Origin of the sequence: Enterobacter sp. YSU, assembly GCF_016082135.1 — a bacterium.
GTDB lineage: Bacteria > Pseudomonadota > Gammaproteobacteria > Enterobacterales > Enterobacteriaceae > Enterobacter > Enterobacter hormaechei_C.
On sequence record NZ_CP059487.1, the window covers coordinates 3,172,699 to 3,229,624 of the forward strand.

The following is a 56,926-nucleotide window of genomic DNA, read 5'->3' on the forward strand; positions in this document are numbered from 1 at the left end:
AAATTTTACCCACCTGCTCCAGATTACCTTCCGCCCCGTGCATATTCATCAGCAGACCGACCAGCAGCGGTGAAACAAAGATCCCCAGCAGGCTGGAAGCGGAAGCAGAACAAACCGCCGCCGCGACGTTACCGCCCGCCAGCGAGGTAAAGGCAATAGCGGACTGCACGGTGGCCGGCAAAATGCACAGATAAAGGAAACCGGTATACAGCGCCGGATCGACATTCACCGGCGCCCACCAGGCGAACAGCACGCCCAAAACCGGGAAGAGGATAAAGGTGCTGCACATTACCCACAGGTGCAGTCGCCAGTGGCTACCGCCTGCAATAATGGCTTCCCGGGAGAGTTTGGCGCCATGCATAAAGAACAGCAGGGCAATGGCTGCCGTGGTCAGTCCTTCAATAACCGGAACGAAACTGCCCCGCGCCGGGAAGAACGAGGCCAGCAAGACGACACCAATCAGGGTCAGCGTAAACGGATCAAGGATACGAAAAAGTTTCATAATCACTCCTGAAAACAGATGCCGCTATTGTGCTTTCTTCCCTTTGAGAAATAAAATTGATTTATTGCATCCATTCATGAATTAAACAGATGAATTATTCGTTACGTCAGCTTCGCGTTTTCGTCACCGTCGCGCAGGCCCGCAGCTTTAGCCGGGCAGGGGAGATCATTGGCCTCAGCCAGTCGGCGGTGAGCCATAGCGTTAAGGAGCTTGAAACGCAAACGGGAGTGAAGCTGCTCGACCGTACGACGCGAGAAGTGGTACTCACCGAAGCGGGACAGCAGCTGGCAATGCGTCTGGAGAGGCTGCTGGATGAACTGCACAGTACGCTCAGGGATGTCGGACGGCTCGGACAACAGCTTTCCGGCACCGTGAGAGTGGCGGCGAGCCAGACGATTTCAGCGCATCTTATTCCCCAGTGTATCGCTGAAAGTAATCACCGCTATCCGGATATCGATTTTGTTTTGCACGACAGGCCGCAGCAGTGGGTACTGGAGAGTATCCGTCAGGGGGATGTGGATTTTGGCATCGTTATTGATCCCGGAGCGGTAAGCGACCTGGAATGTGAAGTGGTGCTCTCGGAGCCCTTTTTATTGCTCTGCCGCGATGATGATCCGCTGGCATCGCTGCCACACGTGGCCTGGCAGGCCTTGCAGGGGGCAAACCTGGTGTTACAGGATTATGCATCAGGCAGCCGTCCGCTGATAGATGCCGCTCTGGCCGCGCAGGGCGTTAAGGCAACCATTGTGCAGGAGATTGGGCATCCTGCCACGCTCTTCCCGATGGTCGAAGCGGGGATTGGCATCAGCGTTCTGCCGGCGCTGGCGCTGCCACTGCCGCAGGGGAGTCGTTTAACGGTGAAGCGTTTCGTACCCTGTGTCGAACGCCAGCTGATGCTGGTACGCCGTAAAAACAGGTCACTTTCCGGCGCGGCGCATGCCTGCTGGGATGTGGTGCGTATGCAGGCCGAACGTTTGATGGAGGCCCGCACACGCGATCCACTTTTTAACGAAACCAATAATCAGATGTAGATATTAATCTGATGCTCCGCGGAGGGCTTATTGATGCCTTCCGCGACTGCCTGACCTTTTTCCTGTTTTGGCATCGCCTCTTCTGCCTGCTGACGCTGCAATTGCGCCAGCTGTGCCTGCAACATAGCCAGCTGAGATTCGAGTAATTCCTGCTGCTTTTGCTTCTCTTCTGCTGTGGCATCACCCATGGCCACTTCTTTGAGCTGCTGAGTGACTTTCGTTATCTGTTTGGTCAGACGGGTGATTTGAGAAGCAATGTCGTTTCCGCCGGAGCTGTTATCTACGCTGCCGATTTCCATCGCCGACAGAGAAACGGGCTTAAGAGTTGTCATATTGAGATCCTTTTCGCCATAAAATAGAGGTATCGGCAAAGAAGGCGTGAGCTTGAGTAAAACAAGCGGTCTGGCTGCAATGGGGATGTGCTATATCGCAGATAGCAAAAAAGCGCCTTTAGGGCGCTTTTTTGCATTGGTGGGTCGTGCAGGATTCGAACCTGCGACCAATTGATTAAAAGTCAACTGCTCTACCAACTGAGCTAACGACCCGAAATGGTGGGCGATGACGGGCTCGAACCGCCGACCCCCTCCGTGTAAAGGAGATGCTCTACCAACTGAGCTAATCGCCCATTTCGGAACTGCTGCGATAAGGTGAGAATGGTGGGCGATGACGGGCTCGAACCGCCGACCCCCTCCGTGTAAAGGAGATGCTCTACCAACTGAGCTAATCGCCCATTTCGGAACTGCTGCGATAAGGTGAGAATGGTGGGTGATGACGGGCTCGAACCGCCGACCCCCTCCGTGTAAAGGAGATGCTCTACCAACTGAGCTAATCACCCCCGCTGTGTGGAGTCGCATTATAGGGAGAGTTGAAAATGAGTCAACGCATTTTCTAAAGTTTTTATTTGTTCGTCGTAAAATTAGTCAAAACGATCGCAAAACGGACTGTGGCGCATGATTTATAAACAAAAACAGCAATCTCGAACCGGATAAAGTGATCGACATTGAGGAATCGGCCCACAGTGATAGAATATTGCCCATTGTTTTCTTCCCGGAATTTGCCGATTACCGGCATCTTTATAACGTAAGGCCATTTCATGAAAATCAAAACTCGCTTCGCGCCGAGCCCGACAGGCTATCTGCATGTCGGTGGTGCACGTACCGCTCTCTACTCCTGGCTTTTCGCACGTCACAACAACGGTGAGTTTGTGCTGCGTATTGAAGACACCGATCTGGAGCGCTCAACGCCGGAAGCAATTGAAGCCATTATGGATGGGATGAACTGGCTGAATCTGGCGTGGGACGAAGGCCCATACTTCCAGACCAAACGTTTTGACCGCTATAACGCCGTAATTGACGAGATGCTGGTGGCAGGCACGGCCTATAAGTGCTACTGCTCCAGGGAGCGTCTGGATGCGCTGCGTGAAGAGCAAATGGCAAAAGGCGAAAAACCGCGTTATGACGGTCGTTGCCGCCATGACCACAGCGAGCATGCTGCGGATGAGCCTTGCGTAGTGCGTTTTGCTAACCCACAGGATGGCTCTGTTATCTTTGATGACCAGATCCGTGGCCCGATCGAATTCAGCAACCAGGAGCTGGATGACCTTATCATTCGTCGTACTGACGGATCGCCAACCTATAACTTCTGCGTAGTTGTGGACGACTGGGATATGGAAATCACTCACGTGATCCGTGGTGAAGACCATATCAATAACACCCCGCGTCAGATCAACATTCTGAAAGCGCTGAACGCGCCTGTACCGGTGTATGCGCACGTATCAATGATCAACGGTGACGACGGTAAAAAGCTGTCCAAACGTCATGGCGCGGTGAGCGTGATGCAGTACCGTGATGACGGCTATCTGCCGGAAGCGCTGCTGAACTACCTGGTGCGTCTGGGCTGGGCTCATGGTGACCAGGAGATCTTCAGCCGCGAAGAGATGATCGAGCTGTTCTCTCTGAACTCTGTCAGCAAATCAGCCAGCGCGTTCAACACTGACAAACTGCTGTGGCTGAACCATCACTACATCAATACCATGCAGCCAGAATATGTGGCGACTTATCTGCAATGGCACATTGAACAGGCAAACATCGATACCCGTACGGGCCCTGAACTGGCGGATCTGGTGAAGCTGCTTGGCGAGCGTTGCAAAACGCTGAAAGAAATTGCTGAAAGCTGCCGTTACTTCTATGAAGAGTTTGACGCGTTCGACGCCGACGCGGCCAAGAAACACCTGCGTCCGGTTGCGCGTCAGCCGCTGGAAGTGGTGCGTGATAAACTCGAAGCCATTACCGAATGGACTGCGGAAAATGTTCACCACGCGATTCAGGCTACCGCTGATGAGCTGGAAATTGGCATGGGTAAAGTCGGTATGCCGCTGCGCGTTGCGGTGACGGGGGCAGGCCAGTCTCCGGCGCTGGACGTGACCGTTCATGCCATCGGCAAATCACGTAGCGTTGCGCGTATCAACAAAGCGCTGGGCTTTATTGCTGAGCGTGAAAGCCAGCAGTAATACTCGTGTAATACAAAAAACGGCAGGGTAACCTGCCGTTTTTTTATGCCTGTTATTCAGCAATACCAAGACGCGTGAGAAAACCCTGCAACCCTTCACGAGCGAGCAACTTGTGCAAACGTTCCTGTTCGACAGTCGTCATGTTTTCCAGCGAGTCGATAATTTGTGGAAGCAGGCTGGATGAGGTTGCCACGCCGTAGTGGGAGGGGCTTTCCGCCACATGGTAAACAGCCCGACGGTTACGAATGGCGGGAAGACTAATGATGTGCTCCTTAACGTGCGCATCAATACATATCACCCTCGCTCTTCCGCCTTTTACACCGTTGATACCCTCCGTTTTCCATCCCTTCTGTCGTATCCAGCGATTAACGGTTTGTCGGGCTACGCCCAGACTGTCCGCCAGCTCTTCCGTGGTCATTTTGCTGCGTAATCTTTTCATATCAGCGTTGGTCGTGAATCCCTAAACGTTGTAACAAGCCGGTAATCCCTTCCCGCAGTAACAGCGATGTCATCTGCTTTTGCTCTTCCGGCGTCATTTCATTCGCCAGCGTCAGGAGCAGGGCATGAAGCGAGCCCTCGTGGTACGCCTTATCTGGCAGTTCCGGCGTCTCTGTTGCCCTGCGCGCGCTGCGAATAAAGTCGCGCACTTTTTCATTGACGTGTACCAGACGCGCCTTGCCACCCTGAACGCCTGGCTTTGGCGATGTAATCCAACCCTCTTTGCGTACCCATTTATTGATGGTCTGTCGGCTATAGCCAGTCAGCAGGGCTAACTCTTCTGGCGTCATTCGTTCCTTGATCATACAATTTCCTGAATATCTGTGGGGTTAATTAGTGGTTCATTTTATAGCACCGTTTTACGTGAAAACGTGACAAGCTTAACTCCTGGCTGCGAGCAGGCTCTCAAAGTGATTCATTTGCATGATTTTTCGGCGATTGAAAGGCGGAGGCTGAATTTGCCGTTGACACTCTGCGGCGGAATTCATATTATGCCGCCCGTCAACATGACAGCTTTACGACGGGGCTATAGCTCAGCTGGGAGAGCGCCTGCATGGCATGCAGGAGGTCAGCGGTTCGATCCCGCTTAGCTCCACCAAACTCTGAACCCAACAGAGTGCGGTAGGTAAAGTAACATGTGGGGCTATAGCTCAGCTGGGAGAGCGCTTGCATGGCATGCAAGAGGTCAGCGGTTCGATCCCGCTTAGCTCCACCAAAATTTAAACCCTCGTCGCAAGACGGGGGTTTTTTTATATCTTGTAAAATATTTTAGACTGTTTTTGTTGCAATTAACGTCGTTTTCTACACCTCACCTCAATCCAAATCAATAAACAAGTCTATAAATAGACCTGAACTTGATTCGTGTTATTAATAAACCTATTATCCATGCGGTCAATGAGACGATGGTAAAATAGATTATCCGGATTAATGAATAGAAAAATTTACAATAATGTAAAGATATTTATGATTGCCCTGGCGCTAAGCCTGATTGCGATTCCTTTTTCTCGTTATATCTCTCCACGGGCCATCGTCAGCGAAAATGATGTTTATCTGGCGTGGTTGCCCTTAAGTGCCATGCTCGCCATCGTGTTGTTATTTGGACGGCGGGCAATCATTCCTTTGCTGTTAAGTTTTAGTATTACTAATATTTATAATCTTGATTTAGCACCACTACAATCTGCCGTATTATTATGTTGTCAGACGTTTACCGTCTTCGCCGCCTGTGGCGTCATCCGTCTGGTGCTGGGCAAGCGCTGGCGACACAGCATGCCGAATAAGTACATTGGCATACGTATTTTCTGGCTCGGATTTATGGTGCCTGTGGGCATCAAATTATCGATGTATCTGGCGGGATATTTATTTGATTTCCCGGTGACAATCTCCTCATATTTTGGCGAAGGCTCTGCAATTTATAACGTTATCGATATTCAGAGTCTGATTTGTGCCGCCCTGATTTTCACCATGATGTTCTATTATCCGTTAAGAATGATTATTAATCCTCGCTATGCCCGAACATTCTGGCGGAGAAGCGTGAAGCCCCTCTTTTGTCACAAAAAAGCGTTATTTATCGTTGTGTGGCTGATGCTGTTGATCTCGATGATCGCTATTTTATGCGCGCCTTTTGAGTCGCAGTTTATTGCGGGTTATTTGATGCCAATCGTTTTCATTCTTTTCACCCTGGGGATTGGTCGTCTGAGCTATGCGCTCATCTCTTTATTCTGGGCGGCCTCGGCGCTCATGCTGTTGACCTATAATTATAATTTTCTTAATGGCGTTGAATCGGGCCACTCGCTCTCCTTTATCCTGTCGGTGCTTATCTCTTTCGCCATCTGCCTGCTTTACATGTCGCGGATCTATCAGAAAAGTGAATGGCTGAAACAGGGGTGGCAGGAGAGGGCGCTTACCGATCCGCTCACCGGTCTGCCTAACATTCGTGCGCTGGAAGTGTTTTTACAGCACCATCCCGAGGCCAAAGTCTGCTGCCTGCGCCTGGATAATCTCGAATTCCTGAGCCGTCACTACGGCATCCTCATGCGTGTACATTGTAAAAAGATGATAACCGCGTCGCTGCAACCGTTATTGCAAAAAGACGAGAAGCTCTTCCAGTTGCCGGGCAGTGAGCTGGTAGTGGTCTTGCTGGGTCCGGGCACGGCTGAACGTCTGCAATATATGGTTGATCATCTGAACAGCCGTAAGATTATCTGGAACAAGACTGAGCTCGACATCGAGTTTGGCGCCTCCTGGGGTGAAGTGCCGGATGGGGAAAGCCTGCATCACACGCTGGGTCAGCTGAGCTGGCTCTCCGAGCAGTCCTGTGCCGGGCACAACGTCCTGGCGTTAACCAACAGTCTGGATGATGTCTCCGGTCAGACGACGGACAGAGTGCTGATGTTGGCCCGCATAAAACGCGCCCTTGATATCGGTGGGCTTCACCTTTACGCCCAGCCAATCCATAACGCGCGTGGGGAAGGGTACTTTGAAATCCTCTCAAGGCTTGAAAGCGAGGGTGAGATCATCACGCCTGATCGCTTTATTCCGCTGATTACTCAGTTTAACCTGAGCCACCGATTTGACCTGAACGTGGTGGAAAAATTGCTGATGTGGATGCGCAGCCATCCGTCCGAACGGGCCGGAACGCGGTTCTCCGTTAATCTGATGCCGCTTACGCTGATGCAAAATGAGATAGCGGCTGAGATCATCGCGCTTTTTGAACGCTACGCCATTGCGCCGCAAGATATCGTCATTGAGATCACCGAGGAACAGGCTTTCTCTGACTCGGGAAGCAGCATCAACAATATCCAGCAGCTGCGGGATTACGGCTTCCGGATTGCTATTGATGACTTTGGTACCGGCTATGCCAACTTTGAGCGCCTGAAGCGGCTGGAGGCCGATATCATTAAGATCGATGGCTGCTTCGTGAAAGATATCTGCACCGACAGCATGGATGCGATGATCGTGCAGTCCATTTGCAACATGGCCAAAACGAAATCGCTTTGTGTGGTGGCTGAATATGTGGAATCGGCTGAACAACGCGAGATGTTGCTACGATTTGGCGTGGACTATTTGCAGGGCTATTTGATTGGTAAACCACTGCCCCTGACGGCGCTGGAGGCATAAAAAAACCGGGAGCGAGGACTCCCGGTTTTTATTACGCGGTATGAATTACAGAACCAGTGCTGCGATAGAGGCAGACAGGACGCTCACCAGCGTTGAACCGTAAACCAGCTTCAGGCCAAAGCGAGAAACGACGTTACCTTGCTCTTCGTTCAGGCCTTTAATCGCACCAGCGATAATACCGATGGAAGAGAAGTTCGCGAAGGAGACCAGGAAGACGGACAGGATCCCTTCCGCACGAGGGGAGAGTGTGCTGGCAATCTTCTGGAGATCCATCATCGCCACGAACTCATTGGAAACCAGTTTCGTTGCCATGATACTGCCCACCTGCAACGCTTCGTGAGCGGGCACGCCCATCACCCAGGCAATCGGGTAGAAGATGTAGCCCAGAATACCCTGGAAGGAGATACCGAGTACGGCCGCAAACAGGGCGTTCAGCGCAGCGATCAGCGCGATAAAGCCAATCAGCATTGCGGCGACGATAATTGCAACCTTGAAACCCGCCAGAATGTATTCACCCAGCATTTCGAAGAAGCTCTGTCCCTCGTGCAGGTTTGACATCTGAATGTTCTCTTCGCTGGCATCCACACGGTACGGGTTAATCAGCGAAAGCACGATAAAGGTGCTGAACATGTTCAGAACCAGCGCCGCAACTACGTATTTTGGTTCCAGCATGGTCATATACGCGCCCACGATAGACATGGAAACGGTAGACATTGCGGTTGCCGCCATGGTGTACATGCGGTTACGGGACATCTTGCCGAGAATATCTTTATACGCAATGAAGTTCTCAGACTGACCCAGGATCAGCGAGCTGACTGCGTTAAAGGATTCCAGTTTGCCCATGCCGTTAACTTTCGATAACAGGAAGCCGATCGCACGGATAACCACCGGCAGAACGCGGATGTGCTGAAGGATACCGATCAGGGCAGAGATGAAGACGATAGGGCAGAGCACCTTCAGGAAGAAGAAGGCCAGACCCTGATCGTTCATGCTGCCAAAGACGAAGTTTGTCCCTTCGTTGGCAAATCCGAGCAGTTTTTCGAACATTTCGGAGAAGCCTTTCACGAAGCCCAGGCCTACGTTGGAGTTCAGGAAGAACCACGCAAGTAAAACCTCAATGACCAGCAGTTGGACAACATAGCGAATACGAATTTTTTTGCGGTCTGTGCTGACCAGCAATGCAAGTGCAGTAACGACAACGAGTGCCAGGACAAAATGAAGGACGCGGTCCATATTTGCTCCAAATATGAGGCAGGTTTAATTTCCGTGCACATTCTATGTAACAAGCACAAAGAAAACGAGATCAAGCCCACACTATAGTTACATCCTGTGACGAGTCTCAAAAATAGTGATCAACAAGACATTTTTGTTATGTTAGGTAAATGAGTGAAAAGTTAAGTTTGTGTGCTACGCTTCACAAATGTCTGCGCATTTTCACATTCTGTGACCTTGCTCCACCTGCCTGTCTATCGTTCCTGACTATCAGAGAAATCATGTTAACCGTTACAAATGAACTTGATAATCATTCTCATTTTGATAGCATAAAACATAGCAAAGGCTATATTTCCAGAGGCAGAAATGACGAATAGTCGCGTAGAGAGTAGCAGCGGCAGAGCGGCACGCAAGCTGCGGTTCGCATTAATGGGACCGGCATTCATTGCCGCGATTGGCTACATCGATCCGGGTAATTTTGCGACCAATATTCAGGCCGGGGCCAGTTTCGGCTATAAACTGCTGTGGGTTGTGGTATGGGCCAATCTGATGGCGATGCTGATTCAGATGCTCTCCGCGAAGCTGGGTATTGCTACCGGAAAAAACCTGGCGGAGCAAATCCGCGATCATTATCCACGTCCGGCAGTTTGGTTTTACTGGGTTCAGGCGGAAATTATCGCCATGGCCACCGATCTCGCCGAGTTTATCGGGGCGGCGATCGGCTTTAAGCTTATCTTGGGCGTCTCCCTGCTTCAGGGGGCGGTGCTGACCGGTATCGCCACTTTCCTGATTCTGATGCTCCAGCGGCGGGGACAAAAACCGCTGGAGAAAGTCATCGGCGGCCTGCTGCTGTTCGTCGCTGCCGCCTATATTGTTGAGCTGATTTTCTCCCAGCCGAATCTGGCGCAGCTGACGAAAGGGATGGTGATCCCGTCGTTACCCACTTCTGAAGCCGTTTTTCTGGCTGCCGGAGTGCTGGGGGCGACCATCATGCCGCACGTCATTTATCTGCACTCTTCATTAACCCAGAATCTGCATGGCGGGACGAGTAAAGAGCGCTACTCCGCCTCGAAATGGGATGTGACTATCGCGATGACCATTGCCGGATTTGTGAATCTGGCGATGATGGCGACCGCCGCCGCCGCGTTCCACTTTAACGGGCATACCGGGGTTGCCGATCTCGACCAGGCTTACCTGACGCTGGAGCCGTTGCTGAGTCATGCCGCTGCCACTATTTTTGGTTTAAGCCTGGTCGCTGCGGGTCTTTCATCTACGGTTGTGGGGACACTGGCCGGGCAGGTGGTGATGCAGGGGTTCGTACGTTTCCATATTCCGCTGTGGGTTCGCCGCTCGGTCACGATGCTGCCTTCCTTTGTTGTGATCCTGATGGGGCTGGATCCGACCCGCATTCTGGTGATGAGTCAGGTACTGCTAAGTTTCGGGATTGCGCTGGCGCTGGTGCCACTGCTGATCTTCACCAGTAATAAATCGCTGATGGGCGAACTGGTGAATTCGACGTGGGTGAAGCGCGCCGGGTGGGCCATTGTGGTCGTGGTGGTGGCGTTAAACTTGTGGTTGCTGATAGGCACAGCCGCAGGCCTGTAAAAGAAAAAGGAGCCGGAAGGCTCCTTTTTGTTGTTAATGGTGATGGCCGTGACCGTGGCCTCTGCCTTTTCCATGACCCCAGCCGCCACGGCGGTCGTCACGATCGTTCCAGCCTTCGCGGTAGCCGCGTTCGTAAGCCTTACGCTTATCCCAGCCACGGTGATAGCCGTTATCGTGTTTCCACCAGCGGTTTTGACGCCATTCATAATGGCGATGCCAGTAGTCACGGTCGCGCCAGTAGCCACCGTCCCAGTATCTGCCGTAGTCATCACGATCGCCAATTTGTAATTTAATCGATGGCAACAGGGTGATTTCGCCCGCACTGGCGACCAGCGGAGCCGAAACCAGTAATACCGCTGCAAGAATCAGTGACCTGAACATACTCTTCTCCTTCACGATCGGGGCCGCTGTGCGACCTGTTAACGCAATTTTACGAGTTGGTAAACATTCGTTTCATCGCCTCAACTCCTAAATCAGGAACGAGAGCACTTTTTGCTAAAAGTGTTTTTAATCTGAACTGGACAGGATCGTATCTATCGTCTTCAGCTCTTCTGCCGTGAACCGACAATTCTCAAGCACGCCTGCTGCATCTTCAATTTGTCCGGTCTTGCTTGCGCCGATGAGCACGGATGTCACCGCATCGTGGCGCAGGATCCAGGCCAGTGCCATTTGCGATAGCTTTTGCCCCCGGTTTTCCGCCAGCGCATTCAGCTTGCGTACCTTTTCCAGCTTTTTGTCGGTGATCTGCTCCGGGTTAAGGAACTTACTGCCGCTTGCTGCGCGAGAATCCGCCGGGATACCGTTCAGATAGCGATCGGTCAACTGTCCGCCCGCCAGGGGGGAGAAGGGGATACATCCCACCCCTTTATGCTGCAACACGTCCAGCAACCCCTCTTCAGGCGCACGTTCAAACATGGAGTACTTCGGCTGGTGGATCAGACATGGCGTGCCCAGATCCTCCAGTATTTCAATCGCCTGCCTTGCCACTTCTGCCGGGTAGTTGGACAGACCGATGTACAGCGCCTTGCCCTGACGCACCACATGGTCAAGCGCTTTCATGGTTTCACGTAGCGGCGTTTGTGGATCCGGGCGGTGGTGATAGAAAATATCGACATACTCCAGCCCCATACGCCTGAGGCTCTGGTCCAGGCTGGCGATCAGATATTTACGTGAGCCCCAGTCGCCGTAAGGCCCGTCCCACATGGTGTAGCCCGCTTTGGTGGAGATGATTAGCTCATCGCGCCAGGGCAGGAAATCCTCCTGCAAAATGCGCCCGAAATTACGTTCGGCCGAACCAGGAGGCGGGCCGTAATTATTGGCAAGGTCAAAATGCGTAATACCCAAATCGAAAGCACGCTGTAAAAGTTGACGGCTGTTTTCGAGTAACGTCGCGTCGCCAAAATTATGCCAAAGCCCCAGCGAGATGGCGGGAAGCTTAAGGCCGCTTTGCCCACAGCGGCGATATTGCATTGTCTGATAACGATTTTTGTCAGGCTGATAACCCATTGGCGAGACCTCTGGCGCTGGAAAGAAACATCAGTGTATACGTTTACACTAACCTGAAGAAAATGAGCATAGCTCAGCTTTTTTCGTAAAGCATTCTTTCCAGACCCTGATTGTCGCCAATTCTGGACACGCTTCACGCTTATTTAATACTCAGAGTGAGGTCAACGTCAGAAGGACACTTATAATATGCGTACCCCCTATTGCGTCGCCGATTACCTGCTGGACCGACTAACAGATTGTGGTGCCGATCATCTGTTTGGTGTGCCAGGCGACTATAACCTGCAATTTCTCGATCACGTGATAGACAGCCCGGACATCTGCTGGGTGGGCTGTGCCAATGAACTGAACGCGTCTTACGCCGCAGACGGTTATGCCCGCTGTAAGGGCTTTGCCGCGCTCCTGACGACATTCGGCGTTGGGGAGTTAAGCGCCATGAACGGTGTGGCGGGCAGCTTTGCCGAACATGTTCCCGTCCTCCATATTGTGGGGGCCCCGGGTATGGCGGCGCAGCAGCGAGGAGAGTTATTGCACCATACGTTGGGCGACGGCGAGTTCCGCCATTTCTATCATATGAGCGAACCCATCACCGTTGCACAGGCGGTACTTACCGAACAAAACGCCTGCTATGAAATTGACAGAGTCCTGACCACTATGCTGCGGGAGCGCCGTCCGGGCTACCTGATGCTGCCCGCTGATGTGGCGAAAAAAGCCGCTACGCCCCCTGTAAGCGCTCTCACTATTAACCCCGCACCGGCTGATTCAGCCTGCTTGCAGGCGTTCCGTGAGGCTGCCGAAAAGCGCTTGTCCACGAGCAAACGCACCGCGCTGTTAGCGGACTTCCTGGTACTCCGCCATGGTCTGCGCACGGCCCTTCAGACGTGGGTGAAAGAGGTGCCGATGGCACACGCCACCATGCTGATGGGCAAGGGCATTTTTGACGAACGACAGAGCGGTTTTTACGGCACCTACAGCGGAGCGGCGAGCGCCGCGCCGGTCAAAGAGGCCATCGAGGGGGCTGATACGGTGCTGTGTATTGGCACGCGCTTTACCGATACGCTCACTGCCGGGTTTACCCACCAGCTGACGCCAGACCAGACGATAGAGGTTCAGCCACACGCGTCCCGCGTCGGCGACGTCTGGTTTACGGGTATCCCGATGAGGGAGGCCATTGAAACGCTGACAGCGCTGTGTAAAACCTATGTTCGTGATACGCGAGCGCCATTGGATCACAGCGGCTTTTCGTTCCCGACTATCGAAGGGGCGCTGACTCAGGAGAGCTTCTGGCGTACCCTGCAAACGTTTATCCGCCCCGGAGACATTATTCTGGCTGACCAGGGAACGTCTGCTTTCGGCGCTATCGATCTGCGTTTACCGGCGGACGTGAACTTTATCGTCCAGCCGCTGTGGGGATCGATTGGCTACACGCTGGCGGCAGCATTTGGCGCGCAAACGGCGTGTCCGAACCGACGCGTGATTGTCCTGACGGGTGACGGCGCCGCGCAGTTGACCATTCAGGAGCTGGGATCGATGCTGCGCGACAAGCAGCGCCCGATTATTCTGGTGCTTAACAACGAAGGATACACGGTGGAAAGGGCCATCCACGGGCCGGAGCAGCGCTATAACGATATTGCCCTCTGGAACTGGACGCAGATCCCGCAGGCGCTGAGCCTGGCGCCTCAGGCAGAGTGCTGGCGCGTCAGCGAAGCGGAAGCGCTGGCGGAGGTGCTGGATAAAGTGGCACACCATGAGCGGCTTTCGCTGATCGAGGTGATGCTGCCGAAAGCCGATATTCCGCCGCTGCTGAGCGCGCTGACCAAAGCGCTGGAGGCGCGCAATAACGCCTGATTACCTGTCGTTTCGCCATCCCATCAGCATCGGTTTGCCCGCCAGCAGGAGCCAGGCGGGCAACATCACGATACAGAGCAGCGGCAGAAGCGTGGTATCCGGCACGACAACGGCCGCCATAAACAGGCTCAGCCACGCATCGCGCGTGACCACCAGTACCAGCCCCAGAATGGAACAGGAGACGGTAATCGCCGCAGGGACAGCGTCAACGTGCTCATGCAGCATCAGCCCCAGCGCGACGCCAACAAATACCGCCGGGAAGATACGACCTCCCCGGAAACCACAGGCCGCAGCGACCACCAGCGCCGCCAGTTTTACCAGCGCGAACAGCAGATAATCGGAGACGCTAAAGACCTGGCTGAAGGCCAGCTGCTGCATCTCGTCCAGACCCTTAAACAGCGTAACCGTCCCGCCGATGGCGCCTAAAACGCCCAGAATAAAACCCCCCATGCCCAGAATCAGCACCGGATGCTTCAGCCTGTGCATCAGGCGATGCAGGCGAGGGAGACACCACACCGCGACCATCCCCAGCGCAATGGCGATCGCGACGACGACGGCACCGCTGAAAATATCGGTGAGTTGCATCTGGCCGTAGTGGGGGATGGTGAGTGAAAAATGGGGATGGAAAAACAGGCTGGTGGTGAGGGCTCCCGCAGCGGCGGCCATTAGCGGCGCGAAGAGTTTATCCCACAGCGGTACTTCATGATCACTGCTGAGGGTTTGCGAAAAAATGAGCGCAGCCGCGACCGGAGTGCCAAACAGCGCCCCGATGGTGCCTGCTGACGCCAGGATCGTCCAGTCCAGCGCGCCAACGCGCGGAAAAAGACGCGCCCCCAGAAAGACCGCCAGCGCGATATTAACCGCCATAATGGGATGTTCAGGCCCGAGGCTTACGCCGCCCGCAAGACCGATAATCAGCGCGATAATAAGCCCCGGCAGAGCAGAGGGAGAGACAGGGGCGCCAATCAAGGGTTCCAGTGCCGGGTCCGGCCCGGCATGACCCGGGCTATAGCGGATCACCAGCCCTACGGCAATCCCGGTCAGGGTCAGCATCATCATGATCCAGCCCGGCGAGTCAATGCTGATGCCGAGTTTTACCGGAAGCGCGGTCCATAAAATCGTTTGCAGCACCGCCGCCACTTTCATGACGACGATGAGCACCAGGCTCGACGCCACGCCAATAATTAGCGCCGGGACAGCCAATAACAGCATGGTTCTGGCTCGCGGATGGAGCATGATGATTTCCTTGTACAAAACGGCTTAACGTTACTTTGCACAATCAGCATTGTGGCAATAGTGCAAAAGGTGCTGAAACGGTAAAGTTATAATGTGACGAAGATCGATAATCCATGGGCAGTCACCTTCTGGTCGTTGTTGTTATCACGCCTTGAATTTACAGTGTCCCAAAGATTTATTCTGACTTTAGCGGAGCAGTAGAAGAATGACAAAGTATGCTTTGGTAGGTGATGTAGGCGGCACCAACGCGCGCCTTGCCCTGTGCGATGTGAACAGCGGTGAAATTTCTCAGGCGAAAACCTATTCAGGGCTGGATTACCCAAGCCTGGAAGCGGTGGTTCGCGTCTATCTGGAAGAGCATAAAGTGAGCGTTGAAGACGGTTCTATCGCTATCGCCTGTCCGATCACCGGCGACTGGGTGGCGATGACCAACCATACGTGGGCCTTCTCAATTGCCGAAATGCGGAAAAACCTCGGCTTCTCGCACCTTGAAATTATCAACGACTTCACTGCGGTTTCCATGGCTATCCCAATGCTTAAACCAGAGCATCTGATTCAGTTCGGCGGTACGGCCCCGGTTGAAGGCAAACCGATTGCCGTTTACGGCGCAGGCACCGGCCTGGGGGTGGCGCACCTGGTCCACGTCGACAAACGCTGGGTCAGCCTGCCGGGCGAAGGCGGTCACGTGGATTTTGCGCCGAACAGCGAAGAAGAGGGCATTATTCTTGAGGAGCTACGCGCTGAGATTGGGCACGTGTCGGCCGAGCGGGTGCTTTCTGGTCCGGGCCTGGTGAACCTGTATCGGGCGATTGTAAAATCAGACGGTCGTCTGCCGGAAAATCTGCAACCTAAAGATGTGACCGAACGCGCGCTGGCCGACAGCTGTATTGACTGTCGCCGTGCTTTGTCGCTGTTCTGCGTCATCATGGGGCGTTTTGGCGGCAACCTGGCGCTGAACCTTGGCACCTTTGGCGGGGTCTATATTGCGGGCGGGATCGTGCCGCGCTTCCTCGATTTCTTTACCGCCTCCGGCTTCCGTGGCGGTTTCGAAGACAAAGGCCGCTTCAGGAGCTATGTCCAGGACATTCCTGTTTACCTGATTGTCCACGACAACCCAGGCTTACTGGGCTCCGGGGCGCATCTGCGTCAGGTACTGGGTCAGATCCTCTGATGCTCATTCCCCTCTCCTGCGGGAGAGGGAACGCGCTACAGGTGCATGAGCTGGCGGAACTCTTTCACTCTGCTGCGGCTTACCGGCACCTGAAAATCCAGATCCTTCAGCCGCAAAATATAGGTGTTATTAAACCAGGGTTCGATTTCGCGGATCTTGTTCAGGTTGACGCAGAACGAGCGGTGGCAGCGGAAGAAGTGAGCGGCCGGGAGTTTATTGCAGAATTCGGTGATGTTCATCGCCATGACGTAGGATTCACGCCGCGTATAGACAAACGTCATTTTTTCATGCGCTTCGGCATAGTAAATATCGTCGACAGGCGTGACGATGATCCGTTCGTCCTTCACCAGATTAATCGTGTCGTTTTCCCGCGCTACCGGGCTGGCACTGGCGGGTAATGCTTGCTGCTGCCACGCGGCTTCCAGCTTATGCAGCATGCTGATAATACGCGACTCCTGGTACGGCTTCAGAATATAGTCAAACGCCTCAAGCTCGAAGGCTTCCACGGCATGCTCTTTCCACGCGGTGACAAACACAATAAACGGCTTGTGGGCGAACTGATTGATATTTTGCGCCAGCAGGACGCCGTCCAGCGACGGAATATTAATATCGAGGAATATCGCGTCGACCCGGTTATGCTGTAAAAATTTCAGCACGTCCAGACCATCCTCAAAACAGCCAACAATCTCCATCTGGCTGTGGGTTTTGATAAGCCAGCTCAACTCCTGTTGAGCCAGAAATTCATCTTCTACGATGATGACTTTCATCTGTTACTCCGGCCTACGGCAACAAGGATATCGGGGCATTCACGGGCGTTCGCTCATTCGGAACATAAAAGGCAATTTCGGTGCCCGGCTCAAGACGGTGAATATGCAGCCCGTCACCGTACAGCAGTTTGACCCGGTGATGCACATTCAGCAGTCCGATCTTGTTGCCTGGCATTTCGTTTGATTTGACGCGCTCGATGACTTTCGGATCGATGCCGTGCCCGGTATCGCGCACGGCGATGCGCACGCGGTTACCGCTTTCCGTCACGCTAATCGTTACTACGCCTTTGCCTTTACACGGCTGAATACCGTGAACAATGGCGTTTTCCACCAGAGGCTGGATCAGCAGGCTTGGGATCACGCAGCTGACCTCTTCATCAATATCGTAAATGACCGTGAGCTTATCGCCAAAGCGTGCCTGCTCGATGGCGATGTAATCCTTGATTTGATACAGCTCTTTTTTGATGTCGATCTGCTCGTCGTCATTTAGCTCAATGTTGTAGCGCAGATAGCGCGACAGATTAAATATCAGCTGCCGCGCGGTATCCGGATTCAGACGGATGGAAGAGGAGATAGCGTTCAGCGCGTTAAACAGGAAATGGGGATTGATCTTGCTTTGCAGGGCGCGCAGCTCTGCCTTATTTGCCATCTCGCGCAGCTGCTCTGCACGCGAAACCTCAAGTTGAGTGGAGATAATCTGCGACAGGCCAATCGCCATCTCCTGGAGCGAAGAGGTGATTTGGTGCGCATGGCAGTAGTAAATTTTCAGCGTCCCCGTGACCACGCCTTTTTCCCACAGCGGGATCACCAGCATTGAGTGGATCTCTGGCGTCCGGTGGGCTTCATCATTGTTTTTAATGATGATTTTTCCGTAGTTAATCGCCTGTCTGGTGGTCGGACTGATGGTATCGTCGCTGTCGCGATAATTGTGCTCCCCGACGCCAACGTAAGCCAGCACGTGGTCAATATTGGTGATGGCGACCGCATCGGCGTGAATATCACGGCGGATGATATCGCAAACCTGACGTAAAGATTCGGCGTTAACGTGTCGGAAAAGCGGCAGCGTCTTGTTGGCGATATCCAGCGCCAGCTTGGCCTGACGCGCGGCGCTGGCCTCTTTTTCGCCCTCCACGCTTTGCACCAGCAGCACGATAAAACCGATACAGACGCTCCCGAGGATCATAGGAATACCGATCTTCGAGACGATATCCAGCCCCAGCGCAACGGTTGGCGCCCAGACGATGACCAGGATCATGGTCAGCGTTTCGCAGACCATCCCCGCGATAATCCCTGCACGCCAGTGCTGCTTTTTCGGGATTTTGCGGTTAATCCAGCCCGAGAGCAGCCCGGCAATAATGCTGGTGATAAAGCAGGGGACTGCCGTCACGCCGCCAATATCAATCAGGTATCGATGGGTGCCGGCGATGATGCCTGTGATAATCCCTACCCAGGGACCAAAGAGGATCCCGCCCGACATGACGGCGATGATGCGCACGTTCACCAGCGAGCCTTCTACCGGCACCCCGGACCAGGTGCTGAACAGGGCAAACATCGAAAAGATAAACGTGACGGCCAGCAGCTCTTTTGGCGAATGGGCAGATTTATGCAACAGTTCGCGGAACAAGCGGATGCGGATAAGGAAAAAGAGACAGATCAGCATTAATGCCGCGCGGTCGAACACCGCCAGGAGCATATTGAAGATTTCGTGCACGGTCAGGCCTGGGAAAACGGGAAAAATCTATGATAGAAAACATAGGGCCTGATGACCAGCTATCCATCAGATTTATCAAATGGGGAAAAACCATAATTCTCAAAGGGGATTGCTGGCTTTTGACTGAAAGCCGGTGCTTTTCCGTTTGGGGAGAAACGTCAGGTAACGATACTGAAAATATTGTGTTAAATCGTAGCGCTTAAAACTGCCTGTTCGCGATAAGAGTTCCGCTTTTCACTGCAATCACATTCCCGTTTTAGCGCAAAATATTGTTTTGCCGTTATCCTCTCGACAGCGTCTTTTTCTTCAGGTTATTTTCTAAGCACGCCACACGGGTGGCAGCGTCGCTCGGACGGTCCGGGCGCTAACGTGACTCTGAGGAATCTATGGCTGAATTCAGTCCTGAACGCCGTTTTACGCGTATCGATCGTCTCCCCCCTTATGTTTTTAATATCACTGCTGAACTGAAAATGGCTGCGCGTCGGCGCGGCGAAGACATTATCGATTTCAGTATGGGTAACCCTGACGGCCCAACGCCGCCGCATATCGTTGAGAAACTCTGCACGGTTGCGCAGCGTCCTGATACCCATGGGTATTCCACCTCACGCGGCATTCCACGCTTACGTCGGGCGATCTCCCGCTGGTATCAGGATCGTTATCAGGTCGATATCGATCCTGAAAGTGAAGCGATTGTGACCATTGGCTCCAAAGAGGGGCTGGCCCACCTGATGCTGGCGACGCTGGATCACGGCGATACCGTACTGGTGCCGAATCCGAGCTACCCGATTCACATCTATGGGGCGGTGATTGCCGGCGCGCAGGTGCGTTCTGTCCCGCTGGTGGAAGGCGTCGACTTCTTTAACGAGCTGGAACGGGCGATTCGTGAAAGCTATCCGAAGCCGAAAATGATGATCCTCGGTTTCCCGTCAAACCCAACGGCACAATGCGTTGAACTCGAATTCTTCGAGAAAGTGGTCGCGCTGGCTAAGCGTTACGACGTGCTGGTGGTACACGATCTCGCCTACGCCGATATCGTTTATGATGGCTGGAAAGCGCCGTCAATTATGCAGGTACCCGGTGCCCGCGATGTGGCGGTTGAGTTTTTCACCCTGTCGAAAAGCTACAACATGGCGGGCTGGCGAATTGGTTTTATGGTGGGAAACAAAACGCTGGTGAGCGCCCTGGCGCGTATTAAAAGCTACCATGACTATGGCACCTTTACGCCGTTACAGGTCGCGGCCATCGCGGCGCTGGAAGGGGATCAGCAATGCGTGCTCGATATTGCCGCTCAGTACAAACGCCGCCGTGATGTGCTGGTAAAAGGGCTTCATGAAGCAGGCTGGATGGTGGAAATGCCTAAAGCCTCTATGTACGTCTGGGCGAAAATCCCTGAGCCGTATGCGGCGATGGGTTCTCTGGAATTTGCTAAAAAACTGCTTCAGGACGCGAAGGTTTGCGTCTCTCCAGGCATTGGCTTTGGTGACTACGGTGACACGCATGTGCGTTTCGCGCTGATTGAAAACAGCGACCGTATCCGTCAGGCAGTGCGGGGCATTAAAAGCATGTTCCGCGCGGATGGCCTGCTTGCAGCGAAGAGCGTTGCGGAACAACCCGAGTCGTAACGGACAACAAAAAAAACAGGCGCCAACGGCGCCTGTTTTTTTGACTGCATTTTCTTAACTAGATCATCAGAGCAAACGTTCCGGCCCAAACTAAAACAATAACCGAAATGCCCATAAAGAAATATTTCACGTTTCATCGCTCCGCGTATCTTCCGGTACGCATTAAAAAAACAGAGTCCAACTGAGTATAGAGAGTTGAAATCATGCGAAAGGGGAAATCGGAATTATCCCGTGACGTCGCTAACTTCAGCTCTGAATTCTGTGCTTTCCTGTCGCCAGACGGCGCTAATGTACGCCTAAATTTCAGGAGTGACAAGAGGCATTTTTTTAAATAATTTCCTACACTTACGAGTGTCGTGGAACGGCGACAGTTTGATTTCGGTACGCAATAAATGCCTGTTGAGCGACGGTCGAAAAAAGCCGTTACGCACTGCGATTACAGGTGTTTGAAAAGGTTAGTTTCTTAGCGAAACTAACCTTCGAAAGGGGTCAGATATAGAGTGAGGCTTCGCCCAGGGGACGGGTTTTAAAGCGGCGGTGCATCCACAGATACTGCTCAGGCGCACGCATAATTTCAAACTCAATCACCTTATTGATAAAGGTCGCGGCTTCACTCTCATCTTCAGGATAGTTCGCCATCTCTGGGGAGATATGCAGACGATAGCCTGACTTATCCGCTTTTCTGACCATGGTCACCGTCAACATCGCGGCGCCTGAGAGACGTGAAATCACAAAGGTACCGTTCGTCGTAGCGACATCTTTAACCGCAAAGAAAGGGGCAAAACTGCTGCCTTTAGGACCGTAGTCCTGATCCGGGGCAAACCAGACGGCTTCCCCTTTTTTCAGGGCGCCAACCATACCGCGCAGATTGTTACGGCTGATCATCGCCTTATTTGAACGCATGCGGCCCCGCGTTTGTACCCATTCCATCAGCGCGCTGTTATGCGGGCGATAGGTTGCCATCATTGGCTGACAAAGACCCATAACGCGGCCGCCCAGCTCAAGCGACATAAAATGCACACCCACAACCATCACGCCGCGGTTTTGCATCTGGGCACGTTTCAGGTTATCCAGGCCTTCCACGTCAAACCATTTACGGACACGCTCGTCTGGCCAGAACCAGGCCATACCGGTTTCAAGCAGCGCCATACCGATAGATTTAAAGTTTTCCGCAATCAGCGTTTCGCGCTGCCGCGCATTGTAATGCGGAAAGCACAGTTCGAGATTTTTTCGGGCAATGGATTCACGACGCTTAAGAAAGTAACGCGATGCGCTGCCGAGCTTAGAACCCAGGAAACGGATCACGGGATATGGAAGTTGAACCAGCAGCCAAAGTACGCCAAGGCCGAACCATGTAAACCAGTAGCGCGGGTGCAAAAACGCCCGCTGAAATTTGGATTGAGACAAAATAGTGGAACCTTTGTAAAGCCTGTGAAGGTAGCGCAGACTTCGCGATACCACGTGCCATTGAGACCGTAGGACGAGGTCATGGTTGCAGGCTTTACCGTTCTTTACGACGTTGCCTGGCCATTGCTGACTTGGGTGGGCGGCATAATGTAGCACCGTTATACATTATGAGCCATCACTCGTTTTTGTTTAAAAAAGCGGCAATTGCGGAGTGGTTTGATTTTGCTATTGTTAAATCTGCGTTCCCGCATGTCTCCTGAAGGTGCAGACCATGGAAACCTACCTGCAAACGGTGAAAGAAGAGTGGGTGAAGCTGATTAATGAAACCGATCCCGATGTGCATCGGCTTGCGACTGAGCTTGCCAGAGACAACGCAACTCCCCTGGTCGCTGAATTCTATCGTGTTGTGCTGGCAGATCCATCGGCAGCTGAATTCCTGACCACCGAACAGGTGGAGAGGCAGCTTCAGGAGGCGCTTCGTCGCTGGCTTATTGATGTGCTCTCATGCCGTGTGGAGCAGGTTGAAGAGCAGATGCGGGCGCAGCAGCGCGCTGCGGATGTTCATGCCCGTATTGGTGTTTCGGTTGATTTAGTTGAAATGGGCTTCCGCGTTCTGAAAAAGCTGCTGTTGCCTGTCATTACTACCAGCGCCCATTCGCCTGAGTTGAAGCTGCATATTTATCACTACGCGATAAACAGTATCGATCTGGCCATGGAAGTGATGTCGCGGGCCTATGTATTTAGCGAGAACAATGCGGCGAAAGAGGACGAAAATTATCGCATCTTTTCCTTAATGGAGAACGCAGAAGAGGAGAAGGAGAGACAGACCGCGGCGCTGCTGTCATGGGAAATGGTGCTTCTGTATAAGATCACGCTTAATTCCAGTATCGGCAACAGTCTGCCGCTGGGGCAGTCTGAATTTGGACTGTGGTTTAGCCATAAAGGTCGGCACTACTTCAGCGGGATCGCTGAGGCCGGTCATATCTCTCGTCTGATTCAGGAATTCGATGACCTTTTTAACGAGGTCCGTCTTGCAGGGCAGGGTCTGAGTGATAAAGCGCAGCGGGATAAATTCTTGCAGCGAATGCGTAATACCCTCTCGCAAATCATCACGCTTTTGCGCGAACTGTTTGACGAAGTGTCGCGACACGAGGTGGGGGTTGATGTCCTGACCCGCCTGTTGAATCGCCGTTTCCTGCCAACCATCTTCAAACGCGAAATCCTGCACGCCACCCGGGCGGGAACAAAGCTCTCGACGCTGCTGATTGACGTCGACAAATTTAAACAAATCAATGATACCTGGGGGCACAATACCGGGGACGAGATCCTGCGAAAAGTCTCCGGCGCGTTCTACGACAACGTGCGAACCTGTGATTACGTTTTTCGCTACGGCGGCGATGAATTTCTGATTGTGCTAACGGAAATCTCAGAGGTGGACGCGCTGCGAATTGCCGAGCGTATCCGCAGGCGGGTGGAAAAAATCAAGGTTAACTCCCCAACCGGCGATATTATCCCGCTCTCCCTCTCGATAGGCGTTGCGATGTTCAACGGGCATCCCGATTACGAGCGATTGATTCAGGCGGCGGATGAAGCCTTATACGGCGCGAAACGGCGTGGCCGAAACTGCGTGGAGCTTTGGAAGGGGGCGTAAGGAAAGACAGAAGTGTCCCCTGCAGGAATCGAACCTGCAACTAGCCCTTAGGAGGGGCTCGTTATATCCATTTAACTAAGGGGACGAAGCGGCAAGAGTATAGCGTTATTTACACTTTTCGTTAAGCGCATTGCCGCCTGACTGGTCAAAGAGTCACCGTTCACGCCGATTTTTCGGCAGTTTTATCCTTTTTTTCCTGAGCCTTAAGCTCGGCCTTACGCTTGTTGGACATGTCGTTACGGATTTGCGCATGGCTCAGCAGCGCAAAGATAAAGGTCCCGCCACAAATATTGCCTGCGAGGGTTGGCAGGGCGAACGGCCAGAAAAAGTCGCTCCAGTGGAGTGTGCCGTTAAATACCAGATAAAGGATCTCCACGGTTCCGACAACAATGTGCGTGGTATCGGCGAGTGCGATAAGCCAGGTCATCAGGATAATCACCACGATTTTCGCGCTGCCCGCTGACGGGAACATCCAGACCATAGTGGCGATGATCCAGCCGGAAATTATGGCATTAGAGAACATTTCAACCGGCGTGTTTTTCATCACATCCATGCCAATTTTCACAAATGCGTCGCGGGTCGGTTCATCAAATATTGGCATATACTCGAACGCCCAGGCGGCTATGCCCGTACCGATCAGGTTCCCCAGCAGCACGACGCTCCACAGGCGCATCAGTAAACCGAAATTACCGAGGGTCGGATTTTGCATGACGGGCAGTACGGCAGTGACGGTATTCTCCGTAAAAAGCTGCTGTCGCGCCATAATGACGATAATAAAGCCGAACGTGTAGCCTAAATTTTCCAGCAAAAACCCGCCCGGTACGCCTTCCAGCTGAACGTGAAATATCCCTTTGGCGAGCAGAGAGGCACCCATCGACAGACCGGCTGCAATGGCTGACCACAGCAGGGCCATCGCGTCGCGCTCCATCTCTTTTTCCCCGTCCTGGCGAATATGCTCATGAATAGCCATGGCGCGCGACGGCAGGCGATCTTCATCGACTTCTATCTCTTCTCCCCGGTCTTTCTCCTCGCTTTCAATCTCATGTTCCTCTTTGCTTTCACCAATTTTCTCTTCGCTAATGTCTTTCATAACAGCTCCTTCGGGGTAATTGCTCATTTAAGCGTAGCGGCTTTTAGCGCTTTCCCCGTGGGGATGCTCTTAAATTGCTGAAAATGGCAATAAAGGTGAGACATCTCTTTCAAAGCCAATATAAAATTGCCAGCGAAACGAATTCCGAAAGACAGGCTATGCTGAAATTAGCGTGATGACGCGAGCGGGTCGTCATTGTCCTCGTAGACATCGGTAAGCGTGCTGTTACAATCACTTGCACGTTTCAGGCGGAGCATCTCAGGCTCCGTCACAGATGGCATTCAACGATAGCCATATTGAACAGGGAGAAATTTATGAAGCTTCGGCTGTCGGCGCTTGCGCTGGGCGTAACAATGCTTGCGGGCTGCGCCAGCTCTGGCGAGCAAACGGGACGCTCCGATCCTCTCGAAGGATTTAACCGTTCAATGTACAGCTTTAACTATAATGTGCTGGATCCATATCTGGTTCGTCCGGTTGCCGTGGCATGGCGTGACTATGTTCCGCAGCCGGCGCGTAACGGGCTGAGCAACTTTACCAGTAACCTGGAAGAGCCAGCGGTTATGGTCAACTACTTCCTTCAGGGCGACCCGTATCAGGGGATGGTGCATTTCACCCGCTTCTTCCTGAACTCCCTGCTGGGTATGGGCGGCTTAATTGATGTCGCAGGCATGGCGAACCCGAAATTACAGCGTGAACAGCCGCACCGTTTCGGCAGCACGCTGGGTCACTATGGCGTAGGTTATGGTCCGTATGTGCACCTGCCATTCTACGGCAGCTTTACCGTGCGTGATGATGGCGGCGACATGGTGGATACGCTGTATCCTGTACTGTCATGGCTCACCTGGCCGCTGTCGATTGGTAAATGGACCGTGGAAGGAATTGAAACGCGTGCGCAACTGCTGGATTCTGATGGTCTGCTGCGTCAGTCTTCCGATCCGTACATCATGGTCCGCGAGGCCTACTTCCAGAACCATGACTTTATTGCCAACGGCGGTAAGCTGAAGCCGGAAGATAATCCGAACGCGAAAGCCATCGAGAACGAATTAAAAGATATCGATTCGGAATAAATAAAAAAGGTGAGCAATGCTCACCTTTTTTAATCGTGTTGGGATTAGAACGCGTAGTTGAAGTTGGTACCAAACAGCCAGGCTTTACCTTCAGAGGTAAACTCGTACGGGCCTTCCTGGAAGGTCACCTTCTGGCCATGCATGTACGACACGCCCGCGTCGATAGAGGCATTCTCGTTGAACGCGTAGGTTGCCCCCGCACTCACCCAGAAACGGTCCTGATCCGGAATGGAGATAGAACGTTTATCGGCCGGTACCGGGCTGTCATCAAATGCCACGCCGGTACGGAACGTCCAGTTATCATCCATATAATAGGTCGTACCAAGCGCGATACGGTATGCATCGTGGAAGCTTTCGTCTTTATAGAACAGCGTCTGGCCGTTGCTGCCGGTGGCTTTAAGCTCCTCGAACTGGCTCCAGCTGGTATACGCGAGGCTGTAGTGAATTGCCCACTGCGGCGCAACGCGGTTATAACCTGACACTTCCCACATTTCTGGCAGATGCAGCGACAGTGAACCCGGTACGGTTTGATTCGAGGTACCCCATGGAATGGTGGTGCCCGCGCCTGGGACCATACCGTTGACTGGGCTCAGGATGCCGCTTTTGTAATCGCCATCGAAATCAATTTTCACTTCTGAGCGATAGGTCAGACCCCAGCGGTTGTTTTTATCCAGTTCATACAGGATACCGGCGTTCCAGCCGTAACCCCATTCATCACCTTTCAGGCTGGCAATTTTATTGCTGTTTTTCGGCAGTGCAGCAGTTTGCTCCCCGGAGTAACGCTCGATTTTTGCATCGGCGTAGACAGCATCAAAGCCCAGACCAAAGCTCCAGTTATCGTTCAGACGATATGCGCCGCTCAGGTTGAGGTTCAGGGTCGTCAGGTCGGTTTTACCGCCGTATTCCCCGGCCGGATAGTTGTTATTGAACTCCGTTGCCAGGCCATAGTTAGAGGTGACAGAGGCACCCCAACCAAACTGTTCATTGATTGGCGCAACAAAGTGCAGGTTAGGCACCCACGCGGTCGGCGCAATGTTATCCGCCTTCAGATCTGCGCCGGTGAACTGAGATTTGCCAGAAATATTGACATCAGGATCGATGTAAACCGCACCGGCAGAGAAGGTAGGGCGATCAAACATCATGATCAGTGCCGGGTTACGACTCGCGTTGCCTGCGTCATCGGCAATCGCACCTTCCCCGGAATACGCACGGCCAAGGCCAGAGGAAGAAAATTCGTTTAACTGGAAGCCCGCTGACCAGGCGGACGTTGAGACGATTGCCACTGCAACTGCTAAAGCAGTTTGTTTGAACAGGGTTTTCTGGCTCATGACCATAACCTCATTGAGTTATTTTTATTCAATAATTGTTACATACCGTAACAGGAGCGCGAAGTGTAGGGTCTGAGGTATGACTTACAAATCAGACCAGTGGCGAGAGTATAGGTCTGACCAGCTGGGATGTTGCAAGTTTGTTTATTAATATTTTCAGATATGTTTCTTGAAACGAGATCTGGTTGGCAAAATTGTGACCAGTGCGATTCCTCTGAAAAGGGGAATTTTGTTTTAGATCATTTTTTAGTGTGATATTGCTCACTTATCCGATTTTGCGCCATTAACGGCTGGAGGGGGCTCGTCCGGGGGCGTAAAATAGACGCATCGTGTTTATCTCGCGCCCTGCGCGAATACAGAGGAAATTGAGCTATGAGTAAATGCAGTGCTGATGAAACCCCGGTTTGCTGCTGTATGGATGTTGGCACCATTATGGACAACACCGATTGCACCGCCTCTTACAGCCGCGTATTCCCTAACCGCGCTGAAGCGGAAGAGACGCTGGCCGCGCTGAGCCAGCGCGCGCGTGAAGTTGAATCCGATCCGTGTGAAATCAAATCCACCTTCACGGAAGTGGAAGGCGGCGTGCGGCTGGATATCGACTTTGTGTTCGCCTGCGAAGCAGAAACGCTGATCTTCCAGCTGGGCCTGCGTTAATACTTTTTGCACGGGCCTACGATCGTGTAGGCCGGGTAAGGCAACGCCGCAACCCGGCAACAAATCTCACAAATGCCTCTGCCATGCAGGGGCATTTTCTTTTTCTTCTCTGTGCCTTAGCTCGCAATTTTTCGCTTCCCCGATTGGCTCAATGTAAAAAAATAGTTAAGACTATTATCAGGTCAGACCACTTAATGTGTGCGCAAAATTTTTTTACAGGGGAGTGTTATGAGTCAGGCATTACCGCTTATCACCCGACACGGTGACCGCATTGCCATTGTCAGCGGGTTACGTACGCCGTTTGCGCGTCAGGCAACCGCGTTTCACGGTATACCGGCTGTCGATCTGGGAAAAATGGTGGTGGGGGAGATGCTGGCTCGCAGCGAGATCCCGCCAGAGGTTATTGAGCAACTGGTTTTCGGCCAGGTGGTGCAAATGCCGGAAGCGCCCAATATCGCACGTGAAATCGTGCTGGGCACCGGCATGAATGTTCACACCGACGCATACAGCGTCAGCCGCGCCTGCGCCACCAGTTTCCAGGCGGTGGCGAACGTGGCGGAAAGCCTGATGGCGGGGACCATTCGCGCGGGGATCGCCGGCGGCGCGGATTCCTCCTCCGTGCTGCCCATCGGTGTTAGCAAACAGCTGGCCCGCATCCTCGTGGACGCCAATAAAGCCCGGACCACCGGTGCGAAGCTCAAACTCTTCTCGCGTTTACGTCTGCGCGACCTCATGCCCGTGCCACCTGCCGTTGCTGAATACTCCACCGGCCTGCGTATGGGCGACACTGCCGAGCAGATGGCAAAAACCTACGGTATTACCCGCGAACAGCAGGATGCACTGGCGCATCGCTCGCATCAGCTCGCTGCGAAGGCGTGGTCGGAAGGCAAACTTGCCGACGAGGTGATGACGGCTTACATCCCGCCTTTCCGCGAACCGCTGGTGGAAGATAACAATATCCGTGGCACCTCGACGCTGGAGGATTACGCAAAACTGCGCCCGGCGTTTGATCGTAAACATGGCACCGTTACGGCGGCCAACAGTACGCCACTGACGGACGGTGCCGCCGCCGTGATCCTGATGACGGAATCCCGGGCGAAAGAGCTTGGCATAACACCGCTGGGCTATTTGCGTAGCTACGCCTTTACCGCCATTGATGTCTGGCAGGACATGCTGCTCGGTCCGGCCTGGTCCACGCCGCTGGCGCTGGAGCGTGCGGGGTTGACGCTGGCTGACTTAACCCTGATCGATATGCACGAAGCCTTTGCCGCACAAACCCTGGCAAACATTCAGCTGCTGGCAAGCGAGCGCTTCGCGCGCGATGTACTGGGCCGCGCCCACGCGACCGGCGAAGTGGATCAGAGTAAGTTTAACGTGCTTGGCGGATCCATCGCCTACGGCCATCCATTTGCGGCGACCGGCGCGAGAATGATAACTCAGACTTTGCACGAGCTGCGTCGCCGCGGCGGCGGTTTTGGTCTCGTTACCGCCTGTGCGGCGGGCGGCCTGGGTGCAGCAATGGTTCTGGAGGCTGAATAATGGAAACGACATCTGCATTTAATCTGGCTGTTCGCCTTGATAACGTGGCTGTTATCACCATTGATGTACCCGACGAAAAGATGAACACCCTGAAGGCCGAGTTTGGCGTTCAGGTGCGTGCGATGCTCAGACAGATCCGCGAAAACAAAGCGATACGTGGCCTGGTATTTATCTCGGCAAAGCCGGATAACTTTATTGCCGGGGCCGATATCAACATGATTGCCCGGGCGAAAAGCGCTCAGGAAGCAGAAGACCTGGCCCGTCAGGGGCAGCAGGTAATGGCGGAGATCCATGCGCTGTCGATACCCGTTGTCGCTGCGATCCACGGGGCCTGCCTGGGCGGTGGGCTTGAGCTGGCGCTGGCCTGTCACAGCCGAATTTGTACCGACGATGCGAAAACCGTACTCGGACTGCCGGAGGTACAGCTTGGATTGCTGCCCGGTTCAGGTGGCACGCAGCGCCTGCCGCGTCTGGTGGGCGTCAGTACGGCGCTGGAGATGATTTTAACCGGTAAACAGCTGCGCGCCCGTCAGGCGTTAAAGGCGGGTCTGGTTGATGAGGTCGTTCCGCACGCCATCTTGCTTGAGGCCGCCGTTGAGCGGGCGCTGAAAGGTCGTCAGGCGAAACGCCCTCTGCCGGTGCGCGAGCGTATCCTCGCCGGGCCGCTGGGGCGCACGCTGCTGTTCAATATGGTGGGTAAAAAAACCGAGCAAAAAACCAAAGGGAACTATCCGGCAGCGACGCGCATTCTGAAGGTGATTGAAACCGGTTTATCGCAGGGCAGCAGCAGCGGTTATGCTGCGGAAGCGAAAGCCTTTGGCGAGCTGGCGATGACGCCGCAGTCGCAGGCGCTGCGCGGCATTTTCTTTGCCAGCACGGGGGTTAAAAAAGATCCGGGCAGTGAAGCTGAACCGGCTCCGCTGCGTGCCGTTGGCGTTCTGGGTGGTGGGCTGATGGGCGGCGGCATCGCATTTGTCACCGCCAGCAAAGGCAAATTGCCCGTACGTATCAAAGATATCAACCCTAAGGGTATCAACCACGCGTTGCAGTACAGCTGGCAGAACCTTGATCGCAAAGTGAAACGCCGCCATATCAAGGCCAGTGAGCGTGATAAAACCCTCGCGATGATCACTGGCGCCACCGACTATAGTGGGTTTGCACACCGCGATCTGGTGATTGAAGCCGTGTTCGAAGATCTCGCCCTTAAGCAGCAGATGGTGGCGGACGTTGAACAGCATTGCGCGCCGCACACCATTTTCGCGTCAAACACCTCGTCTTTGCCGATCGGCGACATCGCGGCGAAAGCCGTGCGCCCGGAGCAGGTGATAGGGCTGCACTATTTCAGCCCTGTCGAAAAAATGCCGCTGGTGGAGGTTATTCCACATGCCACAACCAGCCCGCAAACTATTGCCACCGTGGTGAAGCTGGCGAAAAAACAGGGCAAAACCCCGATTGTGGTCGCGGACAAAGCCGGCTTCTACGTCAACCGCATTCTGGCGCCTTACATTAACGAAGCGATGCGGTTGCTGACGGAAGGGGAGAAAATTGAGCACGTCGATGACGCTCTGGTGAAGTTTGGTTTCCCCGTCGGCCCAATCCAACTTTTGGATGAAGTAGGAATTGATACAGGGACTAAAATTATCCCTGTGCTGGAAGCGGCTTATGGCGATCGTTTTGCGCCGCCTGCAAACTTTGTTTCCGCAATTTTGAAGGACGATCGCAAAGGCAGAAAAAATGAACGCGGTTTCTATCTTTACGCCGTGAAAGGGCGTAAAAGCAAGAAACAGGTCGACCCTTCGGTTTATGCGCTTATTCCTGTCACGGGTCAGGGAAAACTGTCGGCGGTTCAGTGTGCTGAGCGCTGCGTGATGATGATGCTCAATGAAGCGGCGCGCTGCTTTGGTGAGCAGGTGATCAAAAGCGCGCGCGACGGCGATATCGGCGCCGTGTTTGGTATCGGTTTTCCGCCATTCCTTGGCGGTCCGTTCCGGTATATGGATACCCTCGGGGCGGGTGAAGTGGTTGCGATCCTGCAACGTCTGGCCTCGCAATATGGTCCACGGTTTACACCTTGTGACGAATTATTGCAGATGGCGGAACGGGGTCAGACATTCTGGCCCGCAAGGGAAACTGATTGCGTAAACTGAAGTCAAAGAAGGGTAAATCCTGAGGTGATGGAACCTGTTCTGGCGAAATTGTAAACAGAGATTGACTATACTTACGCCATTGAGGTAAAAAACAGCGTTTCATTCACCGAATGGTTCAGGCACAATGCCCGGCCATCGGGTTTTCTACCTCAGAGCATTAATCGCGGGTAGTTAACGCCGGTGATTCTGGTTAACAAAAGCGGTGCAATATGCAAGTTTTTATCATGCGTCACGGCGACGCGGCACTCGATGCCGCCAGTGACTCAGTACGTCCTTTAACCGTCTGTGGCTGCGACGAATCCCGTCAGATGGCGACATGGCTTAAAGGTCAAAAAGTGGACATTGAACGCGTTCTGGTGAGTCCGTTCCTGCGGGCAGAACAGACGCTGGATGTGGTAGGAGAGTGTATGAACCTGCCATCCAGTGTGGATGTTCTCCCTGAACTCACGCCGTGTGGCGATGTTGGCCTTGTCAGTGCTTACCTTCAGGCGCTGTGCAATGAAGGTGTCGCTTCCGCACTGGTCATTTCCCACCTGCCGCTGGTCGGCTATCTGGTATCTGAGCTGTGCCCGGGCGAAACGCCACCGATGTTCACAACGTCCGCCATTGCCAACGTCACCCTCGACGAAACCGGCAAAGGGGTCTTTAACTGGCAAATGAGTCCGTGCAACCTGAAGATGGCAAAAGCCATCTGACGTGACGTGCGATATGGCGGGGTGCAGCGTGCCTCCCGCCATCCTGTCAGGGCAATTCTGGCGGCTGCCACTCCTCGACCTCAATCAATACCAGCAATGCGGCATCTCCGCCGTACTCTTTTGGCGCCTGATGAAAAGCCATCACGTGTGGATGCTGAGCCAGCCACAGCGGTGTCTGTTGCTTAAGAATATGTTTGCCGTGGCCGTGCATCACGCAGGCGCAAAAAACATGCTCGCGACGACATGCCGCGATCAACGCCCCCAGCTCCTGTTTCGCCTGCATCTGGGTCAACCCATGCAGATCGAGGAACAGCTCCGGCGAGTAATCTCCCCGGCGTAATTTTTTCAGTTCAAAATGGCTGACGTCTTCGCGCACGTATTTCACCGCACCCTGGGTATTTAGCAGCGGCTGAAACTCATCTGAAAAATAGTGGCTGTTATCGGCCTGCTCCTGGAGCAACCGTTTGACCGGTACCTCGCTGACTTTTTTACGCTGCGGGCGATGGACAATGGTGTCGTGCGTGATTTGATGCGTCCCGGTCATCAGCTGGCGGAATAGAGCCTGATCCTCCTCGCTGAGCGATGTTTTCTTTTTCATTCGTCATTCTCATCTCGTATTTCCGATAGTGTACCCGACTAAACGCATTTTTTAACCTCAAGCGGTACGCGTCATTGCTGATTTATCGCCGTCTTCATGGCAAACTAGCCGCCGAAAATTATGCGAGCATGCCCTGGAGGAAAGAGTGGATAAAATTTTTGTCGATGAAGCAGTAAACGAGCTGCATACCATACAGGACATGTTGCGCTGGTCGGTTAGCCGCTTCAGCGCCGCCAATATCTGGTACGGACACGGTACCGACAACCCGTGGGATGAGGCCGTGCAGCTGGTGCTGCCGTCTCTCTACCTGCCGCTGGATATTCCGGAAGACATGCGCACCGCGCGCCTGACCTCCAGTGAAAAACACCGCATCGTTGAGCGCGTGATCCGTCGCGTAAACGAGCGCATTCCGGTGGCTTACCTGACCAACAAAGCCTGGTTCTGCGGCCACGAATTCTACGTTGATGAGCGCGTGCTGGTGCCGCGTTCGCCGATTGGCGAGCTGATCAACAACCATTTTGACGGCCTGATTAACCATCAGCCGCAGCACATTCTTGATATGTGCACCGGCAGCGGCTGCATCGCCATTGCCTGCGCGTACGCCTTCCCGGAAGCAGAAGTGGACGCTGTCGATATCTCCACCGACGCGCTGGCCGTCACCGAACACAACATTGAAGAGCACGGGCTGATTCATCACGTCACGCCTATCCGCTCTGACCTGTTCCGCGACCTGCCGACGCTGCAATACGACCTGATCGTCACCAATCCGCCGTACGTGGATGCAGAAGATATGTCCGACCTGCCGAACGAGTATCGTCACGAGCCGGAGCTGGGCCTGGCGTCAGGTTCTGACGGGCTGAAGCTGACCCGCCGCATCCTGGCGTGCGCGCCGGATTATCTGACCGACGACGGCGTTCTGATTTGTGAAGTAGGCAACAGCATGGTACATCTGATAGAGCAGTACCCGGATGTGCCGTTCACCTGGCTTGAGTTCGACAACGGCGGTGACGGCGTCTTTATGCTGACCAAGGCGCAACTGCTTGATGCACGCGAATACTTCAGCATTTACAAAGATTAATCCAGCGGGCTTCGGCCCGTTTCACAACGCTCAAACACAAACAACAACATCGGAGCCGTGATGGCAGGAAACAGTATTGGACAGGTATTCCGTGTGACCACCTTTGGCGAGTCGCACGGTCTGGCACTGGGTTGTATCGTTGATGGCGTCCCGCCAGGCATCGAACTGACCGAAGCCGATTTACAGCATGACCTTGACCGTCGTCGTCCGGGTACCTCTCGCTACACCACGCAGCGTCGCGAGCCGGACCAGGTCAAAATTCTCTCCGGCGTATTTGAAGGCCGTACCACAGGGACCAGCATTGGTCTGCTGATTGAAAACACCGATCAGCGTTCTCAGGACTACGGCGCGATTAAGGACGTTTTCCGTCCTGGTCACGCCGACTATACCTACGAACAAAAATATGGCTTTCGCGACTATCGCGGCGGCGGGCGTTCTTCCGCGCGTGAAACCGCGATGCGCGTGGCGGCAGGGGCAATTGCCAAAAAATATCTCCAGCAGAAATTCGGCATCGTTATCCGCGGCTGTCTGTCCCAGATGGGCGACATTCCGCTGGCAATCAAAGACTGGGATCAGGTAGAGCTCAACCCGTTCTTCTGCGCCGATGCCGACAAGCTGGACGCGCTGGATGAGCTGATGCGTGGCCTGAAAAAAGAGGGCGACTCCATTGGTGCGAAAGTCACCGTGGTGGCCGACAGCGTGCCGGCTGGCTGGGGCGAGCCGGTATTTGACCGCCTTGACGCCGACATCGCCCACGCGCTGATGAGCATCAACGCGGTGAAAGGCGTCGAAATCGGCGACGGTTTTGACGTGGTCAAGCTTCGCGGCAGCCAGAACCGCGACGAAATCACGAAGGCGGGTTTCCAGAGTAACCATGCGGGCGGCATTCTGGGCGGCATCAGCAGCGGGCAGCAAATTATTGCCAATATTGCGCTGAAACCAACGTCCAGCATTACCGTCCCGGGCCACACGATTAACCGCGCTGGCGATGAAGTTGAGATGATCACCAAAGGGCGTCACGATCCGTGCGTGGGGATCCGCGCGGTGCCGATCGCAGAAGCGATGCTGGCGATCGTGCTGATGGATCACTTCCTGCGCCAGCGCGCGCAGAATGCGGATGTGACGACCACCATTCCACGCTGGTAACTATGAAAAAAACCGCAATCGCTCTGCTGGCGCTGCTGGCCAGTGGAGCAAGCCTGGCCGCTACGCCGTGGCAGAAAATCACCCACCCGGTAGCGGGGAGTGCGCAGTCCATTGGCGCTTTCTCCAACGGGTGTATCGTCGGTGCGCAGGCGCTGCCGTTGCAGTCGGATACTTATCAGGTGATGCGTACCGATCAGCGCCGTTATTTCGGCCATCCTGACCTGCTGCTGTTTATTCAGCGTCTTGGCAACCAGGTGCATAACCTGGGGCTGGGGACGGTGCTGATTGGCGATATGGGGATGCCTGCCGGTGGTCGCTTCAACGGCGGTCACGCCAGCCACCAGACCGGACTGGATGTGGATATCTTCCTGCAATTGCCGAAAACGCGCTGGAGCTCAGCGCAGCTGCTGAAACCGCAGGCGCTGGATCTGGTCTCGGCCGACGGTAAACGGGTCGTCGCCTCGCGATGGTCGCCGGAAATTTCCAGCATGATTAAGCTGGCGGCAGAGGATAACGACGTCACGCGGATCTTTGTTAATCCGGCCATCAAGCAGCAGCTTTGCCTGGATGCGGGAACGGATCGCGACTGGTTGCGTAAAGTGCGCCCTTGGTTCCAGCACCGGGCGCATATGCATGTTCGCCTGCGCTGTCCGGCGAACAGCCTGGAATGTGAAGATCAGCCGCTGCCACCGCCTGGCGATGGTTGTGGTTACGAACTGCAAAGCTGGTTTGAACCAGCCAAGCCTGGAACCTCTAAGCCTGAGAAGAAGACACCGCCTCCGTTGCCGCCTTCCTGCCAGGCGCTACTGGATGAGCATGTACTTTAATGGATAATTTCGTCGATCTGTTCATGGTGTCACCGCTGCTGCTGGCGGTGCTCTTTTTTGTTGCGATGTTAGCCGGATTTATCGATGCCCTGGCGGGCGGCGGCGGGTTGCTCACCGTTCCGGCGCTGCTGGCGGCAGGCATGAGCCCTGCCCAGGCGCTTGCCACCAACAAACTCCAGGCATGCGGCGGTTCGCTCTCCTCGTCGCTCTATTTCATCCGGCGCAAAGTGGTGAATCTCGCCGATCAGAAGCTCAATATCCTGATGACGTTTATTGGCTCAACGGCGGGTGCGCTGCTGGTCCAGCACGTACAGTCCGACATTCTGCGCCAGATCCTGCCGCTGCTGGTTATCTGTATCGGCCTCTATTTCCTGCTGATGCCAAAGCTCGGGGAAGAAGATCGACAGCGTCGTCTTCACGGCCTGCCGTTTGCGCTGATTGCCGGTGGCTGCGTCGGTTTTTACGATGGCTTCTTTGGCCCGGGGGCAGGTTCGTTTTATGCGCTGGCATTCGTGACGCTGGCCGGATTCAACCTCGCCAAATCCACCGCCCACGCCAAAGTCCTCAACGCGACCTCCAACGTTGGCGGTCTGCTGCTGTTTATCATTGGCGGCAAGGTTATCTGGGCAACCGGGTTTGTGATGATGGCAGGGCAGTTTTTGGGCGCGCGCGCAGGCTCGCGTCTGGTATTAAGCAAAGGACAAAAGCTGATCCGCCCGATGATTGTTGTCGTCTCGGCGGTGATGAGCGCCAAACTTCTTTATGACAGCCATGGACAGGAGATCCTCACCTGGTTGGGGATGAACTAATGAACAGTACGCATAACTACGAACAGCTGATTGAGATCTTCGATAGCTGTTTTGCTGATGATTTTAATACCCGTCTGATTAAAGGCAACGACGAACCGATCTATCTTCCTGCTGATGACGAGGTTCCGTATAACCGCATCATCTTTGCCCACGGCTTTTACGCCAGCGGTTTGCACGAAATTTCGCACTGGTGTATCGCCGGGAAAGCGCGTCGAGAGCTGGTGGACTTTGGTTACTGGTACTGCCCGGACGGGCGCGACGCCGCCACCCAGGGGCAGTTCGAAGATGTGGAGGTGAAACCTCAGGCGCTGGAATGGCTGTTCTGCGTAGCGGCGGGTTTCCCGTTCAACGTAAGCTGTGACAACCTCGAAGGCGACTTCGAGCCAGACCGTATCGTCTTCCAGCGCCGCGTTCATGCGCAGGTGATGGAATATCTTGAGAAAGGCATCCCGGCACGTCCGGCACGCCTGATCGAGGCTTTACAGAATTATTACCACACGCCGGAGATCACGGCGGAATGCTTCCCGTGGCCGGAAGATCTTTAACAGAGGAAAGAAGATGATCGCAGAATTTGAATCACGCATTCTGGCGTTAATTGATGACATGGTGGAACACGCCAGTGATGATGAGCTGTTCGCCAGCGGTTATCTGCGTGGCCACCTGACGCTGGCTGTAGCCGCGCTGGAAGCCGGGGACGATCACTCTGCCGACGCCGTTCACGCGGAAGTCACTCGCAGCCTGGAAAAAGCCATTCTGGCCGGGGAACTCTCTCCGCGCGACCAGTCTTTAGTGCTGGGCATGTGGGACAATTTGTTCCAGCAGGCGAAAGCGAAGTAAGTGTATCACCGCCCTCTCCCACAGGGAGAGGGTCGGGGTAAGGGCACCAGACCGCACCCTACTTGACCATTTTCCCCTTCAGCAATTTCCGCACCCACAGTCGGTTTGGATTCAGCCCCGCGAGCGTAACCCTGTCCAGTGGAACCGGCTCGTTGCTCATTTGCGCGGCTAACGCTTCAGCCAGCAGCGGCGCGGAGCATAATCCCCGCGAGCCTAAGCCACCCAGCATAAACAGCTCGGGATGAACGGGCGCGCTTACCGCCGTTTCTTTGTTGTCAGCAAGATCCTGATAGACTTCAAGCGTGGCGTCATAGTCCGGCACGTTTCCCGCCATCGGCAGGTGATCGCGGGTCGCGCAGCGTACGCCGCAGCGCGCCTGACCCTCACTGACATTCACCTCTTTTGCCCACGACGCATCCGGGAAACAGTCGAGCAGGCGCTGTCGGTTTTGCTGCTGATCCGCTTCGCTGTACTGCATATCTGTTTCACCGCGATGGTAGCTGGCACCGATGCAGTGATGGCCGTTGGACGGATTTTGCGGCGTCAGGTAGCCGTCGTAACACAGCACCTGACGCAGTTTGCTCAGTTGGGGGGCGGCAGGAATATGGCTCACCTGGCCGCCGACCGGATAAACCGGCAATGATGCTGTCTGGGTAAACTGGCTGATATGATGTCCGTTGGCCAGCACAACGCTGGCATGCTGGACCTCTTTGCCGTCAGCGAAACGCAGTTTCCAGTGCGCAGTGCGGCTTAGCGATTGAACCTTATGGGCATAATGCACTGTCAACCCACGCGACTGCCCGAGGGCTATCGCCGCAGAAGTCAGTTCAGCCGGACACAGCCAGCCGCCGAGTGGATACTGAATACCCCCGCAGCCGGTGTCGACTCCAGCGGTCTCAGCAACCTGCTGTGCCGTCACTGCATGGGCGATGGCCTCCGGCAGACCCAGCGACAGCATTTGTGTGATTTTCTGCTGGCTCTTCTCGTCCCAGCCGAGCTGCGTCACGCCGCACCAGTTGTGGTCGAACGCAACCGGCAGGCTATCGTAAAGGCGGCGAGCAAACGTAAACGCCGCCGGGAAGAACTGGAACAGTGCCGGATCGTGTGAACTTAATAAGGGATAAAGCGCGCCCTGACGGTTGCCTGATGCGCCCGTCGCCGGCGCCTCGTCAGCGCAGTAGAGCGTCACCTGCCAGCCACGGTGCAGCAGCGCCAGCGAGAGCAGGGCGCTGGCGATACCCCCGCCCACAATGGCGACCTCACGCGAGGTGCTGGCGCGACGGGCAAACCAGGGGGCCTGCGCCGGGATCGCCAGATCCTGTTCCATCACCCCGACCAGCATGTCGCGTTTACGGCCAAAGCCTTTGGTTTTCCGCATGGTAAACCCCGCCTCCTGCAACCCACGGCGAACAAATCCCGCCGAGGTGAAGGTAGCAAGCGTCGCGCCCGGGCGCGCCAGACGTGCCATGGCACTGAACAGGTGCGGGCTCCACATGTCCGGGTTTTTGGCGGGCGCAAAACCATCCAGGAACCAGGCGTCCACCTTCTGATTCATTGAGTCATCAAGCTTATCGGTCAGGTCGTTAATGTCGCCAAGCCACAGGTCGAGCGTGACGCGTCCGTCGTCCAGAATCAGACGATGACAGCCACCGATAGCCGGAGGCCACTGGGCCTGAAGCTGTTCCGCCCAGTGGGTAAGCTCCGGCCAGCGCTGATGGGCAAGCCGCAGATCGTGCGCGGTAAGCGGAAATTTTTCGAAACTGATGAAATGTAATCTTTGTAAGGTAGCCTTGGGGTGTGCAGTGCGAAACTGGTCGAACGCCTGCCAGAGGGTCAGAAAATTCAGCCCGGTGCCGAAACCGCTCTCCGCTACGACAAACAGGCTGCGCGGATGCTCAGGGAAGCGGGTGCTGAGATGATTTCCTTCGAGGAAAACATAGCGCGTCTCTTCCAGTCCGTTATCATTAGAAAAGTAGACGTCATCAAAATCTCGGGAAACAGGTGTACCCTCAGCGTTGAATTCGAGGTTGGCAGGTTGTATGGCGTTTTGTTTCACGTAAGTTACTCGTCCGACAGGCAGTGGCACGATCTTAGCGATGTGAGCCCATCGGTGCAAATTTCCACAGAAAATGGCTGATCGGACTTGTTCGGCGTACAAGTGTACGCTATTGTGCGACTCGAAACTTTTTATAGTGCGACTTACAGAGGTATTGAATGAAACGTGCAGTGATTACTGGCCTGGGCATCGTTTCCAGCATCGGTAATAACCAGCAGGAAGTCCTGGCATCTCTGCGTGAAGGACGCTCCGGGATCACTTTCTCTGAAGAGTTTAAAGATTCTGGAATGCGTAGCCACGTATGGGGTAACGTTAAACTGGACACCACCGGTTTAATTGACCGTAAAGTGGTTCGTTTCATGAACGATGCCTCTATCTACGCCTATCTTTCCATGCAGGAAGCGATCAAGGATTCTGGTCTGAGCGAAGACGCTTACCAGAACAACCCACGCGTGGGCCTGATTGCAGGCTCCGGCGGTTCCTCTAAAGCTCAGGTGTTCGGTGCTGACGCCATGCGCAGCCCGCGCGGCCTGAAAGCGGTCGGTCCATATGTTGTGACCAAAGCCATGGGGTCAGCGGTTTCCGCGTGCCTGGCAACGCCGTTCAAAATCCACGGTGTGAACTACTCCATCAGCTCTGCATGTGCGACCTCCGCACACTGTATCGGTAATGCGGTTGAGCAGATCCAGCTGGGCAAACAGGACATCGTATTTGCTGGCGGCGGCGAAGAGCTGGGCTGGGAAATGGCCTGTGAGTTCGACGCGATGGGCGCACTGTCCACCAAATACAACGAAACGCCAGACAAAGCGTCCCGTACTTATGACGCACACCGCGACGGTTTTGTTATCGCTGGCGGCGGCGGTATGGTTGTGGTTGAAGAGCTGGAACACGCGCTGGCGCGTGGCGCGCACATCTATGCTGAGATCGTGGGCTACGGCGCAACGTCTGACGGCGCTGACATGGTTGCTCCATCTGGTGAAGGCGCGGTGCGCTGCATGAAGATGGCGATGCACGGTGTTGATACTCCAATCGACTACCTGAACTCCCACGGCACCTCAACGCCGGTAGGCGACGTGAAAGAGCTGGGTGCGATCCGTGAAGTGTTCGGCGACAATAGCCCGGCTATCTCTGCAACCAAAGCCATGACCGGTCACTCTCTGGGAGCGGCGGGCGTGCAGGAAGCGATCTACTCTCTGCTGATGCTGGAAAACGGCTTTATCGCGCCAAGCATCAACATCGAAGAGATGGACGAGCAGGCGGCTGGCCTGAACATCGTGACCGAAACCACCGAACGTGCGCTGACGACCGTTATGTCCAACAGCTTCGGTTTCGGCGGCACCAACGCCACGCTGGTGATGCGTAAGCTGAAAGCGTAAGCGTTTGAAGGTATAGTAGAAGGGAGCCGCGCGGCTCCCTTTTTTTATGCCTGAACACGGAGTTATGCATGAAGGCTGTTACCCCTGAGAAGAGCGCTCCTTCCGGGAACCTTTCCCTTTTCCGCATCGCCTTTGCGGTGTTTCTGACCTATATGACCGTTGGCCTGCCGCTGCCGGTGATCCCCTTGTTCGTTCACCAGGAGCTGGGCTATGGCAACACCATGGTCGGTATTGCGGTGGGCATTCAGTTTTTAGCGACGGTATTAACCCGGGGCTACGCCGGTCGCCTGGCGGATCAGCACGGCGCAAAACGCTCGGCGTTGCAGGGCATGTTTGCCTGCGGGCTGGCGGGGGGAGCCTGGCTGCTGGCGGCGCTGTTGCCGATAGATGCAGCGTATAAATTCGCGCTGCTGGTGGCAGGGCGTCTGATCCTCGGCTTTGGCGAAAGCCAGCTGCTGACCGGCACCCTTACCTGGGGAATGGGGCTGGTGGGGCCTGCGCGTTCCGGAAAAGTGATGTCCTGGAACGGGATGGCGATTTACGGCGCGCTGGCGGCAGGCGCACCGCTGGGGCTGCTGATCCACAGCCAGTTTGGTTTTGCGGCGCTGGCAGGCACCACCATGGTATTGCCGCTGCTGGCGTGGGCGTTTAACGGTTCGGTGCGTAAGGTGCCCGCCCATAAAGGCGAGCGTCCTTCGCTGTGGAGCGTGGTGGGGCAAATCTGGCAGCCGGGGCTTGGGCTGGCGCTTCAGGGGGTGGGCTTCGCGGTTATTGGTACCTTTGTCTCCCTCTATTTCATGAGCCGCGGCTGGGCGATGGCGGGCTTTACGCTGACGGCCTTTGGCGGCGCGTTTGTATTGATGCGCGTGCTGTTTGGCTGGATGCCGGATCGCTTTGGCGGCGTGAAGGTGGCCGTGGCGTCACTTGTCATTGAGACCGTGGGTCTGGTACTGCTCTGGCAGGCGCCCTCTGCATCCGTTGCGCTGCTGGGTGCGGCGTTAACCGGCTGCGGCTGCTCGCTGATCTTCCCGGCGCTGGGCGTTGAAGTGGTGAAGCGCGTGGCTCCGCACGTGCGCGGCACGGCGCTGGGCGGCTATGCGGCGTTTCAGGATATCTCATACGGGGTCACCGGGCCGCTGGCGGGGCTGCTTGCAACGTCGTTTGGCTATCCTTCCGTCTTCCTGGCCGGTGCGGTGTCAGCGGTGGTGGGAATTGTGGTGACGCTGGTGGCGTTTCGCAAGCGGTAGTATGTTGCCGGGTGGCGGCTTCGCCTTACCCGGCCTACTGTTCGAGCCGTTGTAGGCCCGGTAAGCGAAGCGCCACCGGGCAAATCCTCACGCAACCAGCCAGAAAATCGCCAGCGCAATCACCAACGCGATAAACATCAATCCCGGACGGGAAGAAAGCGTTTTGAACGTATCAACTACGGGGGCAAACAGCGGGCTGTAGATCGGCTGAATGTTTCTTACCTCCGGCACGCCGCCTTCCCGCTCGGCGCGGCGAATGAAGATCTGATTGAGCACATCCTGCACCTGCGCGGTGGTCAGCACCGTTTGCGGCGTAGCCTGCCAGCTCTGCTGAGCGTAATCCCGAATCATATCGAACTCGTGCGGTTCCAGCGGTTGTTTCAGCGCCGCCTGTACGCTGTGCAGGGTCGGGGCGCTCTGGGTGCTGAGCGTCTGACGCGCCTGGAGCCAGGTGACCAGATGGGTAAACTGTTTTGCCGGGATCATCTCGCCCGCTTTCACACCGGAAAGTTCCAGCATGGATTGCCAGATAAGCTTTGTGGGTTCGCCGGTAGCGGCAGCCAGCTTAGTGACCATCTGCTTGAGCGTATTATGCTCCGCAGGCTGCAATGGCCGCTCTGTAGACGGGCGCTGTTGCGGCTGCGGGATAGAAAGCTGATTGCTTTGCAGCAGGGTCAACACGGTTTTCAGCTGTTCCGGAGAAAGCTGGCTCAGGGCGGTATGACCGTACTGTTGACGGATAAAATCACTCACCGCCTGGCGATTATTCCCCTGGCCCAATAGCTCGGTCAGCTGCGAGATAATCTGGCGGGTAGTATGTTGCTGCTGTGCGCTGGTAAGACGCTGGTTAAGGTTTTGTTCGGCGGCAGGGAAATGGCGCGACTGTAGCGGCGCATCGTTTCTGACGCCCAAATCGTGCTTAACGCCGGCCCATACCTCTGCGTTTTGCTGTGAGGTTAACGCAATAAGACGCGTGATCAGACGCTCCAGTACGGTGCGTTGCTGCGTGGAGAGCGGTTGTTCGCCTGGCGTGTTGGGCGTTACGGGGCCTTCACCCGGAGGGCGCGGAGGCGTACCTGAAATGGGCTGCATCGTCAAAAATCCTTAAAGTCAAACTCTGCGTAACCGGGCGGAGATATATGCCCGGCGGCGAGATTATGGCACACTTGGCAGGTTTACTTCCTCTCAAACAGGTACTCAGACGTGAAAATCCTCGTTGATGAAAATATGCCTTACGCCCGTGAGCTGTTCAGCCGCCTGGGTGAGGTTAAGGCTGTCCCTGGTCGCCCGATTCCGGTCAGCGAACTGGACGATGCAGACGCCCTGATGGTGCGCTCGGTGACCAAAGTAAATGAGGCACTGCTCACCGGCAAAGGGGTTAAATTTGTCGGGACGGCAACGGCCGGGACCGATCATGTGGATGACCAGTGGCTTAAGCAGGCGGGGATTGGTTTTTCCGCGGCGCCAGGCTGTAACGCCATTGCCGTCGTGGAATATGTTTTCTCCTCACTATTGATGCTGGCCGAGCGCGATGGTTTTGCGCTGAAAGACCGCACCGTCGGGATTGTGGGGGTGGGCAACGTGGGCGGACGTCTGCAAAAGCGTCTGGAAGCCTGGGGTATCCGCACCCTGCTGTGCGATCCGCCGCGTAAGGATAACGGCGATGAAGGCGACTTCCGCACGCTGGATGAGCTGGTCGACGAGTGCGACGTCATCACCTTCCATACGCCGCTCTTTAAAGAGGGGCCGTACAAGACTCTGCACCTGGCCGACGAAAAGCTGATCCGCCGTCTGAAGGCTGGCACTATTCTGATAAATGCCTGCCGGGGACCGGTGGTGGATAACGCGGCGCTGCTGGCATGTCTCGACGAAGGACAAGAGCTTAGCGTCGTGCTGGACGTCTGGGAACCCGAGCCGGATCTCAACGTCGCCTTGCTGAATAAGGTGGACGTGGGTACCGCGCATATTGCGGGTTATACCCTTGAAGGCAAAGCGCGTGGCACAACCCAGGTGTTTGAGGCTTACAGCGCCTTTATCGGCCATCCGCAGCAGGTGGCGCTGGATACGCTGCTGCCCGCCCCGGAATTCGGCCGCATTACCCTTCATGGCCCGCTGGATGAGGCAACGCTGAAAAGACTGGTGCATTTGGTGTATGATGTGCGCCGCGATGACGCGCTGCTGCGTAAAGTGGCGGGTATTCCGGGTGAGTTTGACAAGCTGCGCAAAAATTACCTTGAGCGCCGCGAGTGGTCTTCCCTGTATGTCATGTGCGATGACGCGTCAGCGGCGGGGCTGCTGCATAAACTGGGATTTAACGCCGTTCACCACCCGGCACGTTAATGTCTTCTTAATGCTCCCTGTCGGATGCTCCGGCAGGGACGCTTTTTATTTCTGGAGTAAACCACCATGTCTGAAGGCTGGAACATTGCCATTTTGGGTGCCACTGGCGCCGTGGGCGAAGCCCTGCTTGAAACCCTTGCTGAGCGTCAGTTCCCGGTGGGTGAGATTTACGCACTGGCGCGTACCGACAGCGCAGGAGAACATCTGCGTTTCGGCGGCAAATCCGTGATGGTGCAGGATGCCGCCGCGTTTGACTGGACGCAGGCTCAGCTGGCGTTTTTTGCCGCAGGTGCGGAAGCCACGGCGTCTTACATTGAAGAAGCGACAAATTCAGGCTGTCTGGTGATCGACCTGAGCGGCCTGTTCTCCCTGGAGCCGGATGTGCCGCTGGTGGTGCCGGACGTCAACCCGTTTGTGCTGGCTGACTACCGCAACCGCAACATCATTGCAGTACCGAACAGCCTCACCAGCCAGCTGCTGACCGCGCTGAAGCCGCTGATCGACGACGGTGGCCTGTCGCGTATTTCCGTGACCAGCCTGCTTTCAGCCTCCGCTAACGGTAAAAAAGCCGTAGACGCACTGGCAGGGCAGAGCGCGAAGCTGCTGAACGGTATCCCGATCGACGAAGATGATTTCTTTGGCCGCCAGCTGGCGTTCAACATGCTGCCGCTGCTGCCGGATCGTGAAGGTTCGGTGCGGGAAGAGCGTCGTATCGTCGATGAAGCACGCAAAATTTTGCAGGATGACGGGCTGATGATCTCCGCGAATGTCGTGCAGTCTCCGGTCTTTTACGGCCACGCGCAGATGGTCGGGTTTGAAGCCCTGCGTCCGCTGGCGGCTGAAGAAGCCCGCGACGCGTTTGGCCGCGGTGAGGACATTGTCCTGTCCGAAGAGAGCGAATTCCCGACGCAGGTGGGCGACGCCACCGGCAGCGCGCATCTCTCTGTGGGCTGCGTGCGTAACGATTACGGTATGCCGGAGCAGGTGCAGTTCTGGTCCGTTGCCGACAACGTGCGTTTTGGCGGCGCGCTGATGGCGGTCAAAATCGCGGAAAAACTGGTGCAGGAGTATCTGTACTGATGTCAGATGTGGAACAAAAGCCGGTCCACAGAATTGCCCTCGGCATTGAATACGATGGCAGTAAATACTATGGCTGGCAGCGGCAGAATGAGGTGCGCAGCGTCCAGGAGAAGCTGGAGAAAGCGCTCTCTCAGGTGGCGAACGAACCGATAAGCGTCTTCTGTGCGGGCCGCACCGATGCCGGCGTTCACGGCACGGGGCAGGTGGTGCATTTTGACACCACCGCCGTGCGCAAAGACGCGGCCTGGACGCTGGGTGTAAATGCGAATTTGCCTGGTGACATTGCCGTACGTTGGGTGAAAGCTGTGCCGGATGATTTTCACGCGCGTTTCAGCGCGACGGCGCGGCGCTACCGTTATGTCATCTATAACCAGCGCCTGCGCCCGGCGGTGTTAAGCCAGGGCGTGACGCATTTTTATGAACCGCTGGATGCAGAATGTATGCAGCGTGCGGCGCAGTGTCTGATTGGAGAGAATGATTTTACGTCGTTTCGTGCGGTGCAGTGTCAGTCCCGTACGCCGTGGCGTAACGTCATGCACATTAACGTCAGTCGTTATGGCGCGTATGTGGTGGTGGATATCAAAGCCAATGCCTTTGTACATCATATGGTGCGGAATATTGTAGGCAGCCTGATGGAAGTGGGCGCCGGACACCAGCCGGAGAGCTGGATTGCAGAACTGCTGGCAGCGAAGGACAGAACGCTTGCGGCAGCAACGGCGAAAGCGGAAGGGCTGTATCTGGTTTCGGTGGATTATCCGGACCGGTTCGACCTGCCAAAACCGCCAATGGGCCCGCTGTTTTTAGCGGACTAAACAAAGGTGCAATTAGGGCTTAGACAATATGGACGTAATACGTTTTCTGATTGATTTCATCCTGCATATTGATGTTCACCTGGCGGAGCTGGTCGCGCAGTACGGCGTCTGGGTGTACGCCATTCTGTTCCTCATTCTGTTCTGTGAAACCGGCCTTGTGGTTACGCCGTTCCTGCCGGGAGATTCACTGCTGTTCGTGGCGGGCGCGTTATCCGCACTGCCAACGAATGACCTGAATGTCCATCTGATGGTGGTCCTGATGATCATCGCCGCGATTGTTGGTGATGCGGTCAACTACACCATCGGGCGGGTGTTTGGCGAGCGGTTGTTCAGTAATCCGGACTCGAAGATTTTCCGCCGCAGTTATTTAGATAAGACCCATGCGTTCTATGAGCGCCATGGCGGTAAGACCATTATCCTTGCCCGTTTTGTGCCTATTGTGCGTACATTTGCACCGTTTGTGGCGGGAATGGGTCACATGTCCTATCGTCATTTTGCCATGTACAACGTGGTGGGCGCGCTGCTGTGGGTGCTGCTGTTCACCTATGCAGGCTACCTGTTTGGCGATCTGCCGGTGGTTCAGGAAAACCTTAAGTTACTGATTGTAGCGATTATTGTGCTTTCCGTACTGCCTGGCGTAATCGAAATTATCCGTCACAAACGCGCGGCGGCAAAGCAAGCGAAGTAAATGCACGCTGGCGGTTCGACCACTTTTTTATCCAAAGTTTCGGGCTGTTATGTTTTAATGTGCAACATTCATGGTCTGTTGGAGGCAAAAATGGCATTATTCGCCTCTTACAGCAAAACTGGCATACGACCAGGTTCAGGCAGAAAGGTTATCAATGAGCTGGATTGAACGAATTAAAAGCAACATTACCCCAACGCGTAAAGCAAGCATTCCTGAAGGGGTATGGACGAAGTGTGATAGCTGCGGCCAGGTTCTGTATCGCGCAGAGCTGGAACGCAATCTTGAGGTGTGTCCGAAGTGTGACCACCATATGCGTATGTCGGCGCGCAACCGCCTGCATAGCCTGCTGGACGAAGGTTCTCTGGTAGAACTGGGCAGCGAACTGGAGCCAAAAGATGTGCTTAAGTTCCGCGACTCCAAAAAATACAAAGATCGTCTGGCCTCTGCACAGAAAGAGACCGGCGAGAAAGACGCGCTGATCGTCATGAAAGGCACCCTGCACGAGATGCCGGTGGTTGCCGCCGCGTTTGAGTTCTCCTTTATGGGCGGCTCAATGGGCTCTGTGGTTGGCGCGCGCTTCGTGCGTGCCGTTGAGCAGGCGCTGGAAGACAACTGCCCGCTGATCTGCTTCTCCGCCTCCGGTGGCGCACGTATGCAGGAAGCGCTGATGTCCCTGATGCAGATGGCGAAAACCTCTGCGGCGCTGGCGAAAATGCAGGAGCGCGGTCTGCCGTACATCTCGGTACTGACCGATCCAACCATGGGCGGCGTTTCTGCAAGCTTCGCGATGCTGGGCGACCTGAACATCGCTGAGCCAAAAGCGCTGATCGGCTTTGCGGGTCCTCGCGTTATCGAGCAGACCGTACGTGAGAAACTGCCGCCGGGCTTCCAGCGCAGTGAGTTCCTCATTGAGAAGGGCGCCATCGACATGATCGTCCGCCGTCCGGAAATGCGCCTGAAACTGGCAAGCGTCCTGGCGAAGCTGATGAATCTGCCGGCGCCGAACCCGGACGAGCCGCGCGAAGGCGTGGTGGTACCGGATCAGGAACCCGAGGCCTGATAACTGAAAAGGGCAGGGCCGAATGGCGCTGCCCTTTTGCTTTCTAAACCGTTAATGACAACCGGGCATCATGGAAAATAAAAGCATTCCTCAAGCCACGTCGCCCCTGGCCGCGTGGCTTTCTTATCTGGAAAACCTGCACAGTAAAACTATCGACATGGGCCTTGAGCGCGTAAGCCAGGTTGCCGCGCGTCTTGACGTGTTGAAACCCGCGCCTTTCGTATTTACCGTGGCCGGCACTAACGGTAAAGGCACCACCTGCCGCACGCTGGAATCTGTCCTGATGGCGGCGGGGTACAAGGTTGGCGTTTACAGCTCGCCGCATCTGGTGCGCTATACCGAGCGCGTGCGCGTGCAAAACACCGAGCTGGCGGAATCCGCCCATACGGCGTCGTTTGCCGCTATCGAAGCTGCGCGCGGCGAAACCTCATTAACCTATTTCGAATACGGCACCCTGTCGGCGCTGTGGCTGTTTAAGCAGGCGCAGCTGGACGTGGTGATCCTGGAAGTGGGGTTGGGCGGGCGTCTGGATGCCACCAATATGGTGGATGCGGATGTCGCCGTCGTCACCAGCATCGCGCTGGATCACACCGACTGGCTGGGCCCGGACCGCGAGAGCATTGGCCGTGAGAAGGCCGGTATTTTCCGGGCCAATAAGCCTGCCGTGGTAGGCGAACCGGACATGCCGCACACCATTGCTGAGGTAGCGAAAGAGAAGGGCGCTCGTCTGCTGCGTCGCGGCGTGGACTGGCAGTATGAGGTGCAGGACAAAGGCTGGCGCTTCAGCGATGCGCAGGGCGTGCTGGAGAATCTGCCGCTGCCGCAGGTGCCACAGCCTAACGCGGCGACTGCGCTGGCAGCCCTGCGCGCCAGCGGATTAGCGGTAAGCGAGCAGGCGATCCGCGATGGCATTCAGAACGCACTGTTACCGGGACGTTTTCAGATTGTGAGTGAGTCGCCGCGTCTGATTCTGGATGTTGCACATAATCCGCATGCGGCGGCGTACCTCGCAGGACGTCTCAAATCGTTACCAAAAACCGGGCGCGTGCTGGCGGTTATCGGTATGCTTCATGATAAAGATATCGGCGGCACGCTGGCCTGCATGGAGAGTGTGGTCGATAGCTGGTATTGTGCTCCTCTGGAAGGGTCGCGCGGCGCGACTGCTGAGCAGTTGATGGAACATCTCGGCAAAGGCGAAATCTACAGCAGTGTGGTTTCGGCCTGGCGTGCCGCGATGGCGGAGGCTAAACCAGAAGATACCGTGCTGGTGTGTGGGTCATTCCACACGGTGGCACATGTCATGGAAGTGATGGACGCGGGGAGAACCGGTGGCGAGTAAGTTTCAGAACCGTTTAACAGGAACCATTGTGCTGGTCGCGCTCGGGGTGATTATTCTCCCGGGACTGCTCGACGGGCAAAAAAAGCATTACCAGGATGAATTTGCGGCCATTCCGCTGGTACCCAAACCGGGCGATCGCGACGAGCCCGATATGCTGCCAGCGGCAACGCAGGCGCTGCCTGCCCAGCCGCCAGAAGGTGCAGCGGAAGAGGTGCGCGCAGGTGATGCAGCCGCGCCGTCTCTTGATCCGTCGCGTCTGGCCGCGAATAACAACGTTGAAATCGATCCTGTACCGGTAGAGCAACCCAAACCGGTTGAAAAACCGAAGCCGGTAGAGAAAACGCAGCCTAAACCGCAGCGTGACAAAGCCGACGAGCAGCTGGCTGCGGCAACGGAAACGCCGCCACCGGCCAAACAGACCCAGCAGGAGGCCGCCCCTACGGGTAAAGCCTATGTCGTTCAGCTCGGTGCGTTGAAAAATGCAGATAAGGTCAATGAGATCGTGAGTAAACTGCGCGGCGCGGGATACCGTGTTTATACTTCACCCACCACGCCGGTACAGGGTAAAATTACCCGTATCCTCGTCGGGCCGGATGCGTCTAAAGATAAGCTCAAAGGTTCGCTTGGCGAGCTGAAGCAAATCTCCGGCCTGAGCGGTGTGGTGATGAACTACAACGCAAACTGATAGAAATTACCCCCTCACCCTAACCCTCTCCCTTGAGGGAGAGGGCCGGGGTGAGGGGGAGGCAGACGTTCACAGAAACGTCAAAGGTGCGGTGGCGTTGAGCATTTTTTCAGCGCCTTTTTTATTTACGCGTGGGAAGGAAATCCCTACGCAAACGTTTTCTTTTTCTGTTAGAATTCGCCCCGAACTGGATGACAGGGCGTTTAATCGTGGGACACATATGGTCTGGATTGATTACGCCATCATTGCGGTGATTGGTTTTTCCTGTCTGGTTAGCCTGATCCGTGGCTTTGTTCGTGAAGCGTTATCGCTGGTAACCTGGGGTTGTGCTTTCTTTGTTGCCAGTCATTACTACACTTACCTGTCTGTCTGGTTCACGGGCTTTGAAGATGAACTGGTCCGAAACGGAATCGCCATCGCGGTGCTGTTTATCGCGACGCTGATTGTCGGCGCTATCGTCAATTACGTGATAGGTCAGCTGGTCGAGAAAACCGGTCTGTCAGGAACGGACAGGGTACTCGGCATCTGTTTCGGCGCGTTGCGAGGCGTGCTCATTGTGGCCGCGATCCTGTTCTTCCTGGATACCTTTACCGGGTTCTCCAAAAGTGAAGACTGGCAAAAATCGCAGCTCATTCCGGAGTTCAGCTTCATCATCAGATGGTTCTTTGACTATCTGCAAAGCTCGTCGAGTTTCTTGCCCAGGGCATAAACCCTGAGATGTGGCTTAACGAGGAAAAGACGAATGTGCGGTATTGTCGGTATCGCCGGTTTCATGCCGGTAAACCAGTCGATTTATGACGCGTTAACGGTGCTTCAGCACCGTGGGCAGGATGCTGCGGGTATCATCACCATTGATGCAAACAACTGCTTCCGTTTACGCAAGGCGAATGGCCTGGTAAACGATGTGTTTGAAGCCCGCCATATGCAGCGTCTGCAAGGTAATATGGGGATCGGTCACGTTCGTTATCCTACTGCTGGCAGTTCCAGCGCCTCTGAGGCTCAGCCTTTTTACGTTAACTCCCCGTATGGCATCACGCTTGCCCACAATGGCAATCTGACCAACGCCCACGAGCTGCGTAAAAAGCTGTTCGAAGAGAAACGTCGCCACATTAACACCACCTCTGATTCTGAAATCCTGCTCAATATCTTTGCCAGCGAACTGGATAACTTCCGCCATTATCCGCTGGAAGCAGACAACATTTTTGCCGCCGTTGCCGCGACTAACCGCCTGATCCGTGGCGCGTATGCTTGCGTGGCGATGATCATCGGTCACGGCATGGTGGCCTTCCGCGATCCAAACGGCATTCGCCCGCTGGTGCTCGGCAAACGTGACCTCGGCGATGGCCGTTCCGAGTACATGGTTGCCTCCGAAAGCGTGGCGCTGGACACTCTGGGCTTCGAATTCCTGCGTGATGTCGCGCCAGGCGAAGCGGTCTACATCACTGAGAAGGGTCAGCTGTTTACCCGTCAGTGCGCCGACAACCCGGTGAGCAACCCGTGCCTGTTCGAATACGTTTACTTCGCGCGTCCGGACTCGTTCATCGACAAGATTTCCGTTTACAGCGCGCGCGTCAACATGGGGACGAAGCTGGGCGAGAAGATTGCCCGCGAGTGGGACGATCTCGACATTGATGTCGTGATCCCAATCCCTGAAACCTCCTGTGATATCGCGCTGGAAATTGCCCGTATTCTGGACAAGCCGTACCGTCAGGGCTTCGTGAAAAACCGCTACGTGGGCCGCACTTTTATCATGCCGGGCCAGCAGCTGCGTCGTAAGTCCGTACGTCGTAAGCTGAACGCTAACCGTGCCGAGTTCCGCGACAAGAACGTGCTGCTGGTGGACGACTCCATTGTGCGCGGCACGACGTCTGAGCAGATCATCGAGATGGCGCGTGAGGCCGGGGCGAAGAAAGTGTATCTCGCCTCCGCAGCGCCGGAAATTCGCTTCCCGAACGTGTATGGCATTGATATGCCAACCGCTAACGAGCTGATTGCTCACGGTCGTGAAGTAGACGAAATTCGGCAGATCATCGGTGCCGACGGCCTGATTTTCCAGGATCTGAACGATCTGATCGACGCGGTGCGCGCCGAGAACCCGGATATTCAGCAGTTCGAATGCTCGGTATTCAATGGGATCTACGTAACGAAAGACGTTGACCAGCAGTATCTCGACTATCTGGATTCGCTGCGTAACGACGATGCGAAAGCCGTCCAGCTGCAAAACGATCTCGAAAGCTTAGAGATGCACAACGAAGGTTGATGCGAATGCAGGTGAGGGCGCTCGCCCTCACTTGCAACTCCCCGTAAAATCCTGCACAGTCTGCCCTGAAATCAGCAAGGGCGAAAATCATGAAACGACTCATTGTAGGGATCAGCGGTGCCAGCGGCGCGATTTATGGCGTCCGGCTTTTACAGGTGCTGCGTGACGTTGCAGGCATAGAAACCCATCTGGTGATGAGCCAGGCGGCGCGTCAGACCCTCTCTCTTGAAACCGATCTCTCCCTGCGCGACGTTCAGGCGCTGGCTGACGTTGTCCACGATGCCCGCGATATCGCCGCCAGCATCTCTTCGGGCTCGTTTAAAACGGCCGGCATGGTTATTTTGCCCTGTTCGATTAAAACCCTTTCCGGCATTGTAAACAGCTATACCGACACGCTGGTGACGCGTGCAGCGGATGTGGTGCTGAAAGAGCGTCGTCCTCTGGTGCTTTGCGTGCGGGAAACGCCGCTGCACCTGGGACATCTGCGTTTAATGACGCAGGCAGCCGAACTGGGGGCCGTGATTATGCCGCCGGTCCCCGCGTTCTATCATCGTCCGCAAACGCTGGACGATGTCATCAACCAGACCGTTAACCGCGTACTGGATCAGTTCGATATCGACCTGCCGGAAGATCTCTTTACCCGCTGGCAGGGGGCGTGAAGCTGTGCACAAACAAGGTGCATGAAAAGACAATTTGCCCTGTTTCAGGGCAAAACTGCAACCGCGATCATATCCTCGACATTTAATTCGCTTTTTCCCTTTTTCTCTTTCCGGTTCGTTCGGCAGACCTGCTATCTTTCACCATTAAGGCAGTATCGCAACGTTTTATTAACATATTTAACGTCGAAGTTTTAACCCGACGACAATGTGGCATAAGACCTGCAAGAACAGCCTGCAACACAACACACAACATAAACCATAATAAAATCACGGTTCTTGAGGGTAAATGTATGAAGAAGACGGTTCTGGCTCTGTCTTTGCTCGTGGGCTTGAGTGCAGCAGCAAGTAGCTATGCAGCGCTTCCACAGACAGTTCGTATCGGTACAGACGCAACCTACGCGCCATTCTCCTCCAAGGATGCGAAAGGCGACTTCGTGGGGTTTGATATCGATCTGGGAAATGAGATGTGCAAACGCATGGAAGTGAAATGCACATGGGTGGGCAGTGACTTTGACGCGCTGATCCCGTCGCTGAAAGCCAAGAAAATTGATGCCATTATCTCTTCTCTCTCCATCACGGAAAAACGTCAGCAGGAGATCGCTTTCTCTGAGAAGCTCTACGCTGCCGACTCACGTCTGATTGCCGCGAAAGGCTCGCCAATCCAGCCGACCATCGACTCGCTGAAAGGCAAACATGTTGGCGTGCTTCAGGGCTCGACCCAGGAAGGTTACGCCAATGCTAACTGGCGCGAGAAGGGCGTCGATGTTGTGGCTTACCAGAACCAGGATCTAATCTACTCTGACCTGGCGGCAGGCCGTCTGGATGCCGCGTTTCAGGATGAAGTCGCCGCGAGCGAAGGCTTCCTGAAACAGCCTGCGGGTAAAGAGTACGCCTTTGCTGGCCCGTCGGTAAAAGACAAAAAATACTTTGGCGACGGTACCGGTATTGGCCTGCGTAAGGATGATACCGAGCTGAAAGCCGCCTTCGACAAAGCGTTTAATGAGCTACGTAAAGACGGTACCTACGACAAACTGGCGAAGAAATACTTCGATTTCAACGTCTACGGTGATTAATGCCTGAATAAGATGCACTGAAGTGGTGCATCTTAACGGGGTTATGTTCCAGTATGGTGCAACACATGCACCATACTGGATCGCTGTGTGCATAGTTAAGCATTTAAAATGCAAAAATTCCCGTTCAAAGGCATTAATCTTTGCCTGAATGAGGGGATTAATGGCACATTAACAACACCCCGTCGTCGTAAAAATCTCGTATTAAGACAGTTTGTTGAGGACAGATATGAAAAAACTGGTGTTGTCACTTTCTCTGGTACTGGCTTTTTCCAGCGCCACCGCGGCATTCGCAGCAATTCCGCAGAAAATTCGTATTGGAACTGACCCAACCTATGCACCTTTCGAATCGAAGAATGCGAAGGGAGAACTGGTCGGTTTTGACATCGATCTGGCTAACGAGCTGTGCAAACGCATTAAAGTGCAATGTACCTACGTTGAAAACCCGCTGGATGCGCTGATCCCGTCCCTGAAAGCGAAGAAAATTGACGTGATCATGTCCTCCCTGTCCATCACAGAAAAACGTCAGCAGGAGATTGCCTTCACGGACAAACTCTATGCGGCGGACTCACGTCTGGTGGTGGCGAAATCCTCTGACATTCAGCCAACCCTTGAATCTCTGAAAGGCAAACGCGTGGGCGTGTTGCAGGGTACGACGCAGGAAACCTACGGCAACGAGCACTGGGCGCCAAAGGGGATTGAAATTGTCTCTTACCAGGGCCAGGAAAACATCTACGCAGACCTCACGGCAGGCCGTATTGACGCGGCATTCCAGGATGAAGTGGCGGCAAGCGAAGGCTTCCTGAAACAGCCTGTGGGTAAAGATTACAAGTTCGGCGGTCCGTCCATTAAGGACGAAAAACTCTTTGGCGTCGGTACCGGTATGGGCCTGCGTAAAGAAGACAACGAACTGCGTGAAGCCCTGAACAAAGCGTTCGCCGAGATGCGCGCGGACGGCACCTATGACAAGCTGGCTAAAAAGTACTTCGATTTTAACGTTTACGGCGGCTAATCGCCCCGTCTGATAACGTGCGGCCCCTCCCGTTGCGGGAGGGGAAAAGACACGGTTCCACCACTCACGAGACGACAGGGCACGCGGTATGCTGTACGGATTTTCTGGCGTTATTTTACAGGGCGCGCTTGTCACCCTTGAGCTGGCTATCAGCTCCGTGGTGCTGGCGGTGCTGATAGGCCTGGCGGGCGCGGGGGCAAAATTATCCGCCAACAGACCGCTGGCGCTGATATTTGAAGGCTATACCACGCTGATTCGCGGCGTGCCTGACCTGGTGCTGATGCTGCTGATCTTTTACGGCCTGCAAATCGCACTTAACGGCGTGACGGATGCCATCGGCATGGAGCAGATCGATATCGACCCGATGGTGGCCGGTATTATTACCCTTGGTTTTATCTACGGTGCCTATTTCACTGAGACTTTCCGCGGCGCTTACATGGCCGTGCCGAAAGGGCATATTGAAGCGGCAACCGCCTACGGTTTTACCTCCTCACAAACGTTTCGCCGGATCATGTTCCCGGCCATGATGCGCTACGCGCTGCCGGGCATCGGTAACAACTGGCAGGTTATTCTCAAGGCTACGGCGCTGGTCTCCCTGCTGGGTCTGGAAGATGTGGTGAAGGCCACGCAGCTGGCGGGTAAAAGCACCTGGGAACCGTTCTATTTTGCGGTGGTCTGCGGCGTAATTTATCTGGTCTTTACGACCGTCTCCAATGGTGTGCTGCTTCTGCTCGAACGTCGCTACTCCGTGGGTGTGAAGAGGGCTGACCTGTGATTGAGATTATTCAGGAGTACTGGAAATCCCTGCTGTGGACGGATGGCTACCGCTTTACTGGCGTGGCGATCACGCTGTGGCTGCTGATCTCCTCGGTGGTAATGGGCGGCATTCTGGCGGTGTTTCTTGCCATTGGCCGCGTGTCGAACAATAAATTTATCCAGTTCCCTATCTGGCTATTCACCTACGTGTTTCGCGGTACGCCGCTGTACGTGCAGCTGCTGGTGTTCTATTCCGGGATGTACACGCTGGAGATCGTGAAAGGCACCGAGATGCTGAACGCGTTCTTCCGCAGCGGTCTGAACTGTACGGTGTTGGCGCTGACCCTCAATACCTGCGCCTATACCACCGAGATCTTCGCCGGGGCCATCCGTTCTGTGCCGCACGGTGAGATCGAGGCGGCGCGCGCGTACGGCTTCTCGTCCGTGAAGCTCTACCGCTGTATTATTCTGCCTTCGGCGCTGCGTATTGCGCTGCCGGCCTACAGCAACGAAGTGATTTTAATGCTGCATTCGACGGCACTGGCGTTTACCGCCACGGTACCGGATCTGTTAAAGATTGCCCGCGATATTAACTCTGCCACCTACCAGCCGTTTACGGCGTTTGGCATTGCGGCAGTGCTCTATTTGATCATTTCTTACGTCCTGATCAGTCTGTTCCGTAAGGCTGAAAAACGCTGGTTGCAGCATATAAAACCGTCGACGCACTGAGAATTTATGATGGCTGAGAACAAATTAAACGTAATTGATTTGCACAAGCGCTACGGCGAACATGAAGTGCTGAAAGGGGTGTCGCTGGAGGCTAACGCGGGCGACGTGATCAGTATTATCGGCTCATCAGGTTCGGGTAAAAGTACCTTCCTGCGCTGCATCAACTTCCTCGAAAAGCCGAGCGAAGGATCGATTGTGGTGAGCGGACAGAACATTAATATGGTCCGTGATAAAGACGGCCAGCTTAAAGTGGCGGATAAAAACCAGCTGCGCCTGCTGCGCACACGCCTGACGATGGTGTTCCAGCACTTCAACCTCTGGAGCCACATGACGGTGCTGGAGAACGTGATGGAAGCGCCGGTTCAGGTGCTCGGCTTAAGCAAGCAGGAAGCCCGCGAGCGTGCGGTCAAATACCTGGCGAAAGTGGGTATCGACGAGCGGCAGCAGATCAAATATCCGGTGCACCTGTCAGGAGGGCAGCAGCAGCGTGTTTCCATCGCCCGTGCGCTGGCGATGGAGCCGGAAGTGTTGCTGTTTGACGAACCGACT

At 54.9% G+C, this 56,926-nt stretch carries 53 protein-coding genes and 7 tRNA genes (2 of these 60 running past the window's edge); 38 read left to right on the forward strand and 22 right to left on the reverse strand.

The features are described from left to right. A protein-coding gene (locus H2Z33_RS15360; RefSeq protein ID WP_015572227.1) for a bile acid:sodium symporter family protein crosses the window boundary here: on the reverse strand, positions 1 to 502 show its 5' portion. The gene continues 494 nt to the left of window position 1, outside the view; 502 of the gene's 996 nt are visible here — the first part of the coding sequence; it begins with the start codon at positions 500 to 502; the stop codon falls past the left edge of the window. Positions 503 to 591: 89 nt separating this feature from the next. Between H2Z33_RS15360 and H2Z33_RS15365 the strand changes: the two genes are divergently transcribed. Further along, the gene (locus tag H2Z33_RS15365) at positions 592 to 1,533 is read left to right on the forward strand and encodes a LysR family transcriptional regulator (RefSeq protein WP_032649001.1); all 942 of its coding nucleotides are present in this window, start codon (positions 592 to 594) and stop codon (positions 1,531 to 1,533) included. Here H2Z33_RS15365 and H2Z33_RS15370 read toward each other — a convergent pair. From H2Z33_RS15370 to H2Z33_RS15390, 5 genes are all read right to left on the reverse strand, one after another. Beyond that, positions 1,524 to 1,865, reverse strand: coding sequence for a FlxA-like family protein (locus H2Z33_RS15370; RefSeq protein WP_017383471.1), 342 nt, complete (start codon positions 1,863 to 1,865; stop codon positions 1,524 to 1,526). The genes H2Z33_RS15365 and H2Z33_RS15370 overlap by 10 nt on opposite strands. Before the next feature lie 137 nt (positions 1,866 to 2,002). Further along, positions 2,003 to 2,078: transfer RNA gene (locus H2Z33_RS15375), tRNA-Lys, on the reverse strand. 4 nt (positions 2,079 to 2,082) lie between these two features. Further along, positions 2,083 to 2,158 (reverse strand) — tRNA-Val (locus H2Z33_RS15380). Between the two features lie 29 nt (positions 2,159 to 2,187). After that, positions 2,188 to 2,263 (reverse strand) — tRNA-Val (locus H2Z33_RS15385). 29 nt (positions 2,264 to 2,292) lie between these two features. Next, positions 2,293 to 2,368 (reverse strand) — tRNA-Val (locus H2Z33_RS15390). Between the two features lie 258 nt (positions 2,369 to 2,626). Here H2Z33_RS15390 and gltX point away from each other — a divergent pair. Continuing rightward, positions 2,627 to 4,042 carry a glutamate--tRNA ligase gene (gltX, locus tag H2Z33_RS15395; RefSeq protein WP_015572231.1) on the forward strand — a complete coding sequence of 472 codons (1,416 nt, stop codon included), beginning with the start codon at positions 2,627 to 2,629 and terminating at the stop codon, positions 4,040 to 4,042. 52 nt (positions 4,043 to 4,094) lie between these two features. Here the strand turns inward: gltX and H2Z33_RS15400 are convergent, their stop codons facing one another. Both H2Z33_RS15400 and H2Z33_RS15405 read right to left on the reverse strand, forming a co-directional pair. Beyond that, complete coding sequence (locus H2Z33_RS15400) at positions 4,095 to 4,481, reverse strand: YfeC-like transcriptional regulator (RefSeq protein ID WP_017383469.1); 387 nt, start codon at positions 4,479 to 4,481, stop codon at positions 4,095 to 4,097. A 1-nt stretch (position 4,482) separates the two neighbouring features. After that, positions 4,483 to 4,845: a YfeC-like transcriptional regulator gene (locus H2Z33_RS15405; protein WP_063134553.1), complete on the reverse strand. Its 363-nt coding sequence runs from the start codon at positions 4,843 to 4,845 to the stop codon at positions 4,483 to 4,485. Positions 4,846 to 5,062: 217 nt separating this feature from the next. Between H2Z33_RS15405 and H2Z33_RS15410 the strand changes: the two genes are divergently transcribed. From H2Z33_RS15410 to H2Z33_RS15420, 3 genes are all read left to right on the forward strand, one after another. Then, a tRNA-Ala gene (locus H2Z33_RS15410) sits at positions 5,063 to 5,138 on the forward strand. A 41-nt stretch (positions 5,139 to 5,179) separates the two neighbouring features. Next, positions 5,180 to 5,255, forward strand: a tRNA-Ala gene (locus tag H2Z33_RS15415). Positions 5,256 to 5,467: 212 nt separating this feature from the next. Next, positions 5,468 to 7,657, forward strand: a complete 2,190-nt coding sequence (locus H2Z33_RS15420; RefSeq protein WP_063134552.1) for an EAL domain-containing protein — start codon at positions 5,468 to 5,470, stop codon at positions 7,655 to 7,657. Between the two features lie 45 nt (positions 7,658 to 7,702). Here H2Z33_RS15420 and nupC read toward each other — a convergent pair whose 3' ends face one another. Further along, complete coding sequence (gene nupC / locus H2Z33_RS15425) at positions 7,703 to 8,890, reverse strand: nucleoside permease NupC (protein WP_006811440.1); 1,188 nt, start codon at positions 8,888 to 8,890, stop codon at positions 7,703 to 7,705. Positions 8,891 to 9,235: 345 nt separating this feature from the next. Here nupC and H2Z33_RS15430 point away from each other — a divergent pair, with 345 nt between their 5' ends. Continuing rightward, positions 9,236 to 10,474 carry an Nramp family divalent metal transporter gene (locus tag H2Z33_RS15430; RefSeq protein WP_023295104.1) on the forward strand — a complete coding sequence of 413 codons (1,239 nt, stop codon included), beginning with the start codon at positions 9,236 to 9,238 and terminating at the stop codon, positions 10,472 to 10,474. A 33-nt stretch (positions 10,475 to 10,507) separates the two neighbouring features. On the opposite strand, the gene H2Z33_RS15435 is transcribed toward H2Z33_RS15430, so the two are convergent. Next, positions 10,508 to 10,855 carry a DUF2502 domain-containing protein gene (locus tag H2Z33_RS15435; RefSeq protein ID WP_033487398.1) on the reverse strand — a complete coding sequence of 116 codons (348 nt, stop codon included), beginning with the start codon at positions 10,853 to 10,855 and terminating at the stop codon, positions 10,508 to 10,510. A gap of 126 nt (positions 10,856 to 10,981) precedes the next feature. Next, positions 10,982 to 11,980, reverse strand: a complete 999-nt coding sequence (gene mgrA / locus H2Z33_RS15440) for an L-glyceraldehyde 3-phosphate reductase (protein WP_017692976.1) — start codon at positions 11,978 to 11,980, stop codon at positions 10,982 to 10,984. Positions 11,981 to 12,166: 186 nt separating this feature from the next. Here mgrA and ipdC point away from each other — a divergent pair, with 186 nt between their 5' ends. Then, on the forward strand, positions 12,167 to 13,825 hold the full coding sequence (gene ipdC, locus H2Z33_RS15445) for an indolepyruvate decarboxylase (RefSeq protein ID WP_063134551.1): 1,659 nt from the start codon (positions 12,167 to 12,169) through the stop codon (positions 13,823 to 13,825). On the opposite strand, the gene H2Z33_RS15450 is transcribed toward ipdC, so the two are convergent. Next, positions 13,826 to 15,061: an ion channel protein gene (locus tag H2Z33_RS15450; protein WP_032619299.1), complete on the reverse strand. Its 1,236-nt coding sequence runs from the start codon at positions 15,059 to 15,061 to the stop codon at positions 13,826 to 13,828. A gap of 205 nt (positions 15,062 to 15,266) precedes the next feature. Here H2Z33_RS15450 and glk point away from each other — a divergent pair, with 205 nt between their 5' ends. Next, complete coding sequence (gene glk / locus H2Z33_RS15455; protein ID WP_063134550.1) at positions 15,267 to 16,232, forward strand: glucokinase; 966 nt, start codon at positions 15,267 to 15,269, stop codon at positions 16,230 to 16,232. A gap of 35 nt (positions 16,233 to 16,267) precedes the next feature. On the opposite strand, the gene H2Z33_RS15460 is transcribed toward glk, so the two are convergent. Together H2Z33_RS15460 and H2Z33_RS15465 are read right to left on the reverse strand one after the other, a co-directional pair. Then, positions 16,268 to 16,999: a LytR/AlgR family response regulator transcription factor gene (locus tag H2Z33_RS15460; RefSeq protein ID WP_015572237.1), complete on the reverse strand. Its 732-nt coding sequence runs from the start codon at positions 16,997 to 16,999 to the stop codon at positions 16,268 to 16,270. Between the two features lie 13 nt (positions 17,000 to 17,012). After that, positions 17,013 to 18,710 carry a sensor histidine kinase gene (locus H2Z33_RS15465; RefSeq protein ID WP_032619300.1) on the reverse strand — a complete coding sequence of 566 codons (1,698 nt, stop codon included), beginning with the start codon at positions 18,708 to 18,710 and terminating at the stop codon, positions 17,013 to 17,015. A 386-nt stretch (positions 18,711 to 19,096) separates the two neighbouring features. Between H2Z33_RS15465 and alaC the strand changes: the two genes are divergently transcribed. Continuing rightward, a complete protein-coding gene (gene alaC / locus H2Z33_RS15470; protein ID WP_017383460.1) occupies positions 19,097 to 20,332 on the forward strand; it encodes an alanine transaminase in 1,236 nt (411 codons plus the stop codon). Positions 20,333 to 20,390: 58 nt separating this feature from the next. Here the strand turns inward: alaC and ypdK are convergent, their stop codons facing one another. Further along, positions 20,391 to 20,462 (reverse strand): membrane protein YpdK, encoded by a 72-nt coding sequence (ypdK, locus tag H2Z33_RS15475; RefSeq protein ID WP_099458937.1) that lies wholly within the window; start codon positions 20,460 to 20,462, stop codon positions 20,391 to 20,393. A 359-nt stretch (positions 20,463 to 20,821) separates the two neighbouring features. Continuing rightward, the gene (lpxP, locus tag H2Z33_RS15480) at positions 20,822 to 21,742 is read right to left on the reverse strand and encodes a kdo(2)-lipid IV(A) palmitoleoyltransferase (RefSeq protein ID WP_086524742.1); all 921 of its coding nucleotides are present in this window, start codon (positions 21,740 to 21,742) and stop codon (positions 20,822 to 20,824) included. Between the two features lie 268 nt (positions 21,743 to 22,010). On the opposite strand from lpxP, the gene H2Z33_RS15485 reads away from it, so the two are divergent. Continuing rightward, positions 22,011 to 23,390, forward strand: coding sequence for a diguanylate cyclase (locus H2Z33_RS15485; protein WP_063867070.1), 1,380 nt, complete (start codon positions 22,011 to 22,013; stop codon positions 23,388 to 23,390). A 13-nt stretch (positions 23,391 to 23,403) separates the two neighbouring features. Here the strand turns inward: H2Z33_RS15485 and H2Z33_RS15490 are convergent. Further along, positions 23,404 to 23,475 (reverse strand) — tRNA-Arg (locus H2Z33_RS15490). 75 nt (positions 23,476 to 23,550) lie between these two features. Then, positions 23,551 to 24,480, reverse strand: a complete 930-nt coding sequence (locus H2Z33_RS15495; RefSeq protein ID WP_017383457.1) for a formate/nitrite transporter family protein — start codon at positions 24,478 to 24,480, stop codon at positions 23,551 to 23,553. A gap of 314 nt (positions 24,481 to 24,794) precedes the next feature. Between H2Z33_RS15495 and mlaA the strand changes: the two genes are divergently transcribed. After that, positions 24,795 to 25,547 carry a phospholipid-binding lipoprotein MlaA gene (gene mlaA / locus H2Z33_RS15500; RefSeq protein WP_198091802.1) on the forward strand — a complete coding sequence of 251 codons (753 nt, stop codon included), beginning with the start codon at positions 24,795 to 24,797 and terminating at the stop codon, positions 25,545 to 25,547. Positions 25,548 to 25,591: 44 nt separating this feature from the next. On the opposite strand, the gene fadL is transcribed toward mlaA, so the two are convergent. Then, positions 25,592 to 26,875 (reverse strand): long-chain fatty acid transporter FadL, encoded by a 1,284-nt coding sequence (gene fadL / locus H2Z33_RS15505; RefSeq protein ID WP_032102746.1) that lies wholly within the window; start codon positions 26,873 to 26,875, stop codon positions 25,592 to 25,594. Between the two features lie 372 nt (positions 26,876 to 27,247). Between fadL and H2Z33_RS15510 the strand changes: the two genes are divergently transcribed. The 4 genes from H2Z33_RS15510 to sixA all read left to right on the forward strand — a co-directional run bounded on the left by H2Z33_RS15510 (position 27,248) and on the right by sixA (position 31,913). Further along, on the forward strand, positions 27,248 to 27,532 hold the full coding sequence (locus tag H2Z33_RS15510) for a YfcZ/YiiS family protein (RefSeq protein ID WP_017383455.1): 285 nt from the start codon (positions 27,248 to 27,250) through the stop codon (positions 27,530 to 27,532). A gap of 228 nt (positions 27,533 to 27,760) precedes the next feature. Next, complete coding sequence (fadI, locus tag H2Z33_RS15515) at positions 27,761 to 29,071, forward strand: acetyl-CoA C-acyltransferase FadI (RefSeq protein WP_017692982.1); 1,311 nt, start codon at positions 27,761 to 27,763, stop codon at positions 29,069 to 29,071. Then, the gene (gene fadJ, locus H2Z33_RS15520) at positions 29,071 to 31,218 is read left to right on the forward strand and encodes a fatty acid oxidation complex subunit alpha FadJ (protein ID WP_062938269.1); all 2,148 of its coding nucleotides are present in this window, start codon (positions 29,071 to 29,073) and stop codon (positions 31,216 to 31,218) included. The genes fadI and fadJ overlap by 1 nt, the downstream gene beginning before the upstream one ends. A gap of 209 nt (positions 31,219 to 31,427) precedes the next feature. Then, on the forward strand, positions 31,428 to 31,913 hold the full coding sequence (sixA, locus tag H2Z33_RS15525; RefSeq protein WP_003861375.1) for a phosphohistidine phosphatase SixA: 486 nt from the start codon (positions 31,428 to 31,430) through the stop codon (positions 31,911 to 31,913). A 46-nt stretch (positions 31,914 to 31,959) separates the two neighbouring features. Here the strand turns inward: sixA and smrB are convergent, their stop codons facing one another. Further along, entirely contained in the window at positions 31,960 to 32,511 is a 552-nt protein-coding gene (gene smrB / locus H2Z33_RS15530; protein WP_063134548.1) for an endonuclease SmrB, read from the reverse strand. 145 nt (positions 32,512 to 32,656) lie between these two features. On the opposite strand from smrB, the gene prmB reads away from it, so the two are divergent. From prmB to H2Z33_RS15560, 6 genes are read left to right on the forward strand one after another with little or no spacing between them, the layout of a single operon-like run. Beyond that, on the forward strand, positions 32,657 to 33,589 hold the full coding sequence (prmB, locus tag H2Z33_RS15535; protein ID WP_003861381.1) for a 50S ribosomal protein L3 N(5)-glutamine methyltransferase: 933 nt from the start codon (positions 32,657 to 32,659) through the stop codon (positions 33,587 to 33,589). Between the two features lie 60 nt (positions 33,590 to 33,649). After that, a complete protein-coding gene (gene aroC / locus H2Z33_RS15540) occupies positions 33,650 to 34,735 on the forward strand; it encodes a chorismate synthase (RefSeq protein ID WP_063134547.1) in 1,086 nt (361 codons plus the stop codon). A 2-nt stretch (positions 34,736 to 34,737) separates the two neighbouring features. Continuing rightward, positions 34,738 to 35,562 (forward strand): penicillin-insensitive murein endopeptidase, encoded by an 825-nt coding sequence (gene mepA / locus H2Z33_RS15545; protein ID WP_015572248.1) that lies wholly within the window; start codon positions 34,738 to 34,740, stop codon positions 35,560 to 35,562. After that, complete coding sequence (locus H2Z33_RS15550; protein WP_003861386.1) at positions 35,562 to 36,371, forward strand: sulfite exporter TauE/SafE family protein; 810 nt, start codon at positions 35,562 to 35,564, stop codon at positions 36,369 to 36,371. The genes mepA and H2Z33_RS15550 overlap by 1 nt, the downstream gene beginning before the upstream one ends. Further along, positions 36,371 to 36,916, forward strand: coding sequence for an elongation factor P hydroxylase (locus tag H2Z33_RS15555; RefSeq protein WP_017692987.1), 546 nt, complete (start codon positions 36,371 to 36,373; stop codon positions 36,914 to 36,916). Before H2Z33_RS15550 ends, H2Z33_RS15555 begins: the two co-directional genes overlap by 1 nt. A gap of 13 nt (positions 36,917 to 36,929) precedes the next feature. Then, positions 36,930 to 37,208, forward strand: a complete 279-nt coding sequence (locus H2Z33_RS15560) for a YfcL family protein (RefSeq protein WP_017383451.1) — start codon at positions 36,930 to 36,932, stop codon at positions 37,206 to 37,208. Between the two features lie 58 nt (positions 37,209 to 37,266). Here H2Z33_RS15560 and mnmC read toward each other — a convergent pair whose 3' ends face one another. After that, positions 37,267 to 39,264 carry a bifunctional tRNA (5-methylaminomethyl-2-thiouridine)(34)-methyltransferase MnmD/FAD-dependent 5-carboxymethylaminomethyl-2-thiouridine(34) oxidoreductase MnmC gene (gene mnmC / locus H2Z33_RS15565; protein ID WP_063134546.1) on the reverse strand — a complete coding sequence of 666 codons (1,998 nt, stop codon included), beginning with the start codon at positions 39,262 to 39,264 and terminating at the stop codon, positions 37,267 to 37,269. 158 nt (positions 39,265 to 39,422) lie between these two features. On the opposite strand from mnmC, the gene fabB reads away from it, so the two are divergent. Both fabB and H2Z33_RS15575 read left to right on the forward strand, forming a co-directional pair. Further along, positions 39,423 to 40,640: a beta-ketoacyl-ACP synthase I gene (gene fabB / locus H2Z33_RS15570; RefSeq protein ID WP_015572249.1), complete on the forward strand. Its 1,218-nt coding sequence runs from the start codon at positions 39,423 to 39,425 to the stop codon at positions 40,638 to 40,640. A gap of 68 nt (positions 40,641 to 40,708) precedes the next feature. After that, positions 40,709 to 41,887 carry an MFS transporter gene (locus H2Z33_RS15575; protein WP_063134545.1) on the forward strand — a complete coding sequence of 393 codons (1,179 nt, stop codon included), beginning with the start codon at positions 40,709 to 40,711 and terminating at the stop codon, positions 41,885 to 41,887. An 87-nt stretch (positions 41,888 to 41,974) separates the two neighbouring features. Here H2Z33_RS15575 and flk read toward each other — a convergent pair whose 3' ends face one another. Continuing rightward, on the reverse strand, positions 41,975 to 42,979 hold the full coding sequence (gene flk / locus H2Z33_RS15580) for a flagella biosynthesis regulator Flk (protein ID WP_063134544.1): 1,005 nt from the start codon (positions 42,977 to 42,979) through the stop codon (positions 41,975 to 41,977). A 111-nt stretch (positions 42,980 to 43,090) separates the two neighbouring features. Here flk and pdxB point away from each other — a divergent pair, with 111 nt between their 5' ends. From pdxB to hisP, 15 genes are all read left to right on the forward strand, one after another. Then, positions 43,091 to 44,227, forward strand: a complete 1,137-nt coding sequence (gene pdxB / locus H2Z33_RS15585) for a 4-phosphoerythronate dehydrogenase PdxB (protein ID WP_017692991.1) — start codon at positions 43,091 to 43,093, stop codon at positions 44,225 to 44,227. Positions 44,228 to 44,293: 66 nt separating this feature from the next. Then, the gene (locus H2Z33_RS15590) at positions 44,294 to 45,307 is read left to right on the forward strand and encodes an aspartate-semialdehyde dehydrogenase (RefSeq protein WP_015572252.1); all 1,014 of its coding nucleotides are present in this window, start codon (positions 44,294 to 44,296) and stop codon (positions 45,305 to 45,307) included. After that, positions 45,307 to 46,119, forward strand: a complete 813-nt coding sequence (gene truA, locus H2Z33_RS15595; protein WP_063134543.1) for a tRNA pseudouridine(38-40) synthase TruA — start codon at positions 45,307 to 45,309, stop codon at positions 46,117 to 46,119. The genes H2Z33_RS15590 and truA overlap by 1 nt, the downstream gene beginning before the upstream one ends. Positions 46,120 to 46,147: 28 nt before the next feature. Next, complete coding sequence (locus H2Z33_RS15600; protein ID WP_003861406.1) at positions 46,148 to 46,807, forward strand: DedA family protein; 660 nt, start codon at positions 46,148 to 46,150, stop codon at positions 46,805 to 46,807. A 154-nt stretch (positions 46,808 to 46,961) separates the two neighbouring features. Next, complete coding sequence (gene accD, locus H2Z33_RS15605) at positions 46,962 to 47,867, forward strand: acetyl-CoA carboxylase, carboxyltransferase subunit beta (RefSeq protein ID WP_014884667.1); 906 nt, start codon at positions 46,962 to 46,964, stop codon at positions 47,865 to 47,867. A 70-nt stretch (positions 47,868 to 47,937) separates the two neighbouring features. Continuing rightward, positions 47,938 to 49,206: a bifunctional tetrahydrofolate synthase/dihydrofolate synthase gene (folC, locus tag H2Z33_RS15610; protein WP_063134542.1), complete on the forward strand. Its 1,269-nt coding sequence runs from the start codon at positions 47,938 to 47,940 to the stop codon at positions 49,204 to 49,206. Beyond that, positions 49,196 to 49,891: a cell division protein DedD gene (dedD, locus tag H2Z33_RS15615; RefSeq protein WP_063134541.1), complete on the forward strand. Its 696-nt coding sequence runs from the start codon at positions 49,196 to 49,198 to the stop codon at positions 49,889 to 49,891. Before folC ends, dedD begins: the two co-directional genes overlap by 11 nt. A 220-nt stretch (positions 49,892 to 50,111) precedes the next feature. Next, positions 50,112 to 50,600, forward strand: coding sequence for a colicin V production protein (gene cvpA, locus H2Z33_RS15620; protein ID WP_000262116.1), 489 nt, complete (start codon positions 50,112 to 50,114; stop codon positions 50,598 to 50,600). A gap of 33 nt (positions 50,601 to 50,633) precedes the next feature. Beyond that, on the forward strand, positions 50,634 to 52,151 hold the full coding sequence (gene purF, locus H2Z33_RS15625) for an amidophosphoribosyltransferase (RefSeq protein ID WP_006811407.1): 1,518 nt from the start codon (positions 50,634 to 50,636) through the stop codon (positions 52,149 to 52,151). Between the two features lie 89 nt (positions 52,152 to 52,240). Beyond that, positions 52,241 to 52,810, forward strand: a complete 570-nt coding sequence (locus tag H2Z33_RS15630) for a UbiX family flavin prenyltransferase (protein WP_063134540.1) — start codon at positions 52,241 to 52,243, stop codon at positions 52,808 to 52,810. A gap of 290 nt (positions 52,811 to 53,100) precedes the next feature. Continuing rightward, on the forward strand, positions 53,101 to 53,883 hold the full coding sequence (gene argT, locus H2Z33_RS15635) for a lysine/arginine/ornithine ABC transporter substrate-binding protein ArgT (protein ID WP_015572255.1): 783 nt from the start codon (positions 53,101 to 53,103) through the stop codon (positions 53,881 to 53,883). Positions 53,884 to 54,109: 226 nt separating this feature from the next. After that, positions 54,110 to 54,892, forward strand: a complete 783-nt coding sequence (gene hisJ, locus H2Z33_RS15640) for a histidine ABC transporter substrate-binding protein HisJ (protein WP_023295090.1) — start codon at positions 54,110 to 54,112, stop codon at positions 54,890 to 54,892. 88 nt (positions 54,893 to 54,980) lie between these two features. Further along, positions 54,981 to 55,667, forward strand: coding sequence for a histidine ABC transporter permease HisQ (locus H2Z33_RS15645; protein WP_015572256.1), 687 nt, complete (start codon positions 54,981 to 54,983; stop codon positions 55,665 to 55,667). Beyond that, entirely contained in the window at positions 55,664 to 56,377 is a 714-nt protein-coding gene (locus H2Z33_RS15650) for an ABC transporter permease (RefSeq protein ID WP_003861424.1), read from the forward strand. Before H2Z33_RS15645 ends, H2Z33_RS15650 begins: the two co-directional genes overlap by 4 nt. Before the next feature lie 9 nt (positions 56,378 to 56,386). Then, positions 56,387 to 56,926: the 5' portion of a histidine ABC transporter ATP-binding protein HisP gene (gene hisP / locus H2Z33_RS15655; protein ID WP_003861426.1), read on the forward strand. It continues 234 nt past the right edge of the window; only the first 540 of its 774 coding nucleotides appear in the window; the start codon lies at positions 56,387 to 56,389; the stop codon falls past the right edge of the window.

Coding starts and splice junctions, on each gene's coding strand:
- alaC (WP_017383460.1), top strand. CDS start 19,097: ATGGCTGAATTCAGTCCTGAACGCCGTTTTACGCGTATCGATCGTCTC.
- H2Z33_RS15365 (WP_032649001.1), top strand. CDS start 592: ATGAATTATTCGTTACGTCAGCTTCGCGTTTTCGTCACCGTCGCGCAG.
- H2Z33_RS15460 (WP_015572237.1), bottom strand. CDS start 16,999: ATGAAAGTCATCATCGTAGAAGATGAATTTCTGGCTCAACAGGAGTTG.
- H2Z33_RS15645 (WP_015572256.1), top strand. CDS start 54,981: ATGCTGTACGGATTTTCTGGCGTTATTTTACAGGGCGCGCTTGTCACC.
- ipdC (WP_063134551.1), top strand. CDS start 12,167: ATGCGTACCCCCTATTGCGTCGCCGATTACCTGCTGGACCGACTAACA.
- H2Z33_RS15630 (WP_063134540.1), top strand. CDS start 52,241: ATGAAACGACTCATTGTAGGGATCAGCGGTGCCAGCGGCGCGATTTAT.
- mepA (WP_015572248.1), top strand. CDS start 34,738: ATGAAAAAAACCGCAATCGCTCTGCTGGCGCTGCTGGCCAGTGGAGCA.
- purF (WP_006811407.1), top strand. CDS start 50,634: ATGTGCGGTATTGTCGGTATCGCCGGTTTCATGCCGGTAAACCAGTCG.
- H2Z33_RS15435 (WP_033487398.1), bottom strand. CDS start 10,855: ATGTTCAGGTCACTGATTCTTGCAGCGGTATTACTGGTTTCGGCTCCG.
- sixA (WP_003861375.1), top strand. CDS start 31,428: ATGCAAGTTTTTATCATGCGTCACGGCGACGCGGCACTCGATGCCGCC.
- H2Z33_RS15550 (WP_003861386.1), top strand. CDS start 35,562: ATGGATAATTTCGTCGATCTGTTCATGGTGTCACCGCTGCTGCTGGCG.
- H2Z33_RS15485 (WP_063867070.1), top strand. CDS start 22,011: ATGGAAACCTACCTGCAAACGGTGAAAGAAGAGTGGGTGAAGCTGATT.
- nupC (WP_006811440.1), bottom strand. CDS start 8,890: ATGGACCGCGTCCTTCATTTTGTCCTGGCACTCGTTGTCGTTACTGCA.
- mlaA (WP_198091802.1), top strand. CDS start 24,795: ATGAAGCTTCGGCTGTCGGCGCTTGCGCTGGGCGTAACAATGCTTGCG.
- gltX (WP_015572231.1), top strand. CDS start 2,627: ATGAAAATCAAAACTCGCTTCGCGCCGAGCCCGACAGGCTATCTGCAT.
- H2Z33_RS15560 (WP_017383451.1), top strand. CDS start 36,930: ATGATCGCAGAATTTGAATCACGCATTCTGGCGTTAATTGATGACATG.
- fadJ (WP_062938269.1), top strand. CDS start 29,071: ATGGAAACGACATCTGCATTTAATCTGGCTGTTCGCCTTGATAACGTG.
- H2Z33_RS15400 (WP_017383469.1), bottom strand. CDS start 4,481: ATGAAAAGATTACGCAGCAAAATGACCACGGAAGAGCTGGCGGACAGT.
- H2Z33_RS15600 (WP_003861406.1), top strand. CDS start 46,148: ATGGACGTAATACGTTTTCTGATTGATTTCATCCTGCATATTGATGTT.
- H2Z33_RS15370 (WP_017383471.1), bottom strand. CDS start 1,865: ATGACAACTCTTAAGCCCGTTTCTCTGTCGGCGATGGAAATCGGCAGC.
- H2Z33_RS15450 (WP_032619299.1), bottom strand. CDS start 15,061: ATGCTCCATCCGCGAGCCAGAACCATGCTGTTATTGGCTGTCCCGGCG.
- H2Z33_RS15510 (WP_017383455.1), top strand. CDS start 27,248: ATGAGTAAATGCAGTGCTGATGAAACCCCGGTTTGCTGCTGTATGGAT.
- fadL (WP_032102746.1), bottom strand. CDS start 26,875: ATGAGCCAGAAAACCCTGTTCAAACAAACTGCTTTAGCAGTTGCAGTG.
- smrB (WP_063134548.1), bottom strand. CDS start 32,511: ATGAAAAAGAAAACATCGCTCAGCGAGGAGGATCAGGCTCTATTCCGC.
- hisJ (WP_023295090.1), top strand. CDS start 54,110: ATGAAAAAACTGGTGTTGTCACTTTCTCTGGTACTGGCTTTTTCCAGC.
- fabB (WP_015572249.1), top strand. CDS start 39,423: ATGAAACGTGCAGTGATTACTGGCCTGGGCATCGTTTCCAGCATCGGT.
- glk (WP_063134550.1), top strand. CDS start 15,267: ATGACAAAGTATGCTTTGGTAGGTGATGTAGGCGGCACCAACGCGCGC.
- H2Z33_RS15555 (WP_017692987.1), top strand. CDS start 36,371: ATGAACAGTACGCATAACTACGAACAGCTGATTGAGATCTTCGATAGC.
- mgrA (WP_017692976.1), bottom strand. CDS start 11,980: ATGGGTTATCAGCCTGACAAAAATCGTTATCAGACAATGCAATATCGC.
- cvpA (WP_000262116.1), top strand. CDS start 50,112: ATGGTCTGGATTGATTACGCCATCATTGCGGTGATTGGTTTTTCCTGT.
- argT (WP_015572255.1), top strand. CDS start 53,101: ATGAAGAAGACGGTTCTGGCTCTGTCTTTGCTCGTGGGCTTGAGTGCA.
- flk (WP_063134544.1), bottom strand. CDS start 42,979: ATGCAGCCCATTTCAGGTACGCCTCCGCGCCCTCCGGGTGAAGGCCCC.
- H2Z33_RS15420 (WP_063134552.1), top strand. CDS start 5,468: ATGAATAGAAAAATTTACAATAATGTAAAGATATTTATGATTGCCCTG.
- fadI (WP_017692982.1), top strand. CDS start 27,761: ATGAGTCAGGCATTACCGCTTATCACCCGACACGGTGACCGCATTGCC.
- H2Z33_RS15495 (WP_017383457.1), bottom strand. CDS start 24,480: ATGAAAGACATTAGCGAAGAGAAAATTGGTGAAAGCAAAGAGGAACAT.
- folC (WP_063134542.1), top strand. CDS start 47,938: ATGGAAAATAAAAGCATTCCTCAAGCCACGTCGCCCCTGGCCGCGTGG.
- accD (WP_014884667.1), top strand. CDS start 46,962: ATGAGCTGGATTGAACGAATTAAAAGCAACATTACCCCAACGCGTAAA.
- H2Z33_RS15575 (WP_063134545.1), top strand. CDS start 40,709: ATGAAGGCTGTTACCCCTGAGAAGAGCGCTCCTTCCGGGAACCTTTCC.
- H2Z33_RS15405 (WP_063134553.1), bottom strand. CDS start 4,845: ATGATCAAGGAACGAATGACGCCAGAAGAGTTAGCCCTGCTGACTGGC.
- truA (WP_063134543.1), top strand. CDS start 45,307: ATGTCAGATGTGGAACAAAAGCCGGTCCACAGAATTGCCCTCGGCATT.
- H2Z33_RS15590 (WP_015572252.1), top strand. CDS start 44,294: ATGTCTGAAGGCTGGAACATTGCCATTTTGGGTGCCACTGGCGCCGTG.
- H2Z33_RS15430 (WP_023295104.1), top strand. CDS start 9,236: ATGACGAATAGTCGCGTAGAGAGTAGCAGCGGCAGAGCGGCACGCAAG.
- aroC (WP_063134547.1), top strand. CDS start 33,650: ATGGCAGGAAACAGTATTGGACAGGTATTCCGTGTGACCACCTTTGGC.